Raw genomic sequence first — 57,671 nt, forward strand, 5'->3', positions numbered from 1 at the left:
GAGCTGAGACTTAATATATCTTCATTACCTATAATTTCAGGCCCGATGAGTTTATATTGTTTACCTCTAAAAATAACATTTTCTAAAAATGGCTTATCATCACACCCTATATCGTTAGCATCGACATTGACACCTTTCTGACTTTTACCCACCGAGACAATGAAAAAACGAAGCTGAGTTTGGGTTGCCTCAGATCCCACCTCAATATCTGCAACGGGTACCGTCACTCTTTGATCTTCAAGAGAAATCGACAACACTGAATAAGATATCAAATTGATACCTATGATCACGGTAAGAACTAATAACCATTTAATTATCATAAAGTGCCTAAACGAGGATTAAAATAAGGCTGCTATATTACCAGCAGTAACCCTGAATAAAAATAAATTTTGGTGGTTTGATACGCTAGGTAACAATAATGTCGCTTATTAAAGCCATAGAGGAAAGAAATATAACGTAACTAAAAGTTAATCTTTATTAGTCAATTGCTTAGCTACTTCTACAGATTCAAAATACGTTTCAATCATTTTTTTACCGTAAGATCGTACCATGGGACCATTACTTTGCTCTGTCATCCACAACCATTTAGCCACCACGAGTGGATCTGGCATCACTGAGGGATCGACTAATTTTGCTGCTTGCTTGAATAACTTACTCACTTCTGCCTCCACTCATCGCTAGATATAACACTGACCATATGATTCAATGTCAGTCTTAAGGACTACATTAGCATTCATGTAACCCAATCACAAACCATTAAAAGAATGAATATGATAATCGAGCAGCTATTTTATAGTGGAATGGTAGGACGATTGTAATGACGAGATTTTAACGTATCTTATGCACTTAATTTCCTGCTCCCTAAATGATCTGGAAACGATGAGAGCACGCGGCATAATGAACTCCCTTTTACTCTAAATTTAGAAAGTGCCACCTTAAATCATCTCTAGGATTTAACATACACTTCATGCTTACCCATATGGCTGATAAGCTGATTTTTTCTTCGCTGTAAACATACCCACGTGCATCAAACTACCTGGTTAATCATTAGTTGGTAAGTAGCAATAATAAAAAACAGCCCTATGACATCAATGATGACAGATAATAGCTGGCTATGACTAAAAAGCACAACAAAGATAGGGGCCAAAATAGCGATATTAAGCGGCGCTGCTTAACCCGAGCTCAGGTTATCTAATTCAACCAACCGGTCTTGAACATATTTCCGAAATTGCATCAAACCGATAAGCAGCTGTTCTTCTTATCTATACACTCTTTAACAATAGGTGCCGTTATATTTATGACTTTCATAAAATACTGTCAATCAACAGTATTTATCAATACATACAACGAAAGTTATTCTAAAACATGAAAAGTCATACTCAGTTGAAACACTAAACGCGTGTACACGACAGACGGTAACATGGCATAAGCGTCATCCCCTGCTATACTGACTAGACATCTAAAGAATATTACCAGTAGCGCACGGCTCTTTAAATAGAGCCATTTCCCTAGACCCAAAACAATCGGAATAGTTTTGGGTCTTTTTTTATTTAAAAATCAAGTATCTATCTACCTACCAGTTTTGCTGCTTGAGTAAATAAGTTAAAAAAGTTATTGCTGGTATACTCAGCCAATTCTTCGTAACTGTCGCCTCTAAGTTCAGCAATAAACTCAGCGACATCTCTGACATACGCAGGTTGATTTTCTTTGCCTCGATGAGGCACTGGTGCTAAATAAGGTGAGTCTGTCTCAACAAGTAACCTATCTCTAGGCACTTTACGCATAACCGTTCGCAGATCACCCGCATTTTTAAAGGTGGCGATCCCAGAAACTGAAATATAAAATCCTAAATCAATCGCCGCTTTTGCCATCTCCCAACTTTCAGTGAAACAGTGCAATACCCCGCCAACTTTATCTGCATGGCCATTTTTGAGAAAGTTAAGTGTATCTTCACGCGCATCTCGAGTGTGAATAATCAAAGGTTTATTGACTTCTACCGCTAATTCAATTTGTTGCTCAAAACAGCTCTGCTGTAAGGCTTTTGTTTCATTAGCATAAAAATAGTCCAAGCCTGTTTCACCAATTGCAACGACCTTAGGCTCTTTAACGAACTCATCCAACTCCAGTCTATTTAGACCCTCTTGCACATCCAATGGATGCACACCAGCAGACAAGAAAACCTGATCAAACTCAGCCATCTTGTCACGCATAGAAATAAATCCTTGCTGACGAACATTAACACATAAAAAATAATCAACGCCTTTGGTCTTTGCATGGGCAAGGATCTCTCTAAGACTGTGTTGATCAGGTGCCGCTTTTAAACGGTCAAGGTGACAATGAGAATCGATAAGCACGGGGTTATCCAACAATGATCAGAAAATAACAAGAAGTGGAGGATACAAGCCTAGCTTGTGTAGGTCAAATGAGGAAATATACCCAAGCCACTTCTCGACATGCTAAATTCTACATATTGAGCGAGTTTGGATATACAAGCTACATGGTGCTGGTCTGATCGCCAGATGCGAGCTCTCTGGACAATAAATTTTCAATATGATGCTTATGCGACTCAGGATCTGTCATGATTTTCACCCCTATACCAATAGGCCGTCCACCGGATGCTCCCAAAGGATTGATCCACACCACACGACCCGTAAACTCGAATTTAGTCGTTCCACCGGGTAATTGATAGGATATGGTTAACTCTTCTCCGAGAAAATGGCTCTCACTGGTTGACACGAATAATCCTGCCGGTTTAATAAAAGGCATATAAGCACGATACAACTGAGATAAGGTATCAAAATTTACAGCGAGATCTATCATCATTCACTTATCATAACGTTAATTGTTTATATTCTAAGATAAACCCTTGAAAAAGAGCTAAATAGCTCACATTTGGCATGCTACTTAACGTATGGTGAGTACTCATGATCTTAGTCGTTAACTCTGACACTTTTACTCTTAACAAGGCGTCAAGCTGCGTTTGTTTAACTAATTTTTGTTTTAAAATTAAATACAAAACTTGGATTGCATCTGCAACGTGTTTTTCATTTATAGTAATTAAATTAGCACACAGATGGCCAGAGGACAAACTTTGAACCCAGTCTTTTCGCAATTGCAGTAATTGCTCATACCGTTGATTTTTCAATGCGTTCGCCAATGCTAACGGTCCCCCCATCATAGGTAAGCACCAGATGACATCGGATGTAAGCTCACTATTTTGAGCTAGCCAAGCTTTTATTTCATCATGGCTTGGCGCCTGAAAATGCAGCCTCTGACACCGACTGCTAATGGTTGCCATCAATCTTGAAGGGGCATCAGACTGCAATAATAATAACGTCTGTTTACCTGGTTCCTCGAGCGTCTTAAGTAACGCGTTCGCCGCTGCCGTATTCAGTTTCTCACTGTGACTTATCACCGCGACTCTCCATCCTCCTTGTTGGGAAGTAGACGTCAGCTTTTGACAAAGTTCTCTTATCTGATCAACCTTAATTTGATGACCATCTGCCACGACATGATAAAAGTCAGGATGACTATTGGCTTCAACGAGCAAACAAGCTTTACAAAATCCACACGCCCCTGTTACCCCTAGCGTCTGACACATTGCCGCTTTCGCTAATGCTAAGGCCAACAATTCCCCCGCCATACCCCTCACCAACACCAATCAGGTATGCATGCCCTACCTGCTGGGACGTTAGCTTAGTGCAAAAATCATTAATGACAGGTACCAGCCAAGGAATATTCTCCATTTTACCAATCCTGTGCCTGTAACAATGCAAGTATGTCTTGGTGGACCTGAGACATTGTTTGGCCAGCATTGATCACATGTATAGTATTATCCTGCTCAGCATAAGATAAAAAAGTTTCTCGAGCACGTTCAAAAAAATGTACCTCTTCAACTTCTATTCTATCTAATTCACCACGATTCGCTGCGCGAGAGAGCCCTAATATAGGATCGATATCAAGATAAATAGTCAGATCAGGTGTAAAATCTCCTAACGTCGCTTGACTGACTGATTCAACCAAAGACATGAGCCCTCGCCCTCCACCTTGGTAAGCCAAGGATGATAAATTATGCCGATCACCTAATACCCATTGACCTTTGGCCAATGCAGGTTTAATCACATTGGCCACCAACTGGGCCCTTGCCGCATAAAAAAGTAGGCATTCAGCCTCATCGCACAAAGGATCACTGTCATCGGCTATTTTAACCAAATCTCTAATGCACTCAGCCAAGGGGGTACCCCCTGGCTCACGAGTACAGATTGGGACGCTCGCTGTCCGTTGCGCGATAAAATCTCTTACTAATGCGATGGCACTGGACTTACCCGCGCCTTCTAAGCCCTCTATCACAATAAATTTATTCTTGACTTGCTTGTTCATCGGTTTCTCTGATAATTATTGACTGCCCGATTGTGCTCGGCTAATGTTCTGGAAAAAACATGACTCCCGTCATTTTTTGAAACGAAATATAGGTAATTAACATCTGCTGGATGCGCTGCTGCTAACAAAGCAGCGCCACTAGGTGCCGCTATAGGAGTCGGGGTCAATCCTGTTATTTTGTAAGTATTAAATGGCGTCATCTCTTTAAGCGCCCGACGTGTAATATCGCCTTTATACTGATCCCCCATACCATAAATAACGGTGGGATCTGTCTGCAATCTCATCCCTTTATTAAGCCGATTCATGAACACTGCAGAAATCAGAGGACGTTCGCTCGCTTTACCGGTTTCCTTCTCAATAATGGATGCCAAAATAAGCAACTCGTAAGCAGACTTCAATGGTAAATTATCGGCGCGATCCGCCCAAGCAGTGTTTAATTCAAGCTGCATTTTTTGATAACTTTGCTCCACTAACTGTTTGATATTATCCCCAGCACGATAATGATATGTATCTGGGTAAAATTTCCCTTCAGGCAAGTTAGAATCATCACCTTGTTCTGCTAATACTAGATTAAATACCTCTGTTGAGAATTCGCTGTGAGGTAACACCTTAAGAATTGCCGTCCATTCTTTAATGTTTAGCCCCTCCACTAATGTAACCGAAAATACTTTCTCTTTACCCTGATTTAATTTCTCTAATAAGCCTATCACGGTATCCCCAGGGATAAGCTCATAAAAGCCAGTACGGATCTTGGCCAACTCTGGATGGATCTTCACCAATAATTTTAATTTCCACCCATCCGTAATTAATGCTCTATGCTCTAATTGGGTCACGAGTTGGTAAAAAGAAGTCCCAGATTTAAGTTCAAGCACTTGATTTTGTTCTAAACTCAGCGCAGATTGACTAAAACTAACCACAGTATGATAAGTCCATAAACTCACTCCGACTGCAAGCATGAGTAAAGTCAAACACGTTGCGGTAAACCTAATAATAAATTTTTTCATAAAGTAAGGTGTAAAGTTTGTCTCAATGTGTCTGAAAAAGGTGATATAGAATAGGTCATATTATCGATACGATTAATATCCACCAGACCCAGTAAGCTATTGGTCATGAACACGTGTTCAAACAAAGTTAAGTCACCATAATTGACCTCTGTGACATCCACATCATAACCCAATTCAATCAGCGCATAGATCACTTGCTCTCTCATCATCCCCGCCACCCCAGAATGGGTGATTGCAGGTGTCAAAGCCACGTTCCCAGTGATAAAAAAAAGATTGGCCATGGATGACTCAATCACGCGTTTATCAGTATCAAGTACCAACCAATCATCAAACCCATTAGGTAATTGCATTGATTTAATCAGCACCTGTTCCAAACGATTAAGGTGTTTGATACCAGCAAGCCTTGGTTGCCGTGATAAGCGAAACTCACTTAAAGTAAGCGCTATCCCTTCTTTTTGCCAGTGAATATAATGCGATGGCACGTCATAAAGAGAAACAACCTCATTGACTTGGCTACATGTAGGCGCCGCATAACCCCGTCCACCAACACCACGAGTAAGCAACAACTTAATACAGCCATGAGTTTGATTTAATGCGATTTGATTAAGCAATTCAATCAAATCATCTGTCGCCTCCCACTGGAAACCGAGACGACGAGCACCTTGAACCAATCTAGCAAAATGTGCCGCTAAAAATTGCACTTGTCCATCGCTAAATCGCATGGTGGCAAATAATCCATCACCGTACGCAAGCCCCCTATCTAAAGGATCCATTTGCTCGGCTACGATCCCATTAACCCATACTTGTGTCATTATCTCTCAAGCTCCTTATCCATCACTGCTAAGGGATCATCACTTTTTAAACATGGATTAATGATCTTGACTTATCCGGCTCGCAACCGCTTCTTGTTGATCTTGATATTTAGCATCTGTACGCTTGTTGTAAGGACGAGCAACAGCCTGATTGAGACGCTCAAAGTTCAACGCGCCAATCGTCATATTAGGCCGCAATGCCAGCGGTAATTTACCACTATTAAAAAACTCCAGTACAATTTTACCATGCCAACCAGGATCAATACGATGTGCCGTCACATGAACCATCAAGCCTAATCGAGCTAAAGAAGAACGGCCATCCAACCAACCCACGATATCGGCAGGCAAGGTCACCGTTTCATAGGTCACAGCCAAAGCTAATTCACCTGGATGGAGGAAAAAAGCGCCGCCTTCTGGAATAACAATCATATCGCTCATCACATCATCGAGTGATTTTTGTACATCTGATGTAGGACCACTAAGATCAATAAAAGGCGCGGTATGATCTTGAAATACTCTAAATTGATCCCCAAGTTTTACATCCACGCTTACTCCGCTAATCGCATCAGCGGATGGGCGCGGCTCCATCACGATAGAGCCATTATCTAAACACGTTTCAATCTCTGTATCCGTTAACCGCATTGCGTTTCTACTCCTAGGTTTATTCGAACTATGTTGCTATTTATTTTGATAATGTAGTTCAATAAATAAAACAAAACATTGAGGATCTTAGCGAATATTATTTGGCTAAGAGATGCTGAATTCTCGCCTTAAGAATATCGGTGGCAATACGATTTTTCCCACCACGAGGAACAATGATATCTGCATATTGCTTAGAAGGGTCAATAAATTGCAGGAACATAGGCCGTACTGTTTCTGTATACTGAGCCATCACAGACTCCATCGTACGACCCCGCTCATCAACGTCACGGGCCAAACGACGCATAAAACAAATATCCAGCGGGGTATCCATAAATACACTCGCATCCATTAAGCCTCTGAGCGTAGGATTGGTCAATAATAAAATCCCCTCCAAGATAATCACCTTCTTAGGGGTCATCTTAATGGTGTCAGCCATACGCGTATGTTCACTATAGCTATATTGAGGGATCTCGACCGCTTCTCCACTTTTAAGAGATTCTAGATGATGACACAGTAACTCATGATCCAACGCGGTAGGATGATCATAGTTGGTCAACACTCGCTCATCCATCGAAAGATGGCCTTGATCTCTGTAATAGGCATCTTCAGCAATCACACCTATTTGATCAGTCCCTAAATCACGGCACAACTCTTGGAATATGTTTTTAGCAATTAAGCTTTTTCCCGAGGCTGAAGCACCTGCAATACCAATAATGACACACTGAGAATTCATGCTGCTGTTACCTTATTCATCATCTGAAATACTAATTGAAACACTGGATTGCACGTTCGTTAATGCCAGTTGTGCGCCGACTTTTCTGGCGATGTCACGATACAGTTCAGCAACATCACTATTTGGAGACGCCACCACCGTCGGTATTCCTTTATCGACATCTTCACGAATGTGGAGTTTAAGGGGCAACTCGCCCAGTAATGGCACATCATATCGCTGAGCAATCTTACTGCCACCATCTCGACCAAATGGATGCGCTTGGTGCCCACATTCACTGCACTGATGAAAGCTCATATTTTCAACGATGCCCAACACAGGAATATTCACCTTTTGAAACATGTTTATTCCTTTCTTAGCATCAGCAAGGGCAATGTCTTGAGGTGTGGTCACTATCACCGCCCCTGTCACCGGCACTTTTTGTGATAACGTCAGCTGAATGTCTCCGGTCCCTGGTGGCATATCGATCACCATGTAGTCAAGATCCGGCCACAGAGTTTCATTTAATAACTGCGCTAAGGCGCCAGCAGCCATCGGGCCTCGCCAAACAGCGGCTTCCTCATCGGCTAACAAAAAACCAATCGATTGAGCAGCAATCCCATAAACCGTCGCGGCAGACATCATTTTACCATCACTCGATACCGGTTTAAAATCGGCTAAACCTAACATGATAGGAATAGATGGACCATAAATATCCGCATCTAAGAGACCCACTTTGGCACCTTCAGCCGCTAAGGCTAATGCCAAATTAACGGCTGTGGTGGATTTACCCACCCCCCCTTTACCCGAAGCAACGGCAATCACTTGCTTCACGTTGGCAATAGGCTTTATATTTGCAATCGCTGAGATGCTAGCAGCTTGAAAATCGATATCACATTCAACTTCATCGACAGCATCAAGCGACGTCAACTGTTGCGTTATCGTATGTCGAATATCAGGGTATTGCGTCATACAAGGATAAGGATAACAAAGACCCAATTGCAGACATTTGCCATCAATAGATAACGTGCTCACACAGCCAGCAGTCACTAGACCTTGTGCTAAATACGGATCTTGATATGCATCCAAAATGGCCAGAACTGGCCCGAGAAGATCGTCACTGAGACGATAATGCTGAGAAGCTGAAGACAAAAGTGCCACCCTCTATAAATAATTTGCCTAAGTGTACCAGAAAAAGTCGCCAATATTCGCGTACATTTACCCCACTTAGACGATGTTTTAATGAAAGTCTTAGTGGGATCGGTTAGTATCTATGCCATTCTTTTAGGCTCCAAACTGATTTTGAGACAAGATGGCAAATTCACAACGTAAGATTTTAGTGACAAGCGCGCTTCCATACGCTAACGGACCTATCCATTTAGGGCATATGCTGGAGTATATTCAAACTGATATTTGGTCACGATTCCAAAAGCTTCGTGGACACGAATGTCATTATATCTGTGCCGATGATGCCCATGGCACACCCATTATGTTAAAAGCTCAACAGATGGGGATTGAACCTGAAGAAATGATTGCTCAAGTGAACAAAGAGCATCAACAAGATTTTGCTGATTTCAATATTCAATTTGATAACTTTCACAGTACCCACAGTGTTGAGAACCGCGAGCTTTCAAGTGCTATTTACCTCAAGTTACGTGATGCAGGTTTCATTAAAACTCGCACTATTTCACAGTTATTCGATCCAGAAAAATCGATGTTCTTACCTGATCGTTTTGTTAAAGGCACTTGCCCTAAATGTCAGTCAGAAGACCAGTATGGCGATAATTGTGATAATTGTGGCGCGACATACAGCCCAACGGATTTGATCTCACCAAAATCAGCGGTATCGGGTGCCACCCCAATCATGAAGGAATCTGAGCATTTCTTTTTCGACTTGCCAGCCTTTGAAACCATGTTAAGCGAATGGACCCGCTCTGGCGCGATCCAAGAAGAAATCGCCAACAAGCTCGCTGAATGGTTCGAGCAAGGTTTGCAACAATGGGATATCAGTCGAGATGCGCCTTATTTTGGTTTTGAGATCCCTGATGCACCCGGTAAATATTTCTATGTTTGGCTAGATGCACCTATCGGTTATATGGGATCATTTAAACACTTATGTGATCGACGCGAAGATCTTAATTTCGACGACTTTTGGGCTAAAGACTCTACTGCCGAGGTGTATCACTTTATCGGCAAAGATATTGTCAACTTCCACAGTCTGTTCTGGCCAGCGATGCTTGAAGGTGCGGGCTATCGCAAACCAACCAGTGTATACGCACACGGTTATGTGACGGTCAATGGCGCCAAGATGTCAAAATCAAAAGGCACTTTCATTAAGGCACGTACTTACCTTGATAATTTAGACCCAGAATACCTACGTTACTACTACGCTGCTAAGTTAAATAATCGTATTGACGATCTCGATCTTAACCTTGAAGATTTCGCTCAACGCGTCAACTCTGACTTAGTCGGAAAACTAGTGAATCTTGCCTCTCGCACAGCAGGTTTTATTAGTAAGCACTTTGAAGGTAAACTTGCGAAAGTTATCGATACTACACTCGAGCAAACTTTCTTGAGTAAACAAGAGATAATTGCCCAACTCTATGAGGATCGTGAATACGGTAAAGCCATGCGAGAAATCATGGCATTGGCTGATATGGCTAACGCTTATGTCGCCGATGCAGCGCCTTGGCAACTAATAAAAGACGAAAACAAACAAGAAGAAGCACATCAAGTTTGCTCTAATGCGCTGAATTTATTTCGTATTTTAGTCACTTATTTAAAGCCTGTTTTGCCTAAACTTGCCGACGATGTCGAAGCTTTCCTGCAAGTCCCACTCACATGGGATAACCTGAATGCCGATCTTACAGATCACGAAATCGCTAAATTCAAACCACTAATGCAACGCATCGACATGAAAAGTATCGAGGCGATTATTGAATCCTCTAAAGATAACTTAGCCCCGATTCAAGCAGCTAACAAAGCATCAAAAGAACCCAGTCATGCCCCCGTGGATATGGGCACCCCTCTTGAAAGCGATCCCATCTCTGCTGAGATAAGCTTTGAAGACTTTGCCAAAATAGATCTTCGTATCGCCCGTATCGCTAAAGCTGAGCATGTGCCTGACGCAAATAAATTACTGAAACTTCAGTTAGATTTAGGCGGTGAAACAAGGCAAGTTTTTGCTGGTATTAAGTCCGCTTATGCCCCAGAAGATCTTGAAGGTAAACTGACCGTCATGGTGGCCAATCTAGCACCACGTAAAATGCGTTTTGGCATGTCAGAAGGCATGGTACTTGCGGCAGGTCCCGGCAATAAAGATCTGTGGATCCTAGAGCCTGACGAAGGTGCACAACCAGGTATGCGAGTGAAATAAGCTTCACGACTGACTAATGATAAAGGCTGTATTTTGCAGCCTTTTTACGAAATAGAAAAATGGCCGCGGTTACTGTTTAAACATTATCACTCTTCATTTCCCCTCGTTACGTCACATCAACATACACATCCACTACGCTTGTATTGCTGAGGAGTCAGCTTAAATGCTTGTTTAAATGCCTCAATAAACGCTGAAACGGATCCATACCCTACCTCATGAGCTGTCATTTGCACCGTATAACCTTGCTCCAACAAAGACAGCGACGCCATTAGACGCAATCGTTGCCGCCATTGTGGGTAAGATAAACCCAGCTCTTTTTTAAATAATCGGGACAAAGTCCGCTCCGATCCTCCCACTCGCACCGACCATTGGGCTAACGTCAAGGCTAAACTTGGCACTTCAAGTAGTGCATTGACTATCGGGACTAATCGACGATCTTGGGGCATGGTGAGCTCAAGTGCAAGTGTGCTTTCACACCAGATCTGATCATACAATACATCCACTAATCGGCTAACTGCATTATCTTGAATACCGTCACGTACTGTCACTTGTTGTAATAATAAAATGAGTTCTCTAAAAAAGGGGGAAGCCTCGATTGTGCGGCAGATTGTAGGCGCGGGCTGCGTATTCTTAGGGTTTAAATAAATCCCAATAAATCGGGTCTTTTGCGCCACCCAAGATCCATGCTCTGTATAGGCAGGAATAAATAAAGCTCGATGATGTGGCACATAAAATTGATGCCTATCCGTGTTAGTTTTCACCAGCCCAGTTAACGGATAAAGAATTTGATGCCAAGTGTGTTGATGTGGGGCATCATCAAAGCCTTGTTCCATGTCTATGACATTGATCAATATTTCTTGATGCGGATATTGAGCGATCAGTGTATTGCTTTGTATCGGAAACATATGTCTGATCACCGTTATTTAATGTCAGGATAACTATACCTAGTCATAGCGTAATTCAAATACTATCACCAGACCACTACATATGAACTGGAAATGAAAAATGAACGTACACTTTGTGATCCATGAAGAATTTGAAGGGCCTGCAGCATTTGATATATGGGTTAATAAACGCGGCTTTAACGCAACATATACACGAGTTTATCTATATGAACCATTACCAGCAAATAGCGATGATCTTGATTTACTCATCGTACTAGGTGGGCCGCAGGATCCTGCAACGACGACTCAAACTTGCCCCTATTTTGACGCCAAAGCCGAAATGGCCTTCATAAAAAACGCCATCGAACACAAGGTTTCAGTGATCGGTGTCTGTCTAGGCGCTCAGTTAATTGGTCAAGCACTCGGCGCCAATTATGCACCCAGCCCACAACAAGAAATAGGCTGTTTTGCGATATCTCTCACCGAAAGCGGAAAAGCAGATGAACTCTTTAGTTCATTTCCTAATATGCCCATTGTTGGTCATTGGCATCAAGATATGCCTGGGCTCACGCCATCGAGTCAAATACTGGCAACAAGCCAAGGCTGCCCTAGACAAATAATCAAATATCAACAGCGGGTTTATGGTTTTCAGTGCCATCTGGAATTAACAACAGCATCGATTGAATCTTTGATATTAGCATCTGATTTAACACTAAAGCAGAGCCAACAGCACCCATTTGTGCACGCTCCCAACGTGCTTAGGGAATATGACTTTACAGCAATGAACAACCTCTTATATCAGTTTTTAGATGCACTTACCTTGGCCCACATCAAAAGCAAACCCAACACTCAATGCCGTTAATGACTCCAAATTGATGATGTTCATATAAGATAAATGAACATCACCATTCATCTTAATATGGGGCCTATTTGAATAACCAGTTACATTGCCTCAGCCGTGTATACCTTGCGCGCGTTACTCTTGATTAACAACAAGATGAGGCTGGATCCAAGCTTGAGTACCATAAAGAGGCACGGTTGATAAGGCATGCTTGTGACTGCCGTTTGTCTCTTTGGTTGAGTAAGAAAGGTAAAGTAAAGTTTGATTGTCTGCATCATAAATACGGCGAACTTTTAACGTTTTAAACAGCACACTCAACGATTGTTTAAAGACAATTTCTCCATTTTTACTTTTATCGACATTGGCTATCTCAACAGCAGAAATTGGACCTGTTTGACGACAAGCAATGCTCATATCAGAGGGATCTGCCAAACTTAAATTTGCTTCAATACGACTAATATGACAGGTCACCCCAGCAATTTTTGGGTCTTGTTTAGCTTCAATAATCACATCTTTTGTGGTGAACATGCCTAGACTTATCTTACCGACATCATTGTCACCACAAGCATTCAAGCCGATTAACATTAACGTCGATAACGCGATTTTTTTTACACATTTAAAGCGGCTCATTTCTTGTCCTTGATCCTATTTACATTCAGTTAATGGTGAAGAAAATAGCACTGTATTCTCAACATTTATACAGCCTATTTGGAAAATACCTTTTGTGCCCAACGTGTTAATCCTGCAGTAACACTACCAAAATGATCACCAACAACAATCGATGTTTCTGGGTACATGGCAGCTATCTTGTCATAAATGGCAGGACTTCTTGCTGTACCACCAGTAACATAGATAACATCTGGCCTCACACCAGCAATGTCCAATGCTTGTTTCATCAACGCCTCTATTTTGGCACTGGGGAGCTCAATAGCCTCTTTAAATAACGCTTGGGTGACTTCAGCATTTAGCTCGGGGCAAATATAATCTAGCGTAGTTGTCACAGTGTCCACATCTGATAAACTGATTTTAACCTGCTCGGCACTGCGCACAAGTCGGTAACCCAACTGTTCTTTTTGCACCTTTAACAAGCGTGTCAATAATTCAGGGCGTTTAGCCTCTTTTATCATGGCTTCAATGGTTTTTCTCGAGCTCACCGACGAAAAATCACGTTGTGCGCTAATATCATTCACTGCTACCGCGTTCCAAAAAGGTTTGCTTGGAACAGGTAACCCATTGTTCATATGGCAACCTAACCCTAAATGAGGCATAAACGCTTTCATCGATAAGGCGATATCAAGATCATTACCACCCACACGCTGACCACTATGTCCCAGAAAATCCTGACTTCTGTCTGTTAATGTTATATGGGCAGGCCCCATTTTTACCACCGAGCAATCGGTTGTTCCGCCACCGACATCGACCACCAATACCGTTTTATCTTGAGTTAAACTCGCCTCAAAATCCATCCCTGCCGCGAGAGGCTCAAACAGAAAATCGACATCAATAAAACCTGCACGTAACGCGGCAAGACGCAATATTGATTCAGCCTGCTGATTACTCTCTTCGCCGCCGATCCCTTGAAAATTAACGGGCCGACCAATCACGGCATGAGTGATCGCACCTTCACCCTTAACACCAAAGGATAATTCAGCCCGCTGCTTAATATACAACATCATCATGGTGACAATATCTTCAATCAGCGCAACTTGTTCGACTCTAAGTCCTGTCGCCCCTAAAAATGATTTAGGTGAACGGACATAAAATCCTTCTTCTGGCATGTCCAAATAAGCGTGAATGGCCTGTTCACCAACAAAAACAGTTTGCTCGTCAGATCCTAAATCGAGCTCCCGGCGTGCATGTCGAGCACGGGCCAACTGTGCTGAACGAACCTTGGCATAATCTGCTCTCAGTGCCGCTGGCATCTGCTGATACACAGCCTCAACAATCAGTTCTTTGTCTAAAGCATAAAGGGTCGAGGTTAAATAATGAGATCCTACCGCCAAAGGTAATAATCTCACCTCGTTCTTGTCCATCACACCCATGGCACAATTGGCACTGCCATAATCAAAACCAACAAACATTCAATTTCCCCAAAGCCACAAACAGGATGAATAAAAAGCCGTGAAAAATAACACAGATTGAAATGAGTACAAAGAGGAATGATGCATTCGATCTCGTAAAAGCACGATAACGGTCAAAGTGTCAGCAAAATAGATACAGTATGCGGATTTAACCAAAGAATGATCAGAGAAAAAGTATCGATTTAATGGGATAAATGGACCAAAATTATTGGTCCATTTGGCGAGATACGAACTGAGCTCTAGTGGGTTTTATTTAGCGTGAGCTGGGCTTTTTTTTGCCTGTCTTTGTGGCTGCGTCGAGTCTCAATAACATCTCTTACATCGCTGCCAATATGAGCTTCACCACGCTTTTCAGCCAACTGCATTTGACGTTCACGCTCTTCAAAACGTTCACGTTGTTTATCTGAAATGGTATCAAAACAGTGTGGGCAACTGACGCCTTGCACATACATTTCAGTGGCTTTTTCAGCTGCTGTAATTGGCATACGACAAGCATTACACTGATCGTATTGACCTTTATCTAAATTGTGATTGACAGCAACTCGATTATCAAATACGAAACACTCACCTTGCCACAAGCTTTCTTCTGGCTTAACTTCTTCTAGGTATTTAAGCACACCACCTTCAAGATGATAAACGTCATCAAAACCTTGCTCTTTGAGGTAGGCCGTAGATTTTTCGCAACGAATCCCACCAGTGCAAAACATAGCCACTTTCTTATGCTTACTAGGATCTAAATGCGCTTTGACATAAGCAGGAAACTCGCGAAACGTATCAGTTTTAGGATCAACCGCATTTTTAAAGGTACCAATTTTAACCTCATATTCATTGCGCGTATCCACCAGCAATACTTCAGGATCTGAAATGAGCTGGTTCCAATCTTTTGGCTTAACATACGTCCCCACGACTTTTAAAGGATCAATCCCCTCAATGCCCATGGTCACGATCTCTTTTTTAAGTTTCACCTTAGTACGATAAAAAGGCATCTCATCATCAAATGAAAATTTGTGTACTATCTTATCAAGACTTGGTTGCTCAGCCAGCCAAACGAGCAAATTATCTATTGCCACTTGTGAGCCAGCAACGGTACCATTTATCCCTTCATTGGCTAACAATAACGTGCCTTTAATGCCAGAGTTTTCCATCTCCGCCAATAACGGTTTTTGTAGCGATTCAAAATGGGGTAATGAAACGAATTTATAAAGTGCACAAACGACAACGGGTGACATACAAACCTCTACTGCTTGCTGGAGCTTAACCTCCAGTGCATATTTACTCGATAATAACCTGACTCAATAAAGCAAGCCTATAAAAAACGCGGTAAATTTTACCTGACTCTCACAAAAATAAACAGATAAAAAAGTAAAGTCAGTAATCAACATTGTTTTTTAATAAAAAAAACCACAATATAGTCGCATCCTCAATGACCAACAAGAACATTATGCCCTTAGCTACCCTGTATTCTTTTAGGCGTTGCCCTTATGCCATGCGCGCCCGACTTGGTATTGTTCTCTCCGGCGCACAAGTCATGTTAAGGGAGATCATCCTTAAGCATAAACCTGAAGCCATGTTAGCCGCATCCCCTAAGGGAACAGTGCCTGTACTCATCACTCAAAACGGGCAAGTGATCGATGAAAGTCTGGATATAATGATCTGGGCCTTAAGGAAGAATGACCCTCAAAACATATTACTCAGCCAACTTCCGGCCCTGCAAGCCACTGCCATGGCTTTGATAAAACATAATGACGATACATTTAAGCCTTGGTTAGACAAGTATAAATATGCAGACAGGTATCCTGAATACAGTCAAGATTATTACCGTAAACAAGGTGAGATATTCATTTCCCAATTAGAAAGCCTTCTAACAAAACATCATCACTTGCTCGGTCATACCGCCAGTATCGCCGACTACGCTATTTATCCCTTCGTGCGCCAATTTGCCCATGTTGATAAAAACGGGTTCAACACCGCCCCTTACCCCAATGTTCAACGCTGGCTAACAGATCATTTAATTAGCGATCCTTTTATGGACATTATGAAAAAATACCCTACTTGGCTCGAAAGTGAACAGCAATTTTTATTTGGTACCGGCATACAGGATTGACATATTAATCATCATACACCGCTACTTTATGATATAAATGCATTAAATATTATCCACTCAGATCCATCAACAAAAGTAATTAAGGTAATCATGGCTTCAGAATTAACGGTAACAGATGTGATAATTGGAGAGGGTAAAGAAGCGATTAAAGGTGCACTCATTACCACCCAATATGAGGGGTTTTTACAAGACGGCACTAAATTTGACTCTTCTTACGATAAAGGCCGTCCTTTCCAGTGCGTCATCGGTACAGGCCGTGTGATTAAAGGTTGGGATCAAGGGGTAATAGGCATGAAAGTGGGAGGTAAGCGTAAACTATTTGTCCCTTCTCATCTCGCTTACGGTGAACGTGAGATAGGCGCCCATATCAAGCCCAATTCAGATCTTAGTTTCGAGATTGAGCTATTAGAAGTGCTCACACGAGATGACTAATTCACCGTGAGTCTATTGGTATAATATAACCATCTCAACAATGCAATAAGTTGATCAGATTGTTGGCTATCTGATCAACGAGATCCAATACAAGGCATTTATTGACGTTGGCCTACCGCCATGAATCACTTTGATGAATATTATCTCACTAATCGTTAGTATTGATTTTTTCAACCATGTAATTTACCGCTTCTTCAGTATTTAACACACCTGATCCACAATGCTTTTCGGGGCACACTAATGAATTTGCTGTATTCATCATTGCATTTCGTATATCGGCGACTGTCGCCTGAGGGTTAATTTCATATAACAAAGCCGCTGTGCCAGCGACCATAGGCGCCGCAAATGACGTGCCAGTCTTCTGTGCATATTTATCGTATTCTGAAGCTGACTTTCCCGTGTTAGATAAAGTGTGTAATAGCCGACCTGGCGCTGCGATATCAATCACATTAATCGAATCAACTTGCTGTCCCCATACATTACTAATATCTAAATGACGTTGTAATAACCCAGTCGCGGCAACAGTAATGACATTTTGACAAGAAGCTGGTTGAAATTTTTCAGCATAAGTTTCCTCAACATTAGATTCATTCCATTTGTGATTTCCCGCTGCTGCGACAATCGTAATGTTTTTACCAATAGCAAAATCAACGGCCTCTTGTAACCTAGGATCACAGGTACCACGTGCCGTAAGACTTATATTGATGACATTGGCTGGATGAGGATTAAACGGGGCGTTCGTGACCCATTTTCTGCCATCCTCTTTTCTATTCCCCGTCGCCCAATATATAGAATCAATGATGTCTCCAATGGCAAAACAGGTTTGTCCCGTTTTGCCATTAACCGTGATCGTTGAACATTGCCCCATGGCCCTTATCGGTAAAATGCTGGCATCGTATGCGACGCCTTTAATACCACCAAGCGTTCCCCCGTTAGCCGCGGCAACCCCAGAAACAGAAAGACCATGCCACTGAAAATAATCACCATTGTTACCATTATCAGTGGGATCATTATCTCGTCCACCATCACCGTCATTTTCTAAATCTGCCTCGCTAAAATAAGACACCATATCAAAACCTGGTACTAGGTTAAGATCGACATGGTCGGCAATACCCGTATCAATAACGGCAATCACAACACCCCGACCAGTCGCATATTGCCATGCCCCCATGACAGGAATACCACTGTATATGTCGTTAGAGACATATTGTGTTTGTTGGCTTAATTGAGACTCGGTCAGCAAAGATGCGTGTGCATTGATTGCTGTTACTGCGATAACTAATCCACTTATAATATTTAATTTCATTATTTTACTTCCTTATTTTTTATTATAACCTACTAACATCTTATTCATGGGCCAGTTAAATAACCAACACCTTATCTTATTCATCATATCTATTTAAGTCTTTATTAATTGATATACGAAACCACATAATATGAATAACGAAAAAATTATTTATAGCACAATACAACCTTTTCTCGTTCACGCCAACATGATTAATTTACTTGAATTTCTATTGCAATCTTTATTCAATAAATAACGAATAACCAACTTAAAAAATGATATGCTGACTTAACCACTACAGAGTTAAAATAAATTAATAAGCATTAACAAGGAATCATCGTGGATAAATATGCCATTAGCGTCAACACCTTCAATAAACTAGCCCAGAAATACCAAGATAAATACATGGACTTAAAGCTTTATGATGATACCTTCGAGCTTTTTTGTGAGCTAGTCAATCAAAAACCCTGTCCTAACATTTTCGAAATAGCCTGTGGTCCAGGCAATATCAGTCGTTTCTTAATTGACAAATGTAATGACATTAGCCTTCATGGCATCGATCTCGCGCCAAATATGGTTAAATTAGCCAAAGAGAATAACCCCAGCGCCCACTTTGAAGTGATGGATTGCCGCGATATCGGGCAGATTGAACAAGTATATGACGCTATTATGTGTGGATTTTTCCTGCCTTATATCACTAAAGAAGATGCTGGGGAGTTAATAAAGAATGCGACACAACTGTTAAAAAAAGAGGGCGTTATCTACCTCAGCACCATGGAAGGAGAATACACAAAATCTAAACTTGAGGCCTCAAGCAGTGGCGATCAAGTTTATATCCATTACCATCAAGCTGAACATTTATGCCATCACTTAGAAATGAATGGGTTTACCATTATAGATATACAGCGTAAAGCCATTCCTGGCCAAGAAGACATAGACATTAACGATCTGTTTATTATTGCTAAATGGGATTTAGCTTCATAAAAAAAGAGCATGTCATCGGTTCAATAACTGAGGCTAAACAATAAAATTTTTAGCCTCTTCACTGCTTAAATATATAATTAAAATCGCATTATAAAGTAATAACCCCTTCTAAATATTGAACCGCTTTACCAGAGACAAATACCTTATCTCCCTCTATACGGCATAAAAGTAGACCGCCCCGCTTTGAAGCTTGATACGCCGTCAGTGTATTTTTAGACAATATCTGTGACCAATAAGGTGCTAAACCAGCATGTATCGATCCTGTAACAGGATCTTCACCACCACCATTTGCAGGCCAAAAGTAACGGGAAACAAAATCATATTTTTGCGACCTTGTACGCGACCTTGCTGTAACTGCAATATCAAAAGGTGCCAACAACTTAAGTCGCTCATCATTCTTTTCAATAGCGAGAACATCGGCTTCATCCTGATAAACGGCAATGTACGCCTGATCATTGATGAGCACTTCAATAGGCGCGATCGATAACCCCTCGAGTAACGCGGGCGGAATATCATGGACTTGTCTAGGAGCACGATTAGGGAAACACATCTGAATATAATCATCCTCACCTTTAGTCACGGTCAATTCACCCACCGCTTTTGCAGTAAATTTAATCTCGTCAACATATTGATTTTCATTAAAAATAACAAATGATGCTGCAAGCGTTGCATGGCCACAAAAATCAATCTCTGTGATAGGAGAAAACCATCGGATCTGATATTCCTCGGATGTAAAGCGCTTAACAAAGGCTGTTTCTGATAAATTATTTTCACTAGCAATGGATTGCATCAGCTCATCTGACAACCAACTATCAATAATGATCACCGCCGCTGAGTTTCCCTTAAACCTCACGTCAGTAAAAGCATCGATAATATGTATCTTCACATTCATATACATCCTCTATTAAATAAACCCAAATAATAGCTAATCAAGCTGACTTGTTATTTAACAATCAGTGGAATAGTTAACAGCAGTAAAAAACCCATTCCCCAATTAAACTGCATACGCCGCCGTGACGTATTTAATTGTTCACCGATAGCTGCACCAAGAAACACCCAAGTCAATGACGCCGGAAATCCAACAAGGTTATACACTAGAATACCCAATATACCGCTAAACCAATAAGCATCGCCAGTGGCAGTGAAGGCACTGCATAAGGTAATGGTTGACATCCACGTTTTGGGATTAATCAATTGAAACAGAGCAGCCTCCTTAAACGTCATAGGAGCGCCCTCTTCTGCACTGGCTTTATCATCCACTGAAGCCGTCGAGATCCGATAGACTAAATAAAATAAGTACCCTATTGACAGCACTTTAAGTAACAAGTGCAACACTGGAAAAGTCTCAAACAGGGTACCAAGTCCTAACAAAATAGCGCCATGCAGACAAGTCTGCCCCATTCTAATCCCCATAATGTGAGGTAAGGTACGTCTGACGCCATAACTAGCACCAGATTGAGTCAATAATATGTTATTAGGCCCCGGTGTCATCGTCATCGTCGCACAAAAAAATGCGGCCGATAGCATTAAGGTCCACAGTGTCTCCTGCATCATTCACTTGCCTCTGTTATATTAGAAAATATATTAATGTAAAACCAACAATTGTACGCATACAATTATTGACACAATTTAAGTTCGATAGGTATAATAACGGCAATTTATCATTATTCAATGGATTTATTGTTATGGGTACAATATGGGGGTTAGATCTCAATAGCTTCATAGGTCCTAAGTATCTGCGTATTGTTCAGACGATTGAACAAGCCATTCAGTCAGGTGAACTCATCACCAATACTAAGTTACCTCCACAACGACAGCTTGCTGATACGATTGGTGTCACCATAGGGACAATTACTCGCGCTTATGCACTCGCAGAGCAGCGAGGTTATGTTGAAGCACGGATCGGTGATGGGACTTATGTCAAAGCTAAAGCTCAACCACTACTTTCTAGCAAAGTAAATTTTGCTACCTGCCAGCCTCCTCTGACCAATCAAACTACAGCGCTCAGTGATGTACTCACCGACATTGCTAAAGATCCCACCACATTAAATCAAATAATGGGTTATCAAGCCGATCCTCTGCCTCACCAACAGCAAGCTTTTCATCACTGGCTGACATCCCGCGGCATTATGCAACAAGCTAAACAGATCATTTTTAGTCATGGCGCGCAGCAAGGGCTATTTTCAATATTAAATGGCCTACTCAATGATAGCGATCTCTTAATGTATGAGGAAAACTGTTATCCTGGGATCAGAGTCGCTGCCAAACAATTGGGGCTTCACTCTGTGTCTATGCCACTCACTGACTCAGGCTTAGATCTCACAGCATTAAAAATATTGATTGATAAACATCAGCCCAAATTACTCTACCTAACACTGAATAATCAAAACCCAACTTGCATCCAATACAGTAAAGCTCAACGTCAAGCTTTACTGTCATTGGCCATAGAGCATGATTTTTACATTCTCGAAGATGATGTTAATTACTGTTTACCCGAAGAGTGGCATCCCCCTTTATGGCAACAAGCTCAAGCGCATTCAACGCAAGCTCAAGCAAAAGTTATCTATCTTGCTAGCCTGTCTAAAATATTTTCTGGGGGTCTGCGGCAGGGGTTTATCTTATTACCAGAGCCCTTGATAAGCCCAGTAAAACTGGCATTACACAGCCAATGCTGGATGGTATCATCACTCAACATGGAAATCGCCACCCGCTTAATCAATACCCCTGCCCTTAACGGCGACAGAGATAAACTCATCCGCGAACGACAAACTTTGGCTATCGCCATGGGTGATCGCTTAGGTTTACAGCACCGCTGGCGAGGGCTCAACGGCTGGCTAAAGCTCAATCCGCCATTAAAAGCTCATCATGTCGTCACAGCACTCGCTGCCAAGGGAATATTAGTCCGCAATGGTGATGACTTCGATAACCACGACAACCATATTAGAATAAGCATAGGGGCTGCCCACAATCTAGAACACTTTATACAAAGTTTAGCTGAGGTTGAAGATACAATAAAAACACTCAGTCAGAGTGTATATTCAGTGGTTTAGCAAGATTTGAATCACATCTACATAAACTAATTCTGTGGATCGGTAAATATCAGTCAATATGATTAACGGTTCTTATTAAATACTGCGTTAAAAAATGAAAGACCGTATTTTCACACACACCAACATCAACGATGATACCTGCACGTTTTAATACTGCTAAACCATGGCCACTATTGCGAGGATCTGGATCAATCATTGCAACAACAACTCTACCAAAACCTAAACTTGTTAAGTGATGCGCACACGAAGGCGTCTTACCAACAAAAGAACAGGGTTCCAGTTGCTCATAATGGTAGTCTTGATCCTTAAGAAGCGAAATCGCTTGGGCTTCTGCATGATTAAAACCCGGTTGTTGAGTAAACCCCTCACTGATAATGTGCCCATTTTCAACAATCACACAACCAACGGGTGGATTAGGTCGGCATAATGGCAAAGCTTGCTTAGAAACCTCAAGAGCACGAAGCATAAAGTGTTCATCATTTATCATCTGATTGACTGTTCCAATGAGTAGGATCTAAGAGAGGAGAAAATCTGGCGTTAATCAAGTTTCATGTTAACATTATTTAATAACCATGTTTAATTGGAAAAATGATCGTCACCTCTGTCCCTTGACCTATTTGACTGTGACAAGTCACTTCACCTTTAAGTACGTGAGTCGCCAAGTTAAATACAATATATAGCCCTAGACCGCTCGCACCTGAACCTCGACAAGTCGTAAAAAAAGGCTCAAAGACCATAGATAATGTTTCTGCTTCCATCCCTAGTCCATCGTCACGAAAACAAAGACGAGCTTTATCCTCTTCTTTGGTTATTTCGATAGATATGCGACCATCGACATCTTTCTCAAATGCATGTGTGATAGAATTAAGCATCAACTCTTTCAATACCTGCTTCAATGTCTCAGGATAACTCTCCACGATCAAGTCTTTATCTCCTCCTATGGTTATCTGATGATGGGTAAGATCCAAAGCAGGGAGTATTTCAACCAAAATAGTGTCTATATGTGCTATCACATGCAGCTCAGTTAATGCCTCCGTCGATACATCGACTGCTATCAATTTAAATTTCTTAATCAAATTCGTCGCTTTACTTAAATTAGAGAGTAGTATTTCAGACCCTTTAATGGATGATTCACAAAAGTTGTCAAAATCACTGGCATTTAACGTGTCATCATCAAAACTGTTATGCAGTCGACGCGTATCCTCTTCCATAAAGGATGCAGCCGTAACACAAATTCCAATAGGGGTATTAAGCTCATGTGCAACTCCTGCGACCAAACGCCCTAAAGACGCCATTTTTTCAACTTTAACCAACTTATCTTGACTTAGTAGTAAATGTTCAATGGAATCTTGTAACTCTATTGTTCTTGCTTTGACCGTTTTTTCAAGGTTTTCTTTATGTACTTTTAGTTCTTCTTCTGCCTTTTTCTTTGTTTTAAAAGCCATGTCTAACTTAACACGATCTTTATAAAGTTCTAAAAAAACGCCCACTTTACTTTTCAGAATTTCGTCATTAATCGGTTTAACCAAATAGTCAACTGCACCATTCATATAACCTTTAAATTCAAATGCTTCATCTCGAGCAAATGCAGTAATGAATATCACAGGAATATGGGATGTCTTCGGATGATCTAAGATAAGTGAAGCAGCTTCAAATCCATCCATACCTGGCATCTGAACATCCATGAGGATAAGAAAGAAATCATGCTTATGAACAATAGCCAGCGCCTTCAAACCCGAAGACGCCTTTATAATATCTAAATTCAATGGGGCCAATATTCGCTCATAAACCCTAAGATTATTGGGCTCGTCATCAACGACTAATATCTTAGAACTAAACTCACTCATGAAGTTCATCGCCGACATCAACTTTTATGTCAAATAAACCGTGCACCAAAAAATGTCCCAGTTCATCTAAAGCAATGATCTTATCAACCTCAACCAAATCTATCGCGGCTCTAGGCATCACATCGACTTCTGCGGTATGAGGATCTTGGACTATGCCATACCCTCCATACTCCTTGATCATCTTCAACCCCTGACTTCCGTCTGAATTTGCTCCAGTAAGTATAAGCCCAATTAGAGTATTTTTGTAGCAAGTCGCTGCCGATTGGAATAATACGTCAATAGACGGAATTGAAAAGTTAACCGGAGGGTCGATACTTAGACTTAATGTTTTATCCCTTTCAACCAGAAGATGATAACCTGCAGGAGCAATATACACATGAGCAGGTAAAATAGGCTCTCCAGGCTCGGCCTCCTTTACCGTTACAGCAGACAGTTGATTTAAATATTCATCCAAAAAATGATCTGAACCTCGATAACGATGTTGTACGATAAGCACGGCGATAGGATAATCAGGTGGTAAACAAGGTAAAATTTGAGTCAGAGCATGTAAACCTCCAGCAGAAACCCCCACGACTATGGCTTCATACATGAATAAGCCGCCTAAAAATACGTTCTTTATGAGAAAAAGCTTCAAAAAATGAGCTCACCTGACTAAATTCAAGTGTTTCTTTATCTCCTAGCAATAGAAAACCTCTGGAAATCAAACTCTCTTTAAACAAACTCAGCACTCTATCTTGTAATTTAGGGTTAAAATAAATCAGTACATTACGACATACAACTAAGTGCATTTCTGCAAAGCATTGATCTTTCATTAAGTTATGATTTGCAAAAGTAATATGTTGTTTCAATGACTCGATTATTTTGACTGAGCCGAACTTAGCCTGATAATAGTCTGCAAACGATGAAGTTCCACCAGCTGCGAGATAGTTTTGGGTATAAAGTTGCATTTTGTCAGCCGAATATATTCCTTTTTCTGCGATATCTAGGGAATGATTATTATAGTCGGTGGCATAAATTCTCGTCCGATCAAGTAAGCCTTCTTCTTTAAGCATGATAGCCATAGAATAAACCTCCTCCCCTGTTGCACAACCAGCATGCCAAATATTGACTCTCGAATAGGTTTTCAGTTGCGTGAAGACTTCTTGACGAAGCTTATGAAACACGTTTGGATCACGAAACATTTCAGTCACTGTCACTGACATATCACGTAAAAACAATGCAAAAAAATCAGGATCATGCATCACTTTTGGTAGCATTTCAGAAATTGAATTTAACTCTGATTGTTGCATTCTATGTAGAATTCTTCGCTCTAGAGAAGCCTTAGAATAATCTCTAAAATCATAACCATAACGGAAGTTTATTGCTTCGAGTAATTGATTTACTTCAAACTCTTGCATATCTTCTAGCTTCATCACTAGCATATTTACGCTCCCTTAATGCTTAAACAACCAAATTCGCATAATAGATAGCAGTTTTTCGAAATCGATAGGTTTAGTCAGGTATTCTGATGCACCAGCTTGCAGTGACTTCTCTCTATCCTCCGGCATCGTTTTCGCTGTTAAAGCAATGATTGGAAGGTTGATATAATGTCCCATATCTCTGATTAACTTTGTCGCTGCGTAGCCATCCATCTCCGGCATCATGGTATCCATTAACACTAATTCAAAGCTTTTATCTTCTGCTAATTGATCCACAGCTTCTTGCCCATTATGAGCCATGTCGACTTCAAATCCGACCTCGATGAGACTTTTCGACAAAGCATAAGTATTTCTCATGTCATCATCGACAATGAGTATTTTACGTCCTAAAAACATACTATCTTCATCATGAAGCATATTAATGGTTTTTTGACTATCAACGCCAAATCGTGATTCGATATCATGTAAGAAGAGTGAAATATCATCAAGTAATCGTTCACCAGAACCCACTCCTTTAATCACTATACTTGATGAAAACTGATTCAGTTCATCTTGCTCCTCATCTGTGATTTCTTTACCCGTATAAATAATCACTGGTGGTACTCGATCTAATTCACTGTTCTCTATTTGCTTTAAAACCTCAAAGCCACTAATGTCAGGTAAGCCTAAATCTAAAATAATGCAGTCATATTGATCCGACAACACCTCTTTAACCCCGTCAATACCATTATCAACACACTTAATATCGATATCACAGCCCTCTAACAACCTCACTATCGAAGCTTGATTGCCTGCATCATCTTCGATAACCAATAAATGACGTAATTCTGAAGAAGAAAAAGCCTTAATTTGATCAAACACACTTAATAGCGTTTCTTGACTAACGGGTTTAGTCTGTAAGCCTATCGCTCCCTGCACTAAAGCCTGATGATGATCCTCACTATGTGCAGAAATAATTTCAACAGGGATGTTACGCGTCTTAAGACTAAACTTAAGCTGTTCTAACACCTGATGACCGTCAATATCTGGTAACATAATGTCAAGAATAATCCCATCCGGTTCATATTCTTGTGCTAGATAAATCCCCGTGCGCCCGTCCCCTGCAACTAAGCATTGATAACCATGCTCTTGAGCATGATCGCGTAATATCTTAGCAAAAATAGGATCGTCATCAATGATGAGTAGCGTACGCTCACCTGTGACTAAATTTTTTCTGTCATCAGGGATAAATTCAGGATAGGGTTGCAAAGTCGAATCTTGGGGCAAGGTCACTAGAGCCGCTTGTTCGGCATTTGATTCGATTTCCTCTAATGGGGCTGTAAATTTCACATCTGAAACAATCCCATCATCATCTATTTTCTCTTCTACCCCTTTAATATCAAAGGTATTAGGGAGATATAAAGTAAATGTGCTCCCTTGTTCGACAACACTCTTAAGCTGAATCTCACCTCCCAATAAGCGAGTCAACTCCCTCGCAATCGTCAATCCTAATCCAGTTCCACCATACTTTCTGCTCGTCGAACCATCTTGCTGTTGAAAAGCCTCAAAAATCGGCTGTAATTTATGACTCGGTATGCCAATACCCGTATCCAGCACAGTAAATGACAACGCACTACTAACGTCCAAAGTGCTATGCAAAAAATGTACATCTGCAGCAGAGCTGCTAATTTTCAATGTCACGCTGCCTATTTCAGTAAACTTAAACGCATTAGACAGTAAGTTTCTCAATATTTGTTCAACGCGTAATCCGTCAGTAGTAATGATATCAGGCAATTGCTTATCAATATCGATATTGAATGTTAATTCTCTACTTTTAGCTATTGGATCAAATACTTGCTTTATATTTCGACATAATACATTTAAGCTAACATCTTCTATATGAACGGTTAATTTACCCGCTTCAACTTTTGACAAGTCCATAATATCGTTAATTAAACACAGGAGATTATTACCTCCATCGAAGATGATTTTTGCATCCTCAACTTCGGTTTCATCTAAATGCTGATTCTTATTATCCGCCAAGCTCTTAGCGAGTAACAATAGACTATTGAGTGGTGTTCTTAATTCATGACTCATATTAGCCAAAAATTCAGATTTGTATTTACTCGCAAGAGCCAATTCATTCGCTTTAATCGTGAGATCTTCTTTCGCAATTTCAATTTCATCTTTTTGACGCTTAAGAAATACCTGCTTTTCTTCCAGCTCTTCATTAGAAACTTTCAGCTCTTCACTTTGCAGCTTTAATTCCTCTTCCGAGGTTTTAAGTAGTTGGGTTTGTTCTAACAAACTTTCATTTGAACTCCTCAATTCCTCCTGCTGTACTTGTAATTCCTCTGATTGATTTTGGGTCTCAACTAAAAGCGTCTGTGTTTTTTGTTGATTACGCAAATTATTAAACACTATCCCTAAGTTACTACAAATAAGTTCAATAACATCAAGCTGATTTGAAGTAAAATGTTGAAATGAAGCTAGTTCAATAACACCTATCAACTCTTCTTCAAACAAAACTGGTACCACCAATACATTAAGAGGACTCCCTTGACCCAGTCCTGAATTGATTTGAATATAATCCTCAGGCACTTGAGTTAATAGTATGGTTTTTTGCTCTTTAGCACATTGACCCACCAAGCCTTGACCCACAACAATAAAGGGCAACACAGCCTTCCTTTCCTTGAATGCATAACTCCCTGACAGTTTTAAGCCTTTATTTGAATCATCGTAAGTATAGATAACCCCATGGCCTGCTTGCATCATTTCAGCCATTGCTGAAATGATGTTATCAGCCATTACCATTAGATTTGAAGCCCCTTGGGTCAACTCGTTAATGCGAGATACTTGGCTCTTCATTTCATTTTGCTGCAGTAAATCTTGATTACTTCTTTGTAAATCAAGCTCAAACTGTTTTTCCTTAGTAATATCTCGAATAAAGCCAGTATATAAATTATCATCCCCTTGCTTTATTTCACCAACAGAAAGAAATATCGGAAATGTACTGCCATCACGACGAAGCGCCATGACTTCACGACCCTTACCTATCATTTTTTTCGTTCCCGTTGCTTTATATTGACTAAGATAATGGTCATGGTCTGAATGGTACGGATCTGGCATTAATACTTTAATATTTTTACCTATGAGAAATTCAGCGGAATATTGAAACATTTGCTCTGTTGCAGCATTGACCGAAACAATACATCCATTCTCTTTCATTGAAATAATACCATCGATAGCGGTATTCACTATTCCTTTATTAAGACATAAAATACTCGATAAAGAAGCATTTCTCTCTTTTATTTGCGCTTTCATTTCATCCAATGCTGTGTTCAAACGATCTTTTTCACTCTTAATGATAATCTGCTGATAAAAGTCCCCCTTAGCGATTGCATCAGCTTGATCGGCAACTTCATTTAAATTTTTAATCATCAGCTTTAATGCTATGCCTAAAGCATCTTTATTAGAAGCCAAAGTCACCACTTGATCTAACTCCCCAACGGCAATTCTTTCTGCTAAACGAGTTTTCTCTTTTAGTGCTATCAACATCAACTGCATATCCGCTAAAATACCCTGAGCATTAGCAGTTTCGTTAACATCTCCCCCTAAATCACCATTGGAAACCTGCCTAGCAATATTAGCGATATAAGCAGGCTCACCGCCCAATACATTAGTAATGTGTCGTGTTAATCTAAACGCAACAATAACCCCAATTGCTACACCTAGTAATGTGCCCAATAGTGTGATGAACACGACTAAAGATTCAGTCGCTTTTAATGATATTTGACGCTGTCTTAATAGGTTTCTTTCTATGTTATTAAAGGTTTGAATCTGACTGCGGAACTTATTGAAATAAATATTTCCTTTCCCCAGTCCTACCAGATCACCCATATCGTCCATGGTTTTAGCATGGCCTATTTCTTCACGTAATAATATTTGCGACTTAGCCACGTCATCAATCCAAATATCAATGATTCTTTCACTTGCCAATAGCAATCTAACTTGCTGTGGATCATCGGCAACCAATAAAGATAACTCATCAATCAAGTGATGAAACAGAGCTGATCCTTTTTTATAAGGCTCAAGAAAATGTGTTTGTCCTGCTAACAAGAAACCACGCATGCCAGTTTCCATATCAAGGGCTGCTGTTAATATGCTTTGCGCCAAACGAATAGCCTGATAGGAATGAACTTCTAATGCTTCTAGTTTTTTTATATTTTTGGTATTAGTACTAGACTTTAATTCTTTATGACGCTTGTCAGCCAACTCTTTTTCATGGGCTATAAACGCACTAATTTTAAGTCTAAATTGATCAAAATACTCTTTACCTCGTGCTTTTTTAATCGTTTCAGCCATATCATTCATCGACTTGGCATCACCTATCTCAGTTCTTAAAGTGATCATAGGGTTGGCCACTTCAATCTGCCATTCATCGATGGTACTTGCTATTTCATTCAGTAATTTTACCTGTGCTGGGTTATCATCGACATCAGATGCGAGCTGAATCACTAACTCATGGAAAGTATTATCACCTTTATCATAAAGATCTAAAAAATCATTTTTACCTGCCAGTAAATATCCCCTCATTCCAGTTTCCATACCAACGGCAGTAATTTCAATTTTAGCTGATTTATCTAATACGCTATGAGTATGCTCTACCCAATCAACATCATCCTGTAACGACTGAATACTCAAAGACACAACCACAGCAATGAGCAGCATAAATAGCAAAATCACCCCATAACTTAATAATAATTGGCTTTTCAATTTTAAATTAGCAAGCATATCGAGCTCCATGTTGACACGACTTAGCATGTACCTGTTAAATACTGCAATGACATATCATTTTTATTACCGCTAGTTTCTCGATAATCGACATACAGGGCACCTTTCTGAGGCTAAATGACATTTAAATTATCACTAAAAGCATAGACAATAAATGACATCATGGGGTGATATTGTAACGACGATAAACATACTAAAATATTGCAACTCAGTTTATCTTTTCATAAGTTCCCGATGTAATGAATTGACTAAATGATTCACACCATACAACCAAACTCATGTATTGAGAGGGATCGACATTATTTGGGATCGGCACAATAAAATTACCGAAGGTATTAATTGCACCCACTAGGATCATTGATGATTTTAGTCGATGAAAGTCCAATTCTGTTTCAACAAATTCTGGTGATAAATAAAGCCGATAATCAGGCCCAGGGGCAAGCTCCCCAGAAAAAGCAATGTTATCAGGACTAATCGATATCTCGCCTTCCCCCCAATGCAAGAAATCACTGTCTATTCTGTCCCTCGAAAATGTTCCTGTATAATCACGATTTTTCACCGTCAACTCCAGACTTGCTTGATCAGGTGCCATAGGAGCAGTGATAATAGGCAACAGATATATTCCCATCATAACCCCACTCCCAGCAACCAACAGATGTGACACGAATAAAGCCAAGGTGATACGTTTTTTCATATTATGATCCTCATATTCAAAGTCATGTTAATTAAGATCTCGTTACAAAAATGCTTGTTATTACCTATAAAAATATTAAGTACTATCTAGCTTAGTAAGATAATAAGTCGTATAGTATTCTATCTTACTGATAACAGACTCAGTTCTGCTATCTCATAGCCTAGCTATATGACTATCTATCCCCTCAAATCAACTTAACACCAAGAGGTACCCGTGCCAACAGGATCATATCAATCTCCATCTGCAGCCCCAATAACGTGCATCAATATCGCTTTTTTGATCCCTATGTTAGCTGCAATTGTCGCCATTACCCCTTTAGCTATCGACATGTATCTACCTGCAATGGCCACGTTGGCAAGCAGTTTTCATTCCGACATAACCCTAGTTCAACAATCCTTAAGTCTGTACCTTGCAGGTTATGCGCTGGGAATGCTGATTTTTGGCCCATTAGCCGACAGAATGGGTCGTCGTCCTCTGGTAATATTAGGGTTAGCAGGCTTTATGGTCGTGAGTCTACTCTTAGCCTTCGTCACCAACATTGAACTGTTTTTAGCATTGAGGTTTGCACAAGCCTTTATTGGTGCGGCAGCCACCGTGGTCGTCCCTGGTTATATCAAAGAGCTCTACGGAGAAAACACCGCCAAAGGTATGTCTTATGTTAGTTTAATCATGATGTTAGCTCCTTTAATCGCCCCAAGCGTAGGCAGCCTTATCTTAGAATTAGGTGAATGGCATTTGATCTTTTTCATCCTCGCCAGTTATGCATTTTTGCTGTTAGTCTTGGTCTGCTGGAAGCTCAATATGCCTAGCGATAATGATAAAAGCAACCGCAGCCAACAATCATTTTTCGGTGCTTATGCTGTGATATTCACCAAACCTGAGACTAAATTACACATCGCCAGCGGCGTACTGTCATCATTTGCATTTTTCTGTTATTTAACCGCCTCGCCTTTCGTTTATATGGAAGTTTTTGGTTTAGATAAATCGCTTTTTGCCCTACTGTTCAGCACGAATGTGGGCGCATTAATGCTGGCAAATGTGATAAATAGCCGCATTATCACACGATATGGCTCTAAGTTAATGCTAAAAATGTCAACTCTGTTAGCAATAGTCGCGGGCTCAGGCCTCTTAATAGTGAACCTATTCGGTCTCAGTTTTCATTATACGGTGGCTATGCTTATCCCTTTTATGGGCTTTTTAGGGATCATGTCAGTCAATGCCGATGCGATTGTGTTAATGAAGTTCAAAAAAGAAACGGGGACAGCAACGGCTGTTATTATTGCCCTACGTTTTGGTTGTGGTGCGCTGGCCGGCCCCCTACTTGCGCTATTCTATACTGGCACAGCCGTTCCTTTCTCGGCTTTAATGTTGAGCGCGGTAGTCTTAGTTGGGATCTGCCAATTTTTTGCAGCTAATGGTGTTCATGTGACTGAACACATAAATCGTTAAGCAACACATCATCAATAAGCTACCTGATTGTCGTCACTTCCCTAACCTTGTTAATAGACATTTTCGACTTAATTAGCCCCCAAAATAACACAGTAAGGGGTCTATTGAATCCATGTAACTCAAGCTTAAAACGTAGAATGGCCTCTAAGGTCAGATTTATTATTTAACGATTTTTGCATAAAATACTTGAAATCGATGCGTATTTTTATATGATGTGCATCTGTTCATTTGAAAACAGGTGTTGCACCTTAACAAGGTGAATTTAACTTTACGATAAAGTTAATCGACATATCGAGAGTCAGGATCACCGTCCAAACTCATTATATTCAAGCGATTACCGTCGCTGTATCTAGATACTGCATACCGTAGCGGTAACTTATGAGGATTTACAAATGGAGAAGTTATCAGGCGCCAGCATGATCGTCCGCTCACTGATTGACGAAGGCGTAAAACACATATTCGGCTACCCTGGCGGATCTGTGTTAGATATCTATGATGCCCTGCACGAAAAGTCGACCATTGAACATATTTTAGTTCGTCACGAACAAGCAGCCGTGCATATGGCTGACGGGTATGCACGTTCTACAGGTGAAGTAGGCGTCGTATTGGTGACCTCAGGACCTGGTGCGACTAACACAATTACGGGGATTGCGACGGCCTATATGGATTCTATTCCACTGGTCATTGTTTCCGGCCAAGTCCATAGCCACCTCATTGGTAATGATGCGTTCCAAGAATGTGACATGATAGGTATTTCAAGGCCTGTCGTTAAACACAGTTTTCTTGTAACAGATCCCAGAGATATTCCAGAGATCCTAAAAAAAGCCTTCTTTATTGCGGCAAGTGGCAGACCAGGACCTGTGGTGGTTGACGTGCCTAAAGATTGTATGGATCCTGCCATTCTTCATGATTATGCCTACCCTAAAAGCATAAGCATGCGCTCATATAATCCAACGACTTCAGGTCATAAGGGCCAAATCCGCAGAGGTCTACAAGCGCTATTAGCGGCGAAGAAACCAGTACTCTATGTGGGCGGTGGCGCGGTTATCTCCGAATGTGATAAGCAGATCTTAGCCCTATCAGAGAAACTCAATATTCCCGTTGTGAGCACCTTAATGGGTCTCGGCGCCTTTCCCGGCACACACAGCAACAGTATCGGTATGCTTGGTATGCATGGTTGTTATGAAGCCAATATGGCCATGCACAACACTGATTTAATCTTCGGGATCGGAGTGCGTTTTGATGATAGAACCACCAATAATGTCGATAAATATTGCCCTAATGCTACCATCTTACACATTGATATCGATCCCTCTTCGATTTCAAAAACAATTCGAGTTGACATCCCCATTGTAGGCTCAGCAGATAATATCCTTGATGAGATGCTAGCACAATTAAACTCAAACGGTGACACTATCAAAGATGCCACTGCCGTCGATCATTGGTGGCATGAAATTAATCAATGGCGTGCTAAAAAGAGCCTAGCTTACGATACGACAACGGATAAAATAAAACCTCAGCAAGTCATTGAAACATTACATAAACTGACCAATGGTGATGCCTATGTTGCATCCGATGTGGGTCAACATCAAATGTTTGCCGCACTCTATTATCCTTTCGATAAACCCCGTCGCTGGATTAATTCAGGCGGTTTGGGCACCATGGGCTTTGGTCTTCCTGCTGCCATGGGCGTCAAATTAGCACAACCCGATGCAACCGTACTGTGTGTGACTGGTGATGGTTCAATTCAAATGAATATTCAAGAACTGTCAACGGCACTTCAATATGATATTCCAGTTAAAATTATCAACCTTAACAATCGTTTTTTAGGTATGGTCAAGCAATGGCAAGACATGATTTATTCAGGTCGTCATTCACATTCTTATATGGATTCAGTGCCTAATTTTGCCAAAATTGCCGAGGCTTATGGCCATGTGGGGATCACCATTAGCGATCCGGCTAAATTAGAATCGGAACTAGAAAGGGCACTGGCGATGACAGATAAACTGGTATTTGTCGATATTAATGTCGATCAAACAGAACATGTGTACCCTATGCTTATTCGCGGCGGTGCGATGAACGAAATGTGGCTAAGTAAAACGGAGAAAAGCTAATGCGTCGTATCATATCTGTGTTACTTGAAAACCAACCTGGTGCACTTTCTCGTGTGGTGGGCCTATTTTCTCAGCGTGGTTACAACATCGAAACGTTAACCGTAGCGCCCACCGATGACCTAACTCTCTCGCGTCTCAATATCACCTTGATCGCCGATGCTAATGTGCTCGAACAAATTGAAAAGCAGTTACATAAGTTGATCGATATCTTAAAAGTCTCCAATATTACCGAGTCTGAACATATCGAACGAGAGCTAGCACTGATAAAAGTCAAAGCCAAGGGCAATATGCGCGAAGAAGTAAAACGCACAGCCGATATATTTCGCGCTCAAATTGTCGATATTACCGCCGAGCTTTATACCGTTCAATTAACCGGCCCAACCGCCAAACTCGATGCCTTTATCAATGCGATGAGTGAAGTGACTAAAGTCGTTGAAGTATCACGCTCCGGCGTCGTTGGCCTCAGTCGTGGTGAAAAAGCCATGCGAGCTTAAGTTTTATTCGACACGAAAAAGGGAGCACTAGGCTCCCTTTCTTATGCTAATCTCATCCCGTCTATCACGACTCAGGATCGATCACCCTTGAGGTGCCTATTTCAATTTTTCTCGGCTTAAGTGCTTCTGGGATCTCCCGCTGCAGCTCAATATTAAGTAAACCATTTTCAAGATCAGCGCTAATCACAGTCACATAATCTGCAAGCTGAAAGGTACGTTCAAAACCACGTTCTGCAATGCCCTGATACAGGTATTTAGTCGTTTTATCTTGTGTCGCTTTAGTGCCCTTAACGAATAACTTATCACCTTCACTGGTAATGTCGAGTTCATCCATGGTAAAACCAGCCACAGCCATGGTGATGCGATAACGCGTGTCATTAATGAGTTCAATATTATAAGGTGGATAGCCAGAATTGCCTTTATTTGATGCCGCATGCTCTGCAAGCTGGGCTAAACGGTCAAATCCAATTGCACTGCGGTAAAGTGGAGCTAAATCGTAATTTGTCATGGGTATATCCTTGTATTAAGCAATATAGAAATATTATTGGCCAACCTATGTTGCGCCGTTAATCGCTAGACCTAGCCCCTAAGGCACACAGTCTAACGGGGTATTAAGAGCCCTCATTGAGCGACTCTATAACTGATATATAGACATAAAATGATATTTCAAGTACCAATATTGAAATAATTTATTGTCGCACTTGCTCTAACAATAAAATCATCCAACAAGCACCGATAATACATTGAATATTGAAATGAAAAAGGTAGCGATTAGGCTACCCTTTTTATTATTGATTTAGAGAAATAAAATCACTTCGCCACTGCTGTTGCAGGACAGCCTTTGAGTGATTCACCAGCAGCAAAATATTCAATATCACCGGCAACAGGATTAAAATCATTAACTAAAATCGTCACTTTTTCTTCGATAAAATCTCGCAATACCAAGGCATCGGCAATTTCTATCGAGGTTGCGTCAATAGCAGGATAACCATCCCCTGCAAAACCAGGAGTACTCCCCTCATTAGCAAGGAATGATGGGATCGAAAATTTATACTCTTTATTAATATCAAAGGTTTCACCCGCTATTTCGTTAATGGTGACTTGTTTTGCGTCACAATCAACGGACAATTTAATCCCATCAAGTTGCGCATACCCGCCAGATCCCACCGTTTTAGTCGCCACTTGATTTAAGTATGCAATCAAGTCAGTGCCCGTCATGCTGGCATAGGCCACCATGTTACCAAAGGGCTGTACAGTGAGCACGTCACGATAAGTTATATTACCCGCTGAAATTGAAGCACGGACACCACCAGAGTTCATGATGCCAAAATCTGCCTTTACCAGCTTATATTCACCCTGGGCTCTAGCAATTAAATGACCTAGATTGGTTTGCTCATGACGAACCGTGGTAGAAAGCCCCATTAACTCGCCATCGGTAGTACCTAGAATTTTATCGAGTAATACCTGCCCGCCTTCTTGATACGTCCTCAACTCAGCTAACACTCCAGCGTTTTCTTCAATTTGCGTAGTACCTGGGAGCAAGGTGCCTGATAATGGATCATTCTTATCTGCTAATACAATACGACCCTCTTCATCAACGGCCATCAAATTCACCGGAATTAGCTGGTAATTGGCTAGGTGTAGCTCGCCATTAAAGTATTCAAAATCGGCGCGGCCAACATATTTACCCCATTCATGGGCCTGCATGATATAAGTGCCATTTTGCTTATCCGGTGTACACTCATCGCCTCGATTAAAGTCGGCATAGTTACTAGTACCTGGCTCCATACACACAGGGTTTTGCGAGTGACCACCAATGATGGCGTTAAGATCGCCAGCAGTGACCGCACGGGCCATGGCGACATCTCCGGGAGCATTACTGCCATTTTGTGCATCGGCGTAATGGCCCATGTGGGTAGTGGCAAAGATTAAGTCGGCAGCATTGGCATCTTTTATATCTTGAATCACTTTTTGGATTTCTGTGGTAGGATCGGTGAATATTAGGCTACTGATATATTCAGGGTTACCAATCCTCACGGTATCCTCAGTGGTTAATCCAATAACCGCTATTCGTAGACCATTGATATTAAATATTTTATAAGGGTCAAAGTAGCGTTTACCCGAGGCCCTATCATAAATGTTGGCCGCCAACATAGGGAATTCCGCCCGCGTACGCTGTTCTTCAAGCGTCGATAATGGATTATCAAATTCATGATTTCCAACCGCCATCGCATCATAACCAATCAAATTCATGCCAATAAAGTCCGGAATGGCATTTTGCAGATCTGATTCAGGCACGCCGGTATTAATATCACCGCCAGATAATAAAATCGTTTGCCCACCATTGGATTCAACTTCGGCGCGAATTTGGTCAATTAGCGTCTTACGCGCCGCCATGCCATATTCACCATTCTTACTTTGCCAAAAACGGCCATGATTATCGTTGGTGTGCAGCACAGTAAATTGGGTACAGGCCTCTCCTACATCTGCACACGTAACCGGTTTAGCTGGGGTATTATCACTATCACTGCCGCAGCCTGTTAATGCTGCCAGTACAGCGGATGCAACCAGTCCTTTCAATAAAAAATTTTTCATGCCATCAACCTTTAAATTATTTTTATAGTATTATTAGAGCCTATTTCTGCCCAGCGCTATCTTAACAAAAAATCATGCTTTATGAATGGCACATTTATGACACAGTGTGATCTAAGGATCTCTTTTTAAGTCTTTCATGTTACAAAGTCTGACATAATGAGCCAGCAACAAAAAATAGATAGGATATTAATGGAGGGAAAAAAACAAACAGTTAACCTAATGGATGTCAATTAAGCTAACTTGTTTTTACTTGCGGAATAATTATCTTAATATGACAATAAGATTGATGCTAAAGCACTTGAATCGAATACACACAAAATAAACGACCAAATTTGTATGTTAATTCAGTACTGTTTGTAGCCATAATCCAATATCAGTCAGTTGTTCTGGCAGCACACTGTGGGGCATTGGGTAGGTTTTCCATTGTGTGTTATACCCACTCGCTTTGAGTAACTCGTTTGCCATTTTGCCTGATCTAACTGGCACTACATCATCTTGCTCACCATGGTGCTGCAAAATAGCGGTTGTCTTATTTGCTTCACTCAATCCTTCTGGAAGCTTATCCGCCGTCGGTAAATAACAAGACAGTGCCATGATCCCTGCAAGCGGCTGTGGATATCTTACCCCAGCAAAGAGGCTTATCACACCACCTTGGCTAAAACCTGCAAGCACGATTTTATTGGCAGGGATCCCTGAATCAATTTGCTCTTGGATCAGTGCAGCCACTGATATTTCAGTGCTTAATACGCCATCCATATCAGCTCGATTATGTAAGTCCATGCTTTTTATGTCATACCAAGCGCGCATAACATAACCTTGATTGATCGTAACAGCTTGCTCTGGCGCATGAGGAAAAACAAACCGTATGCCATGATCTTGTGGTAAACCCAATGCTGGGACAACGGGTGCAAAGCCAGCACCTGAATCCCCTAACCCATGAAGCCAGATCACGCAAGCTGTAACTAACGATGGCGGTTCAATTGTGATCCGCTCTAATGATGCTCGTGACATTTTTATCCTTTGATATTTCTCATTGATATTTTGTTCAACATCATACCAGTCAATTGCTGATGGCTAAACAAGGTACTTCGTCTTAATCCTTTAAAATATGACTCATGCCAAACTCTTCTCTGATGGCTATTAGCTGTTCAATAGAGTCTACTCGTAAATTCCACTTCACCGAGCCGGCATCGGCACTGATCATCAGCGCATCATCAATAAACTTAAGATCTTCCGCCATGGCATACATACCACCACCAGATGCGGCAAACTTTACCTGTATTTCCAGTGGCGTTAGAATGATCTTCCCTTGTGAAAAATTTATCACCATAATCAACCTTATTTGGCTTGCCATTGACACAAAAAAACCAGCAACATTGTGCTGGTTTTCATAAAGATATTGCTTAATTAATGATGATGGCCACCTTTGCCGTGGGCATGGCCATGAGCTAACTCTTCATCTGTTGCATCTCTTGCTGCTATCACTTCAAGATCAAAACTTAATTCACGGCCAGCTAACGGATGATTGACATCCACTGTCGCCATAAACTTGCCGACTTTAATGACTGTCACTTGACGCTGACCTTGCTCTGTATTTAACAAAGCGTGCATGCCCGCTTTCCACACTTTCTCACCTTGGAGGTGCTTAACTGATACGCGCTGAATCGCGGCTTCATCACGCACACCATAAGTGGTTTCAGGCGCAAGGGTGACAGTAAATTTTTCACCAAAAGATTTGCCTGCAATGGCATCTTCTACTCCTGGCATCATATTATTGTGACCATGAAGGTAGACGATTGGATCTGAACCTTCATTTGTCTCTAATACTTCGCCCTGCTCATCACGTAGTGTGTAATTAAACTGAACAACCATGTCGTTTTTAATGCTCATTTACTGTCCTTAACTATCAATATCACTTATATTTTTGGTAGCGGAGCTTATCAAAACTAAGCCAATAGCTCTAGTTATTATCGGTATTACCTTGAGCGATCGACCTAGTTATCAGCTCAATTACCCTCAATGCTGAATTCCATGTACCAATTACTGAACACCAAGAGCATCAAAGCTCGCTTCACTTGGAAATCCATCAGCGACCAAACCCACTGTACGTTGAAATGCCCTTAATCCCAGTTTTGAATTCGTTCCTAGAATACCGTCAGGCTTACCGACATCAAATCCTTTTTCATTTAGCTTAGCTTGCAATGATTTAACGCGATCTCTGCTCAAGTTATCTTGCTTAGGCGGCGCCACGGTTAAACTGACTCCTCCATTGATACGATCAGCCAAATGTCCAACAGCAATGGCATAGAAAATTGAACGGTTCCAGCGCATGATCACATCAAAATTTTTGTACCCAAGGAAAGCTGGACCTTGATAACCAGCAGGAAGGTAGAGAGTCGCACTCATATCAGGTGTTGAGAGCGATTTACCGTTATTTTTCATCACGCCGAGCTCTGCCCATTTGATCAAAGATTGTTCATGGTTTTTGCCTACATATTCATAACTAAAATCTTTTGGCAGTGTGACTTCACGACCCCAACGCTCATTACGTTGCCAACCTAGTTGCTGTAAAAAATTTGCAGCTGAAGTCAAAGCGTCGACGGTACTATTCCATAAATCGGCTTTACCATCTCCATCCCCATCAACAGCATAATCGGCATAAGCCGATGGCATGAATTGGGTATGACCCATCGCACCGGCCCAAGAACCTACCATTGTCGACGCATCAAATTGATAGGTTTCTTTTAACTGGAGTGCTTTCATCAACTCACCAGTAAAATACTGGCTTCGTCTCGGATCGCAAGCCAATGTCGCCAAGGAGTCAAGTACTGGCATTTTTCCTTTATAGGAGCCAAAATTAGTCTCAAGTCCCCAAAACGCCATTAAATATTGTGCTGGAACGCCATACTGTTCAGTCAGTTTAGACAAGAGTTCATGGTGCTCTTGCAACAAACGTCGGCCCTCTTTTATGCGCTTATCAGTGACTCGTAAACTAAAATAATTGTCAAAGGTCTGGCTAAATTCAGGTTGCTTTTTATCAAGTTCAATCACCCGAGCAACATAATTAACCTCACCTAAAGTATTTTCTATTGTATCGGTCGATAATCCTTCTTTTTTGGCTATTGTCTTTAGCTCTAATACACAAGAAGCAAAATCATCAGCTAACACTATGGGTGTGCACAAACTAGAAAAAAGTAATATGGATGCTAAGGGGATCTTGTTAATCATCAGAAATACTCCAAAAAATGTGTAAATAAAACAGGCCGACATAAAGTCTGAACAACTGCCCCTAAGAAACTCAGTTCAAATTGAGCCATAATTACTATACTCAAGCAAGATGGAAACCCCCTTAATTTTCAATTAATCTCAATTTTCGCCTAAGTAAAGTTAAATGTTGGGGATAAATCGCTAAAGATTCACTTGGCGAATACGCTTGATGCCGTATAATGTCATCGAAAATAACAGACTTAAGAGATCTTACATGACAGAAACAAATCCAATATTGACCCGTTTTATCGAGGATGTTAAGCAACACCAATCCGTCTGGGGACTGCAAGATGAATCGGGTGAAGGTTGGGTCGTATGTGACTCTTCTGAATATGAAGACACTGATGTTATGCCATTATGGTCAACAGAAGCACAAGCTAAGACACATTGTAGTGAAGAATGGGCTAATTATGCGCCAATTGCTATTCCACTAACCGATTTACTTGAATTCTGGATCGCTGATCTTAACGAAGATGGCGTGTTAATTGGAACAAATTGGCAAGCAGATCAAGATTGCTTAGAAATGGACCCCGTTATTCTTGCTCAGTCTTTGGTCAATGTAGAAGAGGCGTAACGCTTTTTCTACATCATCGACTGTCAACGTGAAGAATCACAACATAGCGTCAAACCAATGAAAACATCATGACGCTACCTATCCCCTTAATCGATATTCCTTTCGCACTGCGCCACATGTGCTGGTTTTGTGCAGAACCGTGCCATCATGTCTTTGAATACCAAGCCAAACACCACACTCCTCATCCTAGTCTGGCTGTACCCAGCTGTAAAGAATGTTTAAGCTTGGCTAAACAACATCAATTAACCTCTATCTGGGAATGTCAGATAGCAGTAAAAGACGAGCTGATGCGTCTCTATGCTAAGCACCTATCGATAGGCATTAACTGGACAGAACAAGAACTCATCGACTCAGAGTTTTCTTGTAACGTCTTTACTGGTTTTAAAAAAAGTGCGTGGATGATGTATCTTATCGCACGAGACAGAGTCAATGCACCCAGCTGGCCTATCACTATAGAAGGGATCCCAATAGAGACTCATGAGATTAAAGCTGGATTTAAGTTTGATGGTATAAAATACGCCTCTCTTTCAAAAGCAATGCACCACTATAGCGAGACCCTGGGCTTAGATAAGCTTTTTTTTCACGCTATCGTATCGCTAGTTGGACGAGTCAGATTTGCCTATGCAGTGAGACTTTGTCGGATCAATATTGCATCAAATAAAAGAACCAAACAACAAGTATTAAAGGACTTAACACTAGAGCAAGCTGAAACTATCAAAGAATAGACCTAATGTCTAAGCGGTTAATCATCGATACTTAATTAAAGAGACAACATTGAGCTTCGTGAAAATAGCTCACTTCTAAAAAAAACATCATTAAGTTCTACTCTTCTTTGTGCTCCCTTAAACGATCTTGTACTAACCCGACTAATAAATCTGGCTGGAATTTAGAAATAAATCGGTTACACCCTACCTTTTCTGCCATAGCATCATTAAAGCTTCCGCTCAGTGAGGTATGTAAAGCAACAAAGAGACCACTCATTCGTGCATCACTGCGTATTTCAGAAGTCAGTTTATAGCCATCCATTTCTGGCATTTCAGCGTCGGTGATCAACAGTAAAATTTCATCGACAACGGACCTACCATCATCGCACCAACTTTGTAACAACTGAAGCGCCTGCAAGCCATCTGACACTTCTATTATTTCAATACCTAAGGGAACTAACGTCTCTTTAATCTGCCGACGAGCTGTCGATGAATCATCAGCAATCAATATCTTACGACCAACCATTTCTTTAGCCAGTGTTTCATCCAATATACCTTCTGACAGTTTTATATCATAATCTAAGATCTCAGCCAGTACTTTTTCTACATCGATAATTGATACCATCTTTAGGTGATCATCAATCTCTACTCGGCATATCGCTGTGAGATAGTGATTCTTGCCTGCTGTTTTAGGTGGAAGTAAAATATCACTCCAAGTCATGTTGACAATATGTTCAACTTTACCAACCATAAACCCCTGAATACTGCGATTATATTCAGTAATGATCAAATTACGATCTTGTTCATTTTCCATTGCTGAAAAGCCAATCGCTCCCCTGAGGTCAATCACAGGGATAGACGTTCCACGAATATTCGCGACCCCTGAGATATGACAATGGCTCCCAGGTAAAGAACTTAACGGAGGAAGATCGACAACCTCTTTGACTTTAAACACATTAATTGCAAAAACTTGAGTCGCATTAATACGAAATAATAGAAGTTCTAAACGGTTTTCACCTACAAGCTTGGTACGTTGGTCTACTGAATCGAGTACTTTTGCCATAATACAACTCTCAGAAAATAAGGAACGTCACGTCTCTGACAATAATGCGTGTTAATGATAGTCACTAAAGCACACCTAAACTTAGTGACTGCTGCAATAAAAATCCATTAGTCACTATCACTCATCAAGCGATAATTAAATACTAGCAGTTATCAGCGTAACTGGAATAATTCTGCGACATCTATCATCATTAAATTGAATGCTACAGATTAATTATCGTAAGTAACATCGAATACAAAGGGAGAATTAGCCGATGCGAGAGTAGGTGAAAAGCATGATTTAAGAACATCAATCACACCTAAAATAAACATTGACATTAACATAATCGGCGATATAATAAGTGCTGATTTTTAGTAACCTTAATGTAAGTAGTTTGCTTCTTGTTTGACTCCTCTCGTCAATACCCGCAAAAATATTAACACACCTGGTAGAATCTAAAATATTAGTCATATTATTGTCATACTATTATGGTTAAATTTGACTGAATCAATGTTATTAACACCTTAAATGTGACAAGAAAAAACAACATTTATCGATTAACAACAGTCTTGATTGATTTGCTGAAACTACTAGTCTCAAAAAATCTGAAATTCGTCTTTCGCAAAAATGCTAAGGATATATTATAGTTACATACCCGCTGCTAAAAATGCAGCATAAAAAAGGAGTATGACATATGTCGTACAACATGAATGGTCACGAGATCACTGTAAATTTTCCAGTTAACTCTATTTCTCTAAACAAGTCTTCTATCGCATTTACCGATAGCCTTGGGAAAAATAGACAAACATTTTCTAAACGTACTGAAGCATTAACTTTTATGAAATGGTTGCTTTCGAGCAATAAGTAAATCTGGAATATAAAAACGTAGTAAGTAGTAAGTAGTAAGTAGTAAGGTTAATGATGCACTTCGATACTCTCCTCTTATCAGTATCGAGTAATAAATAGGACCGACTTTCATTACGTTGGCTATTAAGCATCTAAGCAGCACCTACCTTTGGTCTAGGCCGTATCAATGTCACAGATACTTAGCCTGACCAACTGGTAAAAACAGCAAAATATCCCATTGATATAAACTCAACCCATTAATCCCTAGCATACGCATTTACCCAAACTTACGTTTATACCGAGGTAACATACTGCTATTCCCTAATAAGCCTCCCTGATGTAAATACAAAATAGATGATAGTTTATTACCTTTTTTCAAGTATTCTTCCAATGCCAGCCAGCCTACAGGATCATATAAAAGATCAAACACTATTCCTTGCTTACTAACACTGTTCCACATGTCGTAACACTCACGGTACAAGTTACCAAAATGATACTTTTTAGGCAGAGGCACGATCTCCGGATAAAAGCTGGTTATCTGAGAAAGCTCGCTAAATTGTTGCTTCAAATAATCATTTCCACCAACACAAGCACACGTCAATACTCGAATATCCACACCTGATTCAATAAAGTGTTTATTCAAAAAAAGCGCTGTAGTACCCGTCCCTGAAGGAAGGAAAACAGTTAAATCAAATTGAGCAGTATGGACTGCCCAGTCGATAATTTCTTTTGCCAATTGAACAATACCAAATTCAGCATACTCACAACGGCCTCCTTCTGGGATAAATAATGCATTGGATTCATTGATTAATACAGACTCCTTTATATACTGCTCACTCGTGCGTCCCTCTCTGTCCAACCGCTCACTAAGATCGATCACATTAGCGCCGTTCTCACAGGCTGCAACATAGTTCCCTTGGGTTTGCGTCTTAATGTGTGCAGCAATATGATCAACATAAAAATCTAAATGCCAACCTCTTATTTTAGCCAATGCCGACATCGAGTAGAGAGAATTTGCTTGCGGTGAGCCATAACCAATAAGTTTGGTTGTCTCAGGAAAATCGTGGGCTAGAAAATATGCAAATTTACGCGCCTTATTACCAGAAAACTCAGGATGAAGAAGATCGTCACGTTTAATAAAAATTTCTCTACCAAATATACGTATTGACTCAACTGGTGTATTACTAAGCTTCATGTAGAAATAAACTCCAAACCTTATATCAAGTGAATGCTATCACTTGATAACCCTTGAGTAAAATAACTAACTATCAGTATTTATGACCATTAACGTAAACACAAATACAATAAAACCTAATACTTACAATATGATAAAATATTGGCATGGAAATAGCATACTATATAAATCGACACTGATTTATGCTCTTTCTTATGAGCCTCACCCTTTATTAGGAGCCATTAATGGCAGTATTACGTTTGATATTTAACATAGCTTGGTTTGTTCTTGGTGGTTTTGTGATGGGGCTAGCATGGTGGCTGGCAGGTTTACTCTGTTATATCAGCATTATCGGTATTCCATTCGCAAAAGCCTGCTTTGTGATAGGTGAAATGACATTTTGGCCATTTGGTCAAGACAGCATGAACCGAAAAAAGCTCACAGGCAACGAAGACATAGGAACAGGAACATTCGGAACCATTGGTAATATCATTTGGTTTTTACTTTTTGGGATCTGGCTAGCAATCGGGCATATTACTCATGCTTTAGCCTGCTTTATTACTATCATAGGTATTCCATTTGGTCTACAGCATCTTAAGTTAGCCATGCTAAGTTTAACTCCCATTGGGCAGCGTGTTGTCGCTAGAGATTAACTTCACATCTTCATCTGGCTCACCTCAAGCGTCAGATGAAGTCTCTCCGCAGACAATACTTTTCCCTACGCCTACTTTTTACCTCCACTTTCTATGTAATCAGACAACATGGACTCTTGATCTATTTTCGCTAAGCCTGCATTAACAATATCACGCCAAAATTGACCTTTAACTGTATTCACAAAGGCTATTTTCATCTGCTTATTGGCTAATATCTTTCTGTTGACTTGCACTCGATTACTCAGAGGCGTTAACTCTTCTTGTAAAAGTAAAAACTGCAACACATGCATATCCATAACAGCAGCGTCTATTCTTGCTGTGGCCACTTTGGTTAAGTTATGCTCATCAGAATTAACCACTTCAACCTTTTGTATTCCATGTTTAATCATGTCATCAAGTTCACTGGTATTCACATAATCTTTAACAACACCTAAAGTATATTGATTAAGATCGGACACTTTGGACCAACTAAGAGGATGTAAATTTTGCTCTACCAATCCTAATGGACTAATACCCAATGTATCTGAAAACACAAATTTATCGGATTGAAAAGGGTACTCAGGTAGATACCCACTGTATTTTGAGTTATTTCTATTCACTAACCGGATCGCTCTACTCCAAGGATAAAAATCCACGACCAGTTCATGACCCATCGCATTGACGGCTGCACGTGTGATCTCTATTACTGCCCCTTGTTTGGCTAATTGGCTACTGGAATAAGGAGGCCAATGAAGTGAGGTTAAGTGTAAAGTATCGGCATTAAGTTTGGCTGAAAAACTGGTGCAAAATATCCCCAACAGAAAAAAAATAATCATCATCAGTTTACTTTTATCTGCATAAACTAAAGAATTTTCGCACTCGATATAAATCATCTCCCGATAATAAACCACCAAATATTACCACCCATTAGTTATCTCATCACCTCACAATAATACACTGTGTTAAATGAAATAAAATAAAAAATAGCTCGAAATTGATACAACAAAAGACTGATATCATCTGACATGAAGAAAGCTTAGTGAACGAGACTGAGATCATATTCTGCCAATCTATCTGCTTAATGGTGTCTGGTGAGTAAATTAATCGGAAAGGAAGCCTCTTTATAATATAAAAACCTAGCTGAATTTTATTTTTTTATCCGTGATCTAAATCACTAAAAAACAATCTAAATATACGATAGTAACAATCGAAACAACGCGTTATGAAAAAACATTAGCACTTAATATCATGCTCTTATCGATGATTTAATATCGAATTGAACATCTTAAACTAAGGTCTATTATGAAATTACTTCACTCTTTTGCCTTTGGCATATTCACTTCAATTTGTGCCTCTTCAGTACTAGCAAAAGAACCCATTGACATCATCAAACCAGCGCTCATTACAGAACCAGAAAAAGTTGAATTAGGTAAGATGCTTTTTTTCGAACCAAGACTCTCAAAATCAGGTTTTATCTCATGTCATTCTTGCCATAACCTCTCTATGGGTGGCGTCGATGCATTACCCACTTCGATTGGTCATAATTGGCAAGAAGGGCCCATTAATTCTCCAACGGTATTAAATGCGGTGTATGGTCTAGCCCAGTTTTGGGATGGGCGCGCTAAAGATCTTAAAGAGCAGGCTGGCGGCCCCATCGAAAACCCAAAGGAAATGAGCTTCAGTCACACAATGGCTGTATCAACCATAAGCTCGATCCCCAACTACAAAACAAAGTTCAAAAATATCTACCCTGATGGCCAAGTTAATATCGACAATATTACTGACGCCATAGCCGCATTTGAGAAAACACTTGTAACACCACATAGTCCTTTTGATCAATACTTATTAGGCGACATGTCAGCTATCACGACCGACGCTATCACTGGATATAAGCTGTTCAAAACTAAAGGTTGCATCAGCTGCCACAACGGTGCAGCTGTCGGTGGAACCCTGTACATGAAAATGGGATTAATCAAGCCATTTAACACCAAAAACCCAGCAGTAGGTCGAATTGCTGTCACCGGGAACCCTGCAGATAAACACGTATTTAAAGTCCCAACATTAAGAAATATAGAGTTAACAGCTCCTTATTTCCATGATGGAGCAACCTGGAGCTTGGAAGAAGCGGTTAATACCATGGCCGATATTCAATTAGGACAAAGTTTATCAAAACAGGAAAATAAAGAGATAGTCGCATTTCTTAAATCACTCACAGGTGAGCTGCCAAAAATAGTGTTGCCTATTTTACCGCCATCAAATGCTAATACACCAAGACCGGTCCCATTTAGTAACTAAGCATTCACGCTTTCTCAATCAACGGATATAAACGTCAGCATTAAGCTGACGTTTATATCCGGTTATTGTTATGAGTAAAGGCTGACATTCATGGGCACTAGCATATATCTTTGGCAAACTCATCGAGAATAAACGCTGTAAATAAATTCCCCGCCTTTCCTAACGGCCTTTGTAACGTCGAGACCAATTTAGGGCTAAAACTATATCGGCTGCCACCGTTAAAATCGACTTCAACCATTGCTTTACTCTCAAGCTCTTCCTGAATAAGAAAGTCAGGCATCCAGCCAAAACCTAATCCCATCTCCAGCGCATTTTTTTTCATCATAAACCCTGATAGGTAAAATACCTTATCACCACCAAACTGCAGTTCATCGTGATAGTTCATATCTGGAGATGAATCTTCAATGGTCAACTCAACATGACTTTGTAACTCGAACAGGGAAACATTTTTTTTTGTCGCTAATGCATGCTGTATAGAAACCACTAGAATACTGGTAATGTCAGGCAGTGACTGTGGACGGTAATGAGGTCCAGATCTGTAATCTTTGACCAACATCAAGTCTGCATGGTCTCGTTCAAACCTCGCTTGAACTCCCCCTAAAAACTCCACATTCAACTGGATTTTTGTAGGAATATTTTCCAAAGACATGCGTTTAAGTGCCCTCATAATTGGCTCCATAGGCAACGATCCATCCACAATAAGCTCAAGCTTAGGCTCCCACCCATCACTGAACCGACTGGCTAAATGTTCAATATTGGCAAGGTTTTGCAACAGTTTTTTCCCCTCAGCAAGAATTATCTTGCCTTCAGGCGTTAATTCAGCACGATACAGATCTCGACAAAAAAGGTTTACATTTAGGTGTTGCTCAAGCTTTTTGACTTGGTAACTTACCGCCGATTGCGCCTTATGCAAACGCTCTGCAGCCCTAGCAAAACTGCCTTCTTCAACAACAACCTGCAACACATTAAATGCATCAACATCGATCCGCATATGGCCTCCAAAAGTGTAAAGAACACACTACCATCTATTTTTTTGATTGAGATGACGCAATTATTATTCTTTTTTTTGCCCATGTCACCCACTAAATTGGTCATATAGATCGTGTATTCACTCAATTTGTGAGATGTATCAGTGGAAAATGAGCCATTGAACAGGGTGAAGATCATAACAATAATAAAGCTTATAGCATCAACTTAGCGTCACCTTTTGAGTGCAACGCTAAAACTTGACTCAATACCTGACTAAAACGGACTTTGAGTATGTCAATTGAACGAGGACAAAAAATGGCAAGTGAACAAAATCCACTGGGATTACTAGGCATCGAATTTACTGAATTTGCCACACCAGAACTTGATTTCATGCATCAAGTCTTTATTGACTTTGGTTTCTCTAAACTAAAAAAGAGTAAAATAAAAGACATTGCCTACTACAAGCAAAATGACATTAACTTCCTGCTTAATAGCGAACGTAACGGGTTTTCTTCACTGTTTACTAAGCGCCATGGACCTGCTATTTGCTCTATGGGTTGGCGCGTTGAAAATGCTCAATTTGCCTTCGAAGGCGCCGTCGAACGAGGAGCTAAACCCGCCGATGATGCCAGCAAAGATCATCCCTACCCTGCTATATACGGCATCGGCGATAGCCTGATCTATTTCATCGATATCTTTGGTGAGCAGAACAACATCTACCAACATGATTTTATTGACCTCGACAATCCGGTCATTACGCAAGAAAAAGGGTTCATCGAGGTCGATCACTTAACCAACAACGTCCACCAAGGGACCATGGAATTCTGGTCTAATTTTTACAAAGACATTTTCGGCTTTACCGAGGTTCGCTACTTCGATATTAAAGGATCACAAACCGCATTAGTGTCCTATGCACTGCGCTCACCCGATGGCAGTTTCTGTATTCCAATTAATGAAGGAAAAGGCAATCAGAAAAATCAAATCGATGAGTATTTAAGAGAATACGATGGCCCAGGAGTACAACACTTAGCCTTTAGAAGCCGTGACATCGTCGCCTCACTCGACGCTATGGAAGGCTCGTCGATTCAAACCTTAGACATTATTCCTGAATACTACGAAACCATTTTCGATAAACTTCCTCAAGTAACAGAAGACAGAGAACGTATTAAGCATCACCAAATTTTGATCGATGGTGACAAAGAGGGTTATCTGCTTCAGATCTTCACCAAGAACTTATTTGGTCCTATCTTTATCGAAATCATACAGCGCAAAAACAACCTCGGATTTGGTGAAGGCAACTTTACCGCCCTATTCAAATCCATCGAGCGTGATCAACAACGCCGTGGGGTTCTATAATCTGTCGATACTCTGACAGCAAATGCAAACCTGCCATCAACAGGTTTGCGTTCTTCAGAGATAAGAAGTATCTAAATATCGGGACACTTTACAAAGAGCTTTAGATTCAGCACTATTTTAAATTATCTATTTTGTTTAAAATCACTCCATTCAAAGTAACAATTTTTGAGCCATCATAAAAGTCAATCTGTAATCCATTTCCCTCCAATGCCCCTTTAAATAATGACTTTTCAATTAATTCACCCGAATTTTCAGTATAAATCGAACATGAGATTGTTGAATCATCAATATTTTGGCAATCAATCCAATCCCCACCATCTATTCCTCCAACCCACTGTGCTTGATGAGGTAGATTTTCAGGTTTAATACGTTGTTCTATTACACTAGGACTAAAAAAAAGTACAACCATTACCAATGAGGCTAATATCACCAAACTAATTATCAATTTTTCAAAATCATTCATGGTTTGAAAGTTATCACTGTTAATATAAGCTTCACTTATTACTCCAGATTGACCTGATATTGAGTTAACCTACCTTGAAAAACACCGCCTCCGGTAAAGCTGTGGGCTTATTTACGGTGTTTACCGAATGACTCGTACACACTGAGACTGACCACATTAGCGGACGCATCAGTTTCCAGTACTGGCGTGCCTAACATGTCAGTATGTTGATCAGTGACTTTGCTGCTGCGCGATACCGTACCCGCTAAATAACCTACTCCACATTGATGACGAGCATTACAGGTCTGTACTTCGACCTTGTTACTGCCAAGGGACAAACCCGCCAGTGAATAAGCCGTCCCCGTGACCTTAATAATGCGCGGTTTACCGCTTTCATCTGTGATAATATCGCCCACCGCAATAGGAATAAATACAGTATGACCTTGCACTGCCTGAGCTGGCAGGCTCATGGCACTCCAAATGAGGAATAATAGCGCCATTAAACGTCGCATTAATTGCGCGATTCTGAGAAAACATAATGATGTACCCCTTATTATTTCCTATCATAAGTGGCACAGTTAACTTAGCTTAAAAACATTCCACTAATGCCTCAGGCATTTCTACTGGGATAGAATGGCTAGCCTTTTTCACTGCACTATAGGTCGCATTAGGCATTAACCGTGCAATTTCTTCTCCATGAGCTGACGGAGTAGCAATGTCCTCTGTACCTGCAAGTACAATGGTATTCACCGTTATTTCTTTCAGTATTTCACGTATATCTTCACGTTCTATGACAGCTGCATCCATTGCATAAGCCAACATCCTTGGATTTGCTTTCATTTGTTTATTAATGTCATCTCTTGCATAGGCAGGGTGAGCCTGTAACCACGACGACGTGTATTTAATCTTTTGTATATCTTCAAATACGCTTTGCCTATTTTTTTCATCCAACGACAATAACAAAGACCGTCGCTGTTGCCATAGAGGCATGTGCGAGGGTGCTTCCGCCCGAGTGCTGGTATTAACGAGCACAAGCTTATTCAACAATTGGGGATATTTAGCCGCTATCCGTAAGGCAATCATACCTCCTTGACTGTGCCCAACTAGCGTAACTTTGCTAATGTTATTTTCAATGAGCCACAAGGCAATATCATTCGCAATAGCATTTAAATCTAACCCTTCACGCCAACCACTCGCACCATGACCTGGCATATCAAATACCACACATCGAAATGGTTTACTTAAACGCTTAATCACGGGAGACCAAAATGTTCGATCAAGAAATAAACCATGTAAAAATACCAACGTTGGTCCCTCCCCATGATCATCCCAGCCATACTGCACACCATTTACACGCGCTGAACGTTGCGGCCACTGACTATGATGAGCTTTAGATAACATCAGTGAATCTTCAAATATTTGATAACGGGTGATCTGCCCGTTGCTTGTGGTAAATCGAATCATAAAGTCACCATCAGCAATGGCATTTGTACTCACCACACGATGGCGAAAATGGCCAATAGCAATCACATCTGGAGTGACATCAATTAATGGTTCTAACTTAACATCAAGAGGTATAAACCCTTCGGGGAAACGCGTTAACCACAGTCTAATTGCATCTTTACCTTGAACTATACCGACCGTTTTTAAAACAGGATCGCCATCAACATGCCAAATGGCATCATCACTAACATACTGCAGCGCCACTTCTATATTCTTTTCAGCAAAAGCTGTCAAATACGCATTAACTGTAGCAATCGAAGACAGCGGGGAAATAGATAAAAGAGTATCCATATAATAACTTCTCTGTAACTAACTATAGATATCCAGTGTAAAAGCTCTCAACCCTAGTTAAAATGGATAATATTAGAAATTAGCTATCCATAAATGGAATGGTCATGAATATTGAAAATATTTATTTTTTCACTGCCGTTATACGACATGGCAGCCTAAGCAAAGCTGCATCTAAATTGGGGGTTAGCCCACAAACAGTCAGTCGAAAAGTGGCTAGTTTAGAGCATGAAATTGGTACCACTCTTTTCATTAAGCACCCTACTGGCTATCAACCTACTACTGATGGATTATCATTTTACAAAGAAGCTCAGAATGTAGAGAAAACCCTCGCGTCTTTTAAAGCTAACGTTAGAAAACAGCAGAACGAATTTGAAGGATCAGTGCGAGTAGCACTTCCAGAAATGTTAGCACTACGCATCGTTATACCTCAACTACAGCCCTTTATTCAGCGCTACCCAAAATTAGAACTACAAGTCGTGACGGGAATATATAATGTCGGTATTGCCAGAGGAGATGCTGATATTGCTTTACGTTTAAAGCGGCCAGAGCAAGGAGCCCTAACGGTGCGTAAAGTGGGAAGTATATCGTCAGGAATGTTTACATCGAAAGATCAAAATACAAACCTCGATAACGTCCCACTAATAGGCTGGGACTGCCACATAGATTTACCTGCAGCCAAATTGCTCACAAAAATCACTAACCGCCCCCCCAATTTGCGCTTTAATACTCTTGCCACTCAAGAAGCTGCTATTCGCAGTGGATTAGGTGCTGGAATATTGCCACATTTTTTATCTGACGATTTAACTCAAATAGAAATTCCCGCCATCAAACCAGAGTCCCTATGGTTAATCAGCCACGCCAACGAGACGTCTACGCCAAGAATTAGAGCAGTTTATGATGAAATCGCTAATATCATCAGCGCCAATCAAATGCACTTAATGCCTAAACAACACTAAAGAACCGATCAGTTTTTTTCTTGCGGCCAAAAAACTGGCACTTAAACCAGTCGAGCTGTTGTTGAAGTGTGAGGACCTTTTCCGACAGCTCAATAACATGAGTATTTAATTGCTCAGTATCGGGTAGTTGATTTTATCACCCTCGCCCTCAACGTGATAAAACAGCCCTAACTCTAAACGTTTGCTCCATAAACAGTAGCACCCATTACTGAAATACAAGACTTTCATCATCGTCTGCCAACTTCCCGTTCACGGGATAGGGCTCGAGTTGATGTTTAGCTAACACGATTAAACCATCGAATTATGATAACGACAGGAAATGATGCTTTTTCTGGAAAAAAATATATACTCTATACATTAAAATGATCAAATAGCTCAATTGCATATCGTGTTAAATTTCGATACAATTTATGCGATTAACACATTTTAAGCACACCATGGGGTTTAAATGAGCAATGATAAAACAACATTAGTGGCCACAACTCAAGATGTTTTCTTATCTGAAAAAGAAAATGAGTTAATTGGACGTTTACACTCGATCAATATTTCGGAACTATTACATGAAAAATCCGAGCCAAAACAAACACTAAGCTGTTTGAATGCTATTAACGCATTTAATTCTGCTTTTACAAATACGATAACCATATAACAAGTAACCAACAAATAGCTTTGATTTGCTTACAGTTTTATCTAAAATAACGCCTCAAGTGTGAATTTTTAGGAATTGTAAGTCATATGACAAAAAAATGGGTCTTTAACGCGTTAGTACAATCAAATAACGATCCGATTGGCTTGCTCGCTTACGCACTGTATAAATTCCGTAAAGATGAAATTGCCAAGGCCCTAGGTAATAAAGGAAAAAGCGGCCCTGAAATCGCTAAACGACTAGAAAACTTCCATGATGACACTCTGTGTTCACAAACTGCCCTTGATGATTTTCGCTCCAAAGCCATTAGAATGGCTAATCTTATTGGTGAAACATTATCAAAAGAAACTATTGAGGAATACCAAAATAAATCGACAATTCTCGAACAAGATAGAAAACAACTTGAGAAAGAACAGAACGAATTCAATAAAATACTCAGTAAAGAACAAACAAAACTTAAAAATGAGTTATTAGACAAGTTTAAAACAGTGGTGAACGATACGCCGAAAAAAAGCAATACACGCAAGTGTATTGATTGGATTGCAGGTGGTTTTTCAGGGATAGTCGCTCAAATTATTGTCTTAGTGTTTACCTTTGGCGTCTTGTCTATTTACACTGGCAGCAGTGAAAAACTGGCAAAAAGTTTCGCACAAGGTATCGTCTCATCAATGACTGCATCACCGGCATTTGTTACCACTAAATAATGTACTCATTACGAATAAAAGGCTTGATCAGTATGTAGATACTTACCCCATAAACCTGATCCCCGATCACAATGAAAATAGTGTAAACTAGCCTCCACTACCTCATACTGCCAGAACACATTAACCCCTCTATGAACCCAATGCCCCCCAACAAAATTGAAAGCCACGTTACTGTGACATCAAGCGAAGATAATGCCGCTTCTGTGCTTGCAAAAGCAAGCAAACTCTCTAAACAGCAAATCAAACAGGCCATGACAAAAGGGGCGGTATGGCATACTCGCCAACAGCATACATCACGCCTTAGACGGGGAAAGAAAGCGCTAAAAATAGGTGATGAGCTACATCTTTATTACAATCAACAGGTGTTGCAACATCAAGTCGATGATGCTGAATTAATCGCAGACTTAGATCAATATAGCCTCTGGTACAAACCCTATGGCATGCTATGCCAAGGCTCAAAATGGGGCGACCACACCACCATCAACCGCTATGCACAAACTCATTTAACGCCTGACAGACCCGCTTTTATCATTCACCGCTTAGACAGAGCAGCCACCGGACTTGTGTTGATCGGGCACACTAAACGCACCACTGCGGCATTAGCTAAGCTTTTCGAAACCAGAGCATTAGATAAATATTATCAGGTGATTGTTGAAGGTCACTTAATCAACTTGCAGTCTGACAACCCGAGCATCACAATCAACACCCCTATAGACAACAAGCCTGCTTGTTCGCACGCCAGGCTGCTAGCCTATGATCCTCAGCAACACAGATCCATGGTTGAGGTCAAGATAGAGTCAGGCCGAAAACACCAAATCCGTATTCATATGGCCTCTATTGGCCACCCTGTTGTCGGCGATAGACTGCACGGCGTAGCGAAGGAGTCAGACGTCAATCTGCAACTCACTTCTTGTTATCTTAAATTCGCTTGCCCTATCACAGGTAAGCGCAAAGAGTTTGTACTGCCCGACCGATTACGGCCAACACTGACATCCTTAATATAATGTCATCTCACCCCCCAAGCAGTATGACTACCATCTATACCTGTGCAGGCCAACTTTCGGCTTCAATGGCCGCTAACGCACTCGCTGCGCGTTGCAAAGCAGGTAAAAAATGCAAGGCACTTTCTGGCTTTAAACGCATCATGGGAGCTTGTATCGCTAAGCATAAATTCGCCCGACCAGTAGGTGCTGGCACCAAAACAGCAACACACAACAACCCCGGTAAATACTCTTCATTATCAATGGCATAGCCCGCATTCTTTACGTTGTCTATCTCAGTTTCTAACGCATTAATATCTACAATAGTTTTTTCTGTGTACTGAGTTAATGCCACGTGAGTCAATAATCTTTTGCGCTGGGAAGTGCTCATTTCAGACAAAAATAATTTTCCACTTGCCGAACAATGCACCGGCACTCTGGAGCCTGAATGCAAATAAAATCTCAATGGAGCAGCCGTTTCTATCCTATCAAGGTAAACAATTTCACCACCGGATAACGCGGTAATGTTGCAACTCTCACCTACGTCATCAACAAGTTGACGTAACACAGTTCGTCTCGCACTATGAGTCGTATTATTTAACAACAATTGCTCTGCCAATCTTCGTAATCGACCACCGGTACTGTAATGGCGCTCATCACCATCACGTTGAATAATACCTGCTGCTTCAAGTTGTTGCAGCATTCTGTGTAAGGTGGGTTTAGGTAAACCAGTCTCTTCGACCAGTCCCTGCAATGAAAAAAACTCATCTCTTTGTGCAATCACTTCCAGTAATGAAAAAAGACGCAAGGTAGGTGTATCGCCATTGACTCGAGCAGAGTTAGTTTGATCACTTTGAGATCCTTTCATATATCCCCATTTTGGTTTATCACAGATGAGAGCCATAGATTATAACGACTTTTTTTGATAATTCATTGACGTTAATGGTATATAGCACATACTATCACAAACAAATCACAATTAATGGAACTTTTTGTCTCACTTACATGTTTGAGATGAATTTAATTCTTAATCCTATAGCAAGTAATGCTTAACATTGATTTCAAAGCAAGGATGGCCATTTCGCCTCAACGATAAGAAGAGCATAAATATGAAAGTGATTGACAAAATAATTGAACAAGCACGCCTTTCTCCCCGAACCATCGTGTTATGTGAAAGTGATGATCAACGCATTGTTCAAGCCGCGTTACGTGCAAGTGAAGAAGGCATTGCAAACATCATCTTAGTGGGGAAAATTGACACCATTTCTCAATTAATCACTGACAACCACAGTAAGATGTTACTCAATGGGATCACGGTCATT

At 40.6% G+C, this 57,671-nt stretch carries 57 protein-coding genes and 1 pseudogene (2 of these 58 only partly in view); 20 read left to right on the forward strand and 38 right to left on the reverse strand.

Features of this window, described 5'->3' with window-relative positions; genetic code table 11:
* From HQQ94_RS14560 to apbC, 11 genes and pseudogenes are all read right to left on the reverse strand, one after another.
* Positions 1–320, reverse strand: the 5' portion of a protein-coding gene (locus HQQ94_RS14560) for a hypothetical protein (RefSeq protein ID WP_173295095.1). It extends 244 nt beyond the left edge of the window; only the first 320 of its 564 coding nucleotides appear in the window; it begins with the start codon at positions 318–320; its stop codon lies off the left edge, out of view.
* 147 nt (positions 321–467) lie between these two features.
* Positions 468–659, reverse strand: a complete 192-nt coding sequence (locus tag HQQ94_RS14565; RefSeq protein ID WP_173295096.1) for a hypothetical protein — start codon at positions 657–659, stop codon at positions 468–470.
* A 906-nt stretch (positions 660–1,565) separates the two neighbouring features.
* A complete protein-coding gene (locus tag HQQ94_RS14570; protein WP_173295097.1) occupies positions 1,566–2,354 on the reverse strand; it encodes a TatD family hydrolase in 789 nt (262 codons plus the stop codon).
* 139 nt (positions 2,355–2,493) lie between these two features.
* Entirely contained in the window at positions 2,494–2,820 is a 327-nt protein-coding gene (locus HQQ94_RS14575; protein ID WP_173296661.1) for a PilZ domain-containing protein, read from the reverse strand.
* A gap of 10 nt (positions 2,821–2,830) precedes the next feature.
* Positions 2,831–3,746, reverse strand: a pseudogene (gene holB / locus HQQ94_RS14580) (DNA polymerase III subunit delta').
* A gap of 1 nt (position 3,747) precedes the next feature.
* Positions 3,748–4,380, reverse strand: a complete 633-nt coding sequence (gene tmk, locus HQQ94_RS14585) for a dTMP kinase (RefSeq protein WP_173295098.1) — start codon at positions 4,378–4,380, stop codon at positions 3,748–3,750.
* A complete protein-coding gene (gene mltG / locus HQQ94_RS14590) occupies positions 4,377–5,384 on the reverse strand; it encodes an endolytic transglycosylase MltG (RefSeq protein ID WP_173295099.1) in 1,008 nt (335 codons plus the stop codon). The genes tmk and mltG overlap by 4 nt, the downstream gene beginning before the upstream one ends.
* Entirely contained in the window at positions 5,381–6,196 is an 816-nt protein-coding gene (gene pabC / locus HQQ94_RS14595) for an aminodeoxychorismate lyase (protein WP_173295100.1), read from the reverse strand. Before pabC ends, mltG begins: the two co-directional genes overlap by 4 nt.
* Before the next feature lie 57 nt (positions 6,197–6,253).
* Entirely contained in the window at positions 6,254–6,838 is a 585-nt protein-coding gene (dcd, locus tag HQQ94_RS14600; protein WP_173295101.1) for a dCTP deaminase, read from the reverse strand.
* 97 nt (positions 6,839–6,935) lie between these two features.
* The gene (udk, locus tag HQQ94_RS14605) at positions 6,936–7,571 is read right to left on the reverse strand and encodes a uridine kinase (RefSeq protein ID WP_173295102.1); all 636 of its coding nucleotides are present in this window, start codon (positions 7,569–7,571) and stop codon (positions 6,936–6,938) included.
* A 12-nt stretch (positions 7,572–7,583) separates the two neighbouring features.
* Positions 7,584–8,699, reverse strand: a complete 1,116-nt coding sequence (gene apbC, locus HQQ94_RS14610; protein WP_173295103.1) for an iron-sulfur cluster carrier protein ApbC — start codon at positions 8,697–8,699, stop codon at positions 7,584–7,586.
* Positions 8,700–8,859: 160 nt separating this feature from the next.
* On the opposite strand from apbC, the gene metG reads away from it, so the two are divergent.
* Entirely contained in the window at positions 8,860–10,923 is a 2,064-nt protein-coding gene (gene metG / locus HQQ94_RS14615) for a methionine--tRNA ligase (protein ID WP_173295104.1), read from the forward strand.
* A 116-nt stretch (positions 10,924–11,039) separates the two neighbouring features.
* On the opposite strand, the gene HQQ94_RS14620 is transcribed toward metG, so the two are convergent.
* Positions 11,040–11,828 (reverse strand): AraC family transcriptional regulator, encoded by a 789-nt coding sequence (locus HQQ94_RS14620; protein WP_173295105.1) that lies wholly within the window; start codon positions 11,826–11,828, stop codon positions 11,040–11,042.
* A 100-nt stretch (positions 11,829–11,928) separates the two neighbouring features.
* Between HQQ94_RS14620 and HQQ94_RS14625 the strand changes: the two genes are divergently transcribed.
* Positions 11,929–12,669 (forward strand): hypothetical protein, encoded by a 741-nt coding sequence (locus HQQ94_RS14625; RefSeq protein ID WP_173295106.1) that lies wholly within the window; start codon positions 11,929–11,931, stop codon positions 12,667–12,669.
* Positions 12,670–12,783: 114 nt separating this feature from the next.
* Here the strand turns inward: HQQ94_RS14625 and HQQ94_RS14630 are convergent, their stop codons facing one another.
* The 3 genes from HQQ94_RS14630 to HQQ94_RS14640 all read right to left on the reverse strand — a co-directional run bounded on the left by HQQ94_RS14630 (position 12,784) and on the right by HQQ94_RS14640 (position 15,958).
* Complete coding sequence (locus tag HQQ94_RS14630) at positions 12,784–13,278, reverse strand: CreA family protein (protein ID WP_173295107.1); 495 nt, start codon at positions 13,276–13,278, stop codon at positions 12,784–12,786.
* Positions 13,279–13,352: 74 nt separating this feature from the next.
* Positions 13,353–14,729 (reverse strand): molecular chaperone, encoded by a 1,377-nt coding sequence (yegD, locus tag HQQ94_RS14635; RefSeq protein WP_173295108.1) that lies wholly within the window; start codon positions 14,727–14,729, stop codon positions 13,353–13,355.
* Positions 14,730–14,968: 239 nt separating this feature from the next.
* Positions 14,969–15,958 (reverse strand): rhodanese-related sulfurtransferase, encoded by a 990-nt coding sequence (locus HQQ94_RS14640; RefSeq protein ID WP_173295109.1) that lies wholly within the window; start codon positions 15,956–15,958, stop codon positions 14,969–14,971.
* Between the two features lie 212 nt (positions 15,959–16,170).
* Between HQQ94_RS14640 and HQQ94_RS14645 the strand changes: the two genes are divergently transcribed.
* Both HQQ94_RS14645 and HQQ94_RS14650 read left to right on the forward strand, forming a co-directional pair.
* Positions 16,171–16,833 carry a glutathione S-transferase gene (locus tag HQQ94_RS14645; protein ID WP_173295110.1) on the forward strand — a complete coding sequence of 221 codons (663 nt, stop codon included), beginning with the start codon at positions 16,171–16,173 and terminating at the stop codon, positions 16,831–16,833.
* 90 nt (positions 16,834–16,923) lie between these two features.
* Positions 16,924–17,265, forward strand: a complete 342-nt coding sequence (locus tag HQQ94_RS14650) for an FKBP-type peptidyl-prolyl cis-trans isomerase (RefSeq protein WP_173295111.1) — start codon at positions 16,924–16,926, stop codon at positions 17,263–17,265.
* Positions 17,266–17,413: 148 nt separating this feature from the next.
* Here the strand turns inward: HQQ94_RS14650 and HQQ94_RS14655 are convergent, their stop codons facing one another.
* Positions 17,414–18,571: a S8 family serine peptidase gene (locus tag HQQ94_RS14655; RefSeq protein ID WP_173295112.1), complete on the reverse strand. Its 1,158-nt coding sequence runs from the start codon at positions 18,569–18,571 to the stop codon at positions 17,414–17,416.
* Positions 18,572–18,889: 318 nt separating this feature from the next.
* Here HQQ94_RS14655 and HQQ94_RS14660 point away from each other — a divergent pair, with 318 nt between their 5' ends.
* Positions 18,890–19,534 carry a class I SAM-dependent methyltransferase gene (locus HQQ94_RS14660; RefSeq protein ID WP_173295113.1) on the forward strand — a complete coding sequence of 215 codons (645 nt, stop codon included), beginning with the start codon at positions 18,890–18,892 and terminating at the stop codon, positions 19,532–19,534.
* Between the two features lie 88 nt (positions 19,535–19,622).
* On the opposite strand, the gene HQQ94_RS14665 is transcribed toward HQQ94_RS14660, so the two are convergent.
* Both HQQ94_RS14665 and HQQ94_RS14670 read right to left on the reverse strand, forming a co-directional pair.
* Entirely contained in the window at positions 19,623–20,426 is an 804-nt protein-coding gene (locus tag HQQ94_RS14665) for a PhzF family phenazine biosynthesis protein (RefSeq protein ID WP_173295114.1), read from the reverse strand.
* Between the two features lie 50 nt (positions 20,427–20,476).
* Positions 20,477–21,085, reverse strand: coding sequence for a LysE family translocator (locus tag HQQ94_RS14670; protein ID WP_173296662.1), 609 nt, complete (start codon positions 21,083–21,085; stop codon positions 20,477–20,479).
* Between the two features lie 134 nt (positions 21,086–21,219).
* Here HQQ94_RS14670 and HQQ94_RS14675 point away from each other — a divergent pair, with 134 nt between their 5' ends.
* Positions 21,220–22,584 carry a PLP-dependent aminotransferase family protein gene (locus HQQ94_RS14675; RefSeq protein WP_173295115.1) on the forward strand — a complete coding sequence of 455 codons (1,365 nt, stop codon included), beginning with the start codon at positions 21,220–21,222 and terminating at the stop codon, positions 22,582–22,584.
* A 49-nt stretch (positions 22,585–22,633) separates the two neighbouring features.
* Here HQQ94_RS14675 and HQQ94_RS14680 read toward each other — a convergent pair whose 3' ends face one another.
* The 6 genes from HQQ94_RS14680 to HQQ94_RS14705 all read right to left on the reverse strand — a co-directional run bounded on the left by HQQ94_RS14680 (position 22,634) and on the right by HQQ94_RS14705 (position 31,316).
* Positions 22,634–23,071, reverse strand: coding sequence for a bifunctional diaminohydroxyphosphoribosylaminopyrimidine deaminase/5-amino-6-(5-phosphoribosylamino)uracil reductase RibD (locus HQQ94_RS14680; protein ID WP_173295116.1), 438 nt, complete (start codon positions 23,069–23,071; stop codon positions 22,634–22,636).
* A gap of 76 nt (positions 23,072–23,147) precedes the next feature.
* Positions 23,148–24,431, reverse strand: a complete 1,284-nt coding sequence (locus HQQ94_RS14685) for a hybrid sensor histidine kinase/response regulator (RefSeq protein ID WP_173295117.1) — start codon at positions 24,429–24,431, stop codon at positions 23,148–23,150.
* A complete protein-coding gene (locus HQQ94_RS14690; RefSeq protein WP_173295118.1) occupies positions 24,424–25,020 on the reverse strand; it encodes a chemotaxis protein CheB in 597 nt (198 codons plus the stop codon). Before HQQ94_RS14690 ends, HQQ94_RS14685 begins: the two co-directional genes overlap by 8 nt.
* A complete protein-coding gene (locus tag HQQ94_RS14695) occupies positions 25,013–25,852 on the reverse strand; it encodes a protein-glutamate O-methyltransferase CheR (protein WP_173295119.1) in 840 nt (279 codons plus the stop codon). The genes HQQ94_RS14690 and HQQ94_RS14695 overlap by 8 nt, the downstream gene beginning before the upstream one ends.
* A 12-nt stretch (positions 25,853–25,864) precedes the next feature.
* Positions 25,865–30,622, reverse strand: a complete 4,758-nt coding sequence (locus HQQ94_RS14700) for a CHASE3 domain-containing protein (RefSeq protein ID WP_173295120.1) — start codon at positions 30,620–30,622, stop codon at positions 25,865–25,867.
* A 208-nt stretch (positions 30,623–30,830) separates the two neighbouring features.
* Entirely contained in the window at positions 30,831–31,316 is a 486-nt protein-coding gene (locus tag HQQ94_RS14705; RefSeq protein ID WP_173295121.1) for a DM13 domain-containing protein, read from the reverse strand.
* Positions 31,317–31,529: 213 nt separating this feature from the next.
* Here HQQ94_RS14705 and HQQ94_RS14710 point away from each other — a divergent pair, with 213 nt between their 5' ends.
* The 3 genes from HQQ94_RS14710 to ilvN all read left to right on the forward strand — a co-directional run bounded on the left by HQQ94_RS14710 (position 31,530) and on the right by ilvN (position 35,373).
* Positions 31,530–32,765, forward strand: coding sequence for a multidrug effflux MFS transporter (locus HQQ94_RS14710; protein WP_309247251.1), 1,236 nt, complete (start codon positions 31,530–31,532; stop codon positions 32,763–32,765).
* Positions 32,766–33,157: 392 nt separating this feature from the next.
* Positions 33,158–34,879, forward strand: coding sequence for an acetolactate synthase 3 large subunit (locus HQQ94_RS14715; protein ID WP_173295122.1), 1,722 nt, complete (start codon positions 33,158–33,160; stop codon positions 34,877–34,879).
* Positions 34,879–35,373: an acetolactate synthase small subunit gene (gene ilvN, locus HQQ94_RS14720; protein WP_173295123.1), complete on the forward strand. Its 495-nt coding sequence runs from the start codon at positions 34,879–34,881 to the stop codon at positions 35,371–35,373. Before HQQ94_RS14715 ends, ilvN begins: the two co-directional genes overlap by 1 nt.
* 64 nt (positions 35,374–35,437) lie before the next feature.
* Here ilvN and HQQ94_RS14725 read toward each other — a convergent pair whose 3' ends face one another.
* The 6 genes from HQQ94_RS14725 to HQQ94_RS14750 all read right to left on the reverse strand — a co-directional run bounded on the left by HQQ94_RS14725 (position 35,438) and on the right by HQQ94_RS14750 (position 41,196).
* Complete coding sequence (locus tag HQQ94_RS14725; RefSeq protein WP_173295124.1) at positions 35,438–35,881, reverse strand: Hsp20 family protein; 444 nt, start codon at positions 35,879–35,881, stop codon at positions 35,438–35,440.
* 302 nt (positions 35,882–36,183) lie between these two features.
* Positions 36,184–37,968, reverse strand: coding sequence for a bifunctional UDP-sugar hydrolase/5'-nucleotidase UshA (gene ushA / locus HQQ94_RS14730; protein WP_173295125.1), 1,785 nt, complete (start codon positions 37,966–37,968; stop codon positions 36,184–36,186).
* 339 nt (positions 37,969–38,307) lie between these two features.
* Positions 38,308–38,979, reverse strand: a complete 672-nt coding sequence (locus tag HQQ94_RS14735) for an alpha/beta hydrolase (protein ID WP_173295126.1) — start codon at positions 38,977–38,979, stop codon at positions 38,308–38,310.
* Between the two features lie 82 nt (positions 38,980–39,061).
* On the reverse strand, positions 39,062–39,298 hold the full coding sequence (locus tag HQQ94_RS14740) for a DUF3389 family protein (protein ID WP_173295127.1): 237 nt from the start codon (positions 39,296–39,298) through the stop codon (positions 39,062–39,064).
* 77 nt (positions 39,299–39,375) lie between these two features.
* Positions 39,376–39,858 (reverse strand): peptidylprolyl isomerase, encoded by a 483-nt coding sequence (locus HQQ94_RS14745; protein WP_173295128.1) that lies wholly within the window; start codon positions 39,856–39,858, stop codon positions 39,376–39,378.
* A gap of 150 nt (positions 39,859–40,008) precedes the next feature.
* Positions 40,009–41,196, reverse strand: coding sequence for a lytic murein transglycosylase (locus HQQ94_RS14750; protein ID WP_173295129.1), 1,188 nt, complete (start codon positions 41,194–41,196; stop codon positions 40,009–40,011).
* 253 nt (positions 41,197–41,449) lie between these two features.
* Here HQQ94_RS14750 and HQQ94_RS14755 point away from each other — a divergent pair, with 253 nt between their 5' ends.
* Positions 41,450–41,809, forward strand: coding sequence for a DUF2750 domain-containing protein (locus HQQ94_RS14755; protein ID WP_173295130.1), 360 nt, complete (start codon positions 41,450–41,452; stop codon positions 41,807–41,809).
* 68 nt (positions 41,810–41,877) lie between these two features.
* Positions 41,878–42,534, forward strand: a complete 657-nt coding sequence (locus HQQ94_RS14760) for a hypothetical protein (RefSeq protein ID WP_173295131.1) — start codon at positions 41,878–41,880, stop codon at positions 42,532–42,534.
* Positions 42,535–42,631: 97 nt separating this feature from the next.
* Here HQQ94_RS14760 and HQQ94_RS14765 read toward each other — a convergent pair whose 3' ends face one another.
* Positions 42,632–43,576 carry a chemotaxis protein CheV gene (locus HQQ94_RS14765; RefSeq protein WP_173295132.1) on the reverse strand — a complete coding sequence of 315 codons (945 nt, stop codon included), beginning with the start codon at positions 43,574–43,576 and terminating at the stop codon, positions 42,632–42,634.
* Between the two features lie 673 nt (positions 43,577–44,249).
* On the opposite strand from HQQ94_RS14765, the gene HQQ94_RS14770 reads away from it, so the two are divergent.
* Positions 44,250–44,423 carry a hypothetical protein gene (locus HQQ94_RS14770; protein ID WP_173295133.1) on the forward strand — a complete coding sequence of 58 codons (174 nt, stop codon included), beginning with the start codon at positions 44,250–44,252 and terminating at the stop codon, positions 44,421–44,423.
* A 255-nt stretch (positions 44,424–44,678) separates the two neighbouring features.
* Here the strand turns inward: HQQ94_RS14770 and HQQ94_RS14775 are convergent, their stop codons facing one another.
* A complete protein-coding gene (locus HQQ94_RS14775; protein ID WP_173295134.1) occupies positions 44,679–45,596 on the reverse strand; it encodes a 1-aminocyclopropane-1-carboxylate deaminase/D-cysteine desulfhydrase in 918 nt (305 codons plus the stop codon).
* Positions 45,597–45,820: 224 nt separating this feature from the next.
* On the opposite strand from HQQ94_RS14775, the gene HQQ94_RS14780 reads away from it, so the two are divergent.
* Positions 45,821–46,228, forward strand: a complete 408-nt coding sequence (locus tag HQQ94_RS14780) for a YccF domain-containing protein (RefSeq protein WP_173295135.1) — start codon at positions 45,821–45,823, stop codon at positions 46,226–46,228.
* Between the two features lie 71 nt (positions 46,229–46,299).
* On the opposite strand, the gene HQQ94_RS14785 is transcribed toward HQQ94_RS14780, so the two are convergent.
* Entirely contained in the window at positions 46,300–47,046 is a 747-nt protein-coding gene (locus HQQ94_RS14785; RefSeq protein WP_173295136.1) for an ABC transporter substrate-binding protein, read from the reverse strand.
* Positions 47,047–47,509: 463 nt separating this feature from the next.
* Between HQQ94_RS14785 and HQQ94_RS14790 the strand changes: the two genes are divergently transcribed.
* Complete coding sequence (locus tag HQQ94_RS14790) at positions 47,510–48,502, forward strand: cytochrome-c peroxidase (RefSeq protein ID WP_173295137.1); 993 nt, start codon at positions 47,510–47,512, stop codon at positions 48,500–48,502.
* Positions 48,503–48,599: 97 nt separating this feature from the next.
* Here the strand turns inward: HQQ94_RS14790 and HQQ94_RS14795 are convergent, their stop codons facing one another.
* Complete coding sequence (locus tag HQQ94_RS14795) at positions 48,600–49,493, reverse strand: LysR family transcriptional regulator (RefSeq protein ID WP_173295138.1); 894 nt, start codon at positions 49,491–49,493, stop codon at positions 48,600–48,602.
* 293 nt (positions 49,494–49,786) lie between these two features.
* On the opposite strand from HQQ94_RS14795, the gene hppD reads away from it, so the two are divergent.
* Positions 49,787–50,827 (forward strand): 4-hydroxyphenylpyruvate dioxygenase, encoded by a 1,041-nt coding sequence (gene hppD / locus HQQ94_RS14800; protein WP_173296664.1) that lies wholly within the window; start codon positions 49,787–49,789, stop codon positions 50,825–50,827.
* Positions 50,828–50,939: 112 nt separating this feature from the next.
* Here hppD and HQQ94_RS14805 read toward each other — a convergent pair whose 3' ends face one another.
* From HQQ94_RS14805 to HQQ94_RS14815, 3 genes are all read right to left on the reverse strand, one after another.
* A complete protein-coding gene (locus tag HQQ94_RS14805; RefSeq protein WP_173295139.1) occupies positions 50,940–51,290 on the reverse strand; it encodes a hypothetical protein in 351 nt (116 codons plus the stop codon).
* A 107-nt stretch (positions 51,291–51,397) separates the two neighbouring features.
* Complete coding sequence (locus HQQ94_RS14810; RefSeq protein WP_173295140.1) at positions 51,398–51,739, reverse strand: hypothetical protein; 342 nt, start codon at positions 51,737–51,739, stop codon at positions 51,398–51,400.
* Between the two features lie 118 nt (positions 51,740–51,857).
* Positions 51,858–53,063 (reverse strand): alpha/beta fold hydrolase, encoded by a 1,206-nt coding sequence (locus HQQ94_RS14815; protein WP_173295141.1) that lies wholly within the window; start codon positions 53,061–53,063, stop codon positions 51,858–51,860.
* Between the two features lie 104 nt (positions 53,064–53,167).
* Here HQQ94_RS14815 and HQQ94_RS14820 point away from each other — a divergent pair, with 104 nt between their 5' ends.
* The 4 genes from HQQ94_RS14820 (at position 53,168) to HQQ94_RS14835 (ending at position 56,373) form a co-directional block, all read left to right on the forward strand.
* Entirely contained in the window at positions 53,168–54,019 is an 852-nt protein-coding gene (locus HQQ94_RS14820) for a LysR family transcriptional regulator (RefSeq protein WP_173295142.1), read from the forward strand.
* Positions 54,020–54,467: 448 nt separating this feature from the next.
* Positions 54,468–54,668: a hypothetical protein gene (locus HQQ94_RS14825; RefSeq protein WP_173295143.1), complete on the forward strand. Its 201-nt coding sequence runs from the start codon at positions 54,468–54,470 to the stop codon at positions 54,666–54,668.
* 86 nt (positions 54,669–54,754) lie between these two features.
* Complete coding sequence (locus tag HQQ94_RS14830; RefSeq protein WP_173295144.1) at positions 54,755–55,369, forward strand: hypothetical protein; 615 nt, start codon at positions 54,755–54,757, stop codon at positions 55,367–55,369.
* A gap of 140 nt (positions 55,370–55,509) precedes the next feature.
* Entirely contained in the window at positions 55,510–56,373 is an 864-nt protein-coding gene (locus tag HQQ94_RS14835) for an RluA family pseudouridine synthase (RefSeq protein ID WP_173295145.1), read from the forward strand.
* A gap of 34 nt (positions 56,374–56,407) precedes the next feature.
* Here the strand turns inward: HQQ94_RS14835 and HQQ94_RS14840 are convergent, their stop codons facing one another.
* The gene (locus tag HQQ94_RS14840; protein ID WP_173295146.1) at positions 56,408–57,217 is read right to left on the reverse strand and encodes an IclR family transcriptional regulator; all 810 of its coding nucleotides are present in this window, start codon (positions 57,215–57,217) and stop codon (positions 56,408–56,410) included.
* Between the two features lie 241 nt (positions 57,218–57,458).
* On the opposite strand from HQQ94_RS14840, the gene pta reads away from it, so the two are divergent.
* Positions 57,459–57,671, forward strand: partial view of a phosphate acetyltransferase gene (gene pta / locus HQQ94_RS14845; RefSeq protein ID WP_173295147.1) — the 5' portion only. Its footprint extends 846 nt past the window's final position; 213 of the gene's 1,059 nt are visible here — the first part of the coding sequence; the start codon lies at positions 57,459–57,461; its stop codon lies off the right edge, out of view.

This window comes from Shewanella sp. VB17, assembly GCF_013248905.1.
In the GTDB taxonomy this organism is placed as follows: domain Bacteria; phylum Pseudomonadota; class Gammaproteobacteria; order Enterobacterales; family Shewanellaceae; genus Shewanella.

Coding starts and splice junctions, on each gene's coding strand:
- HQQ94_RS14575 (WP_173296661.1), bottom strand. CDS start 2,820: ATGATAGATCTCGCTGTAAATTTTGATACCTTATCTCAGTTGTATCGT.
- tmk (WP_173295098.1), bottom strand. CDS start 4,380: ATGAACAAGCAAGTCAAGAATAAATTTATTGTGATAGAGGGCTTAGAA.
- mltG (WP_173295099.1), bottom strand. CDS start 5,384: ATGAAAAAATTTATTATTAGGTTTACCGCAACGTGTTTGACTTTACTC.
- pabC (WP_173295100.1), bottom strand. CDS start 6,196: ATGACACAAGTATGGGTTAATGGGATCGTAGCCGAGCAAATGGATCCT.
- dcd (WP_173295101.1), bottom strand. CDS start 6,838: ATGCGGTTAACGGATACAGAGATTGAAACGTGTTTAGATAATGGCTCT.
- udk (WP_173295102.1), bottom strand. CDS start 7,571: ATGAATTCTCAGTGTGTCATTATTGGTATTGCAGGTGCTTCAGCCTCG.
- metG (WP_173295104.1), top strand. CDS start 8,860: ATGGCAAATTCACAACGTAAGATTTTAGTGACAAGCGCGCTTCCATAC.
- HQQ94_RS14620 (WP_173295105.1), bottom strand. CDS start 11,828: ATGTTTCCGATACAAAGCAATACACTGATCGCTCAATATCCGCATCAA.
- HQQ94_RS14625 (WP_173295106.1), top strand. CDS start 11,929: ATGAACGTACACTTTGTGATCCATGAAGAATTTGAAGGGCCTGCAGCA.
- HQQ94_RS14630 (WP_173295107.1), bottom strand. CDS start 13,278: ATGAGCCGCTTTAAATGTGTAAAAAAAATCGCGTTATCGACGTTAATG.
- yegD (WP_173295108.1), bottom strand. CDS start 14,729: ATGTTTGTTGGTTTTGATTATGGCAGTGCCAATTGTGCCATGGGTGTG.
- HQQ94_RS14640 (WP_173295109.1), bottom strand. CDS start 15,958: ATGTCACCCGTTGTCGTTTGTGCACTTTATAAATTCGTTTCATTACCC.
- HQQ94_RS14645 (WP_173295110.1), top strand. CDS start 16,171: ATGCCCTTAGCTACCCTGTATTCTTTTAGGCGTTGCCCTTATGCCATG.
- HQQ94_RS14650 (WP_173295111.1), top strand. CDS start 16,924: ATGGCTTCAGAATTAACGGTAACAGATGTGATAATTGGAGAGGGTAAA.
- HQQ94_RS14655 (WP_173295112.1), bottom strand. CDS start 18,571: ATGAAATTAAATATTATAAGTGGATTAGTTATCGCAGTAACAGCAATC.
- HQQ94_RS14665 (WP_173295114.1), bottom strand. CDS start 20,426: ATGAATGTGAAGATACATATTATCGATGCTTTTACTGACGTGAGGTTT.
- HQQ94_RS14670 (WP_173296662.1), bottom strand. CDS start 21,085: ATGCAGGAGACACTGTGGACCTTAATGCTATCGGCCGCATTTTTTTGT.
- HQQ94_RS14675 (WP_173295115.1), top strand. CDS start 21,220: ATGGGTACAATATGGGGGTTAGATCTCAATAGCTTCATAGGTCCTAAG.
- HQQ94_RS14680 (WP_173295116.1), bottom strand. CDS start 23,071: ATGATAAATGATGAACACTTTATGCTTCGTGCTCTTGAGGTTTCTAAG.
- HQQ94_RS14685 (WP_173295117.1), bottom strand. CDS start 24,431: ATGAGTGAGTTTAGTTCTAAGATATTAGTCGTTGATGACGAGCCCAAT.
- HQQ94_RS14690 (WP_173295118.1), bottom strand. CDS start 25,020: ATGTATGAAGCCATAGTCGTGGGGGTTTCTGCTGGAGGTTTACATGCT.
- HQQ94_RS14695 (WP_173295119.1), bottom strand. CDS start 25,852: ATGCTAGTGATGAAGCTAGAAGATATGCAAGAGTTTGAAGTAAATCAA.
- HQQ94_RS14700 (WP_173295120.1), bottom strand. CDS start 30,622: ATGCTTGCTAATTTAAAATTGAAAAGCCAATTATTATTAAGTTATGGG.
- HQQ94_RS14705 (WP_173295121.1), bottom strand. CDS start 31,316: ATGAAAAAACGTATCACCTTGGCTTTATTCGTGTCACATCTGTTGGTT.
- HQQ94_RS14715 (WP_173295122.1), top strand. CDS start 33,158: ATGGAGAAGTTATCAGGCGCCAGCATGATCGTCCGCTCACTGATTGAC.
- ilvN (WP_173295123.1), top strand. CDS start 34,879: ATGCGTCGTATCATATCTGTGTTACTTGAAAACCAACCTGGTGCACTT.
- HQQ94_RS14725 (WP_173295124.1), bottom strand. CDS start 35,881: ATGACAAATTACGATTTAGCTCCACTTTACCGCAGTGCAATTGGATTT.
- ushA (WP_173295125.1), bottom strand. CDS start 37,968: ATGAAAAATTTTTTATTGAAAGGACTGGTTGCATCCGCTGTACTGGCA.
- HQQ94_RS14735 (WP_173295126.1), bottom strand. CDS start 38,979: ATGTCACGAGCATCATTAGAGCGGATCACAATTGAACCGCCATCGTTA.
- HQQ94_RS14740 (WP_173295127.1), bottom strand. CDS start 39,298: ATGGTGATAAATTTTTCACAAGGGAAGATCATTCTAACGCCACTGGAA.
- HQQ94_RS14745 (WP_173295128.1), bottom strand. CDS start 39,858: ATGAGCATTAAAAACGACATGGTTGTTCAGTTTAATTACACACTACGT.
- HQQ94_RS14750 (WP_173295129.1), bottom strand. CDS start 41,196: ATGATTAACAAGATCCCCTTAGCATCCATATTACTTTTTTCTAGTTTG.
- HQQ94_RS14755 (WP_173295130.1), top strand. CDS start 41,450: ATGACAGAAACAAATCCAATATTGACCCGTTTTATCGAGGATGTTAAG.
- HQQ94_RS14760 (WP_173295131.1), top strand. CDS start 41,878: ATGACGCTACCTATCCCCTTAATCGATATTCCTTTCGCACTGCGCCAC.
- HQQ94_RS14765 (WP_173295132.1), bottom strand. CDS start 43,576: ATGGCAAAAGTACTCGATTCAGTAGACCAACGTACCAAGCTTGTAGGT.
- HQQ94_RS14770 (WP_173295133.1), top strand. CDS start 44,250: ATGTCGTACAACATGAATGGTCACGAGATCACTGTAAATTTTCCAGTT.
- HQQ94_RS14775 (WP_173295134.1), bottom strand. CDS start 45,596: ATGAAGCTTAGTAATACACCAGTTGAGTCAATACGTATATTTGGTAGA.
- HQQ94_RS14780 (WP_173295135.1), top strand. CDS start 45,821: ATGGCAGTATTACGTTTGATATTTAACATAGCTTGGTTTGTTCTTGGT.
- HQQ94_RS14785 (WP_173295136.1), bottom strand. CDS start 47,046: ATGATGATTATTTTTTTTCTGTTGGGGATATTTTGCACCAGTTTTTCA.
- HQQ94_RS14790 (WP_173295137.1), top strand. CDS start 47,510: ATGAAATTACTTCACTCTTTTGCCTTTGGCATATTCACTTCAATTTGT.
- HQQ94_RS14795 (WP_173295138.1), bottom strand. CDS start 49,493: ATGCGGATCGATGTTGATGCATTTAATGTGTTGCAGGTTGTTGTTGAA.
- hppD (WP_173296664.1), top strand. CDS start 49,787: ATGGCAAGTGAACAAAATCCACTGGGATTACTAGGCATCGAATTTACT.
- HQQ94_RS14805 (WP_173295139.1), bottom strand. CDS start 51,290: ATGAATGATTTTGAAAAATTGATAATTAGTTTGGTGATATTAGCCTCA.
- HQQ94_RS14810 (WP_173295140.1), bottom strand. CDS start 51,739: ATGAGCCTGCCAGCTCAGGCAGTGCAAGGTCATACTGTATTTATTCCT.
- HQQ94_RS14815 (WP_173295141.1), bottom strand. CDS start 53,063: ATGGATACTCTTTTATCTATTTCCCCGCTGTCTTCGATTGCTACAGTT.
- HQQ94_RS14820 (WP_173295142.1), top strand. CDS start 53,168: ATGAATATTGAAAATATTTATTTTTTCACTGCCGTTATACGACATGGC.
- HQQ94_RS14825 (WP_173295143.1), top strand. CDS start 54,468: ATGAGCAATGATAAAACAACATTAGTGGCCACAACTCAAGATGTTTTC.
- HQQ94_RS14830 (WP_173295144.1), top strand. CDS start 54,755: ATGACAAAAAAATGGGTCTTTAACGCGTTAGTACAATCAAATAACGAT.
- HQQ94_RS14835 (WP_173295145.1), top strand. CDS start 55,510: ATGCCCCCCAACAAAATTGAAAGCCACGTTACTGTGACATCAAGCGAA.
- HQQ94_RS14840 (WP_173295146.1), bottom strand. CDS start 57,217: ATGAAAGGATCTCAAAGTGATCAAACTAACTCTGCTCGAGTCAATGGC.